The following is a 57,671-nucleotide window of genomic DNA, read 5'->3' as shown; positions in this document are numbered from 1 at the left end:
TTGGCACGGACATCCTGTACCATACCTTTCAGACCATTCTCGAAGGTCACGACCTCACCGTACATGGCATGATCGATGCCATAAACAGTTGCGATACCATCTCCCACGGAGATGACAGTGCCTACTTCCTGGTCCTTGCTGATTTCGTCATAGTTCTTTATTTCTTCCTTGAGAATCGAAATGATTTCATCTGGATTTATTGCACCCAATTCAATTTCACCTCCGGGTTAATTTCTGTTTCAGTTTCTTATAACGTCCGATGAGGCTCCAGTCGTACTCACGATCTCCTGCCCTGAGAACAAATCCACCTACAAGGCTTTTATCCTCTGTAAGGGTAAGTTCCACTTCTCTGGCAGAAAACTGGCTACGGAGAAACTCCTTCATCTTATTTTCCTGCTCTTCGGCAGGACGTGTTACATAAAGAAGCTCTGCCTTGAGAATTCCTTTCTGTTCCCGGCTGTAAGCATCATAAGCTTCAAGGATCTCTCCGATTCTGTCAATCTTCTGATACTTACACGTTACTTTAAGAAAACTCTTCATTTCCTGCGGAAAAACCCGCTCTATTACCTGTTCTTTTTCTTTGAGGGAAACAAGTGGATTTTCAAGCATCTTACCTATCTCAGGTGTATTCTTAAAAATCCTTCCTGTTTCGCAGATTGCCTCCCCCGGGACAGAAAGACCGTATAATGCTTTTGCATAATTAATGGACGTCTCTGTCATGAGGATCACCTGCTCCTTCTAAAAACTGGTCATATAGGGACATATCCTGTGCTTCGTCGTTCTTTTTTCCCATGATTCTGGATGCTGCATCCATTGCCAGCTCAGCCACTTTGCCTTCCATCGCTTTCATAGCAGCTTCCTGCTCAGTGCTGATATCTCTTCTTGCTTTCTCAAGAATCTGACCGGCCTGATCATTAGCTCTCTTCACGATGCTGTCTGCCTGTACTTTTGCCTCGTCCTTAGCCTGCTCTACAATACTGAAGGATTCCTCCTTCGCAGATTTCAGTGCATCCTCATACTGTCCTTTCAGCTGGTTTGCTTCAGTGGTTGTCTTCTCTGCTGAAGCAAACTGCTCATCGATCATGGATTTTCTCTTCTCCATAACACCAATGATCGGGCCGAAAAGGAACTTCTTCATTAAAAGATAAAGAACGATCAGGTTTATAATAGTAAAGACAAGGTTGATATCAATTTTAATCACCTGGTCCACCTGCCTCTCTTAATCCTGAATTAGTATCTCGTCTTTACCTATTAGCCAAGCATGATGATGATCAGAAGACCGATTACGAAACCGTAAATAGCTGTTGCCTCTGCAAGAGCACATCCAAGAAGAAGTGCTTTACTGATCTTGCTCTCTGCCTCCGGCTGTCTTGCGATAGCTTCTACTGCTTTGGATGTTGCAAGACCGATACCAATACCTGCTCCGATACCTGTAAGAACTGCGATAGCTGCACCAATTGCGATTAACATAGTTTTTTCCTCCTGTAAAATACAATTTTTTTCATTTTTGAATCAAGCAGATACTCTGCTTCATTACTCAATTGCTTCCTTGATAAACAAGGATGTTAAGAATACAAATACATATGCCTGTATGAATCCGTCGAAGAAATCAAAATACAGACTGAATGGTATGGGAAGAATGGCCGGACAAACAAACTCCAGCAGCTTCATGACTACGAAACTTCCCAGAACATTACCAAACAACCGCATGCAGAGAGATGTAGGTCTGATCGCGATTTCCAGAATATTGATTGGAAGCATGATCGGAACCGGCTCCGCAAAGCTTTTCAGGAAACCTTTCAGTCCCTTCTTATGAAAGCCTGCATATTCGATCAGAATAATGCTCATCAATGCCAGCGCAATGGTTACGTTCATGTCCTTCGTTGGTGGTGTAAAACCAAACACGCCTGCGATGTTGGCTATTCCGATGTAAATTACGGTTGACATCAAATAAGGCACATACTGTTTGCCTTCTTCTCCAAGGATACCCATGAAGAAATCCTGAAGAAAACTTACTCCGGATTCCAGAAGCAGCTGCTTCTTACCCGGATTTTCCACACTGAGATTCCGAACCAGAATCAGTGACAGAACCACAAGAACCGCCATAATGACCCATGTGACTACCACACATTCCGCGATGGGTATTCCACCAAATACCGGAATGGTAAAAGCCGTCTTACTGTTCAGTTCTTCTGCCAGTGTACTTGATAAATCTCCCGTTTTTCTCCCTCCTTTTCTCCTGGCTGTGATCACTGCATTTGCCAATTGGTATGACCACGCCTTGTAGTTGACTTTATTTTACTCCGCATTTCCAGAATGTCAATATTATTTTTGCCCGTTTTGCACAAAAAAGAATCTTTTTTTTATACAAAATAAACAATTTATTTTGACTGATCCTTATCCGGCTTCCTGCGTACGGAAACTTCCCCATAGGAAAGCAAGGTCTCTGAACCATCCTGTTCTCTTACAAGAAGCCTTCCATCCGATGCTATCGCCTCGGCATATGCTTCCCTTGTACGCGCTCCGTCTGCGATCACGATCATATTTCCAGGAATGATATTATTTTCTGTATATTCTCTGGAAAGTCCCGGAGTTTCCACTTCCATAAGAAGCTGATTGGCAATCTCCGCCACAAGAATACTGCAGTTTACATGTTCTGCATCCTTCCTGCTTCCAAACAATGCACCCGCCGTTTCCTGTATGTCTTCTGGAAATCCCTCTTCCGGTACATACAGATTCAATCCGATTCCAACAACCGCAAACTCAATGTTTCCACTTTCAAAGTCTGTAACAGCCTCAGTCAGTATTCCACACACTTTCCTGTCGTGAAGATACAGGTCATTGACCCACTTAATCCCCAGATCAATCCCGCAGATTTTCTTCACTGCACGGTACACTGCAGTTGCCGCCGCCGTAGTGATCAGGAGTCCTTCCTTCAGAGTCCGGTCCGGTCTTAGAACGATACTCATATAAAGTCCTGCATTTTCAGGGGAATAAAAACTTCTGCCTCTGCGGCCCCTTCCGCTTTTCTGTCTGCGCGCCAGTATCAGTGCGCCATGACCTGCTTCTCCTGAAAATGCAGCCTCCTTGGCTGCACGGTTTGTGGAATCCAGTTCCCTGTATATTTTTACAGGTACATCCGGATGATCGAGGTAAAGCCGTATTCCTTCTTCCGATAAACGGCTGCCACCCCGGAGCACATAGCCTTTGTTTGGTCCCGCTTCTATGGTATATCCCTCTTCCCGAAGGGATTTCACAGCTTTCCAGATGGCTGCTCTTGTGCAGTTCAGTTCTGCTGCCGCCGCTTCTCCGGATATCAGCTCATTCTCGTGCTGCTCCAGAAGCTTCAGCATTCTTGCTTTTACAGTCATATCTTCACCGTCCATAATCTGCCTGAAATGGCAAAATTTGTTCCCTTCCAAGAGACGAAAGCATTATAGCACTTAAACATCGCGATGTCTATTATCTTTTTTACATATGCTGTCTATATTATTTTTATATTTCAGATATGTTTATTATATAATTTTTCCCATTTTTATCTGTTCTCATTAACTTTTTTGGGAATTATTTCTGTAGAAAACCTGTAGATTCAGGAGCAAATTTTCCTGAATCTCTGTTATATGCAGATTTTCTTTATCATATATTTATCATTTGTAATTAGAAAGACTCTTCTCAAGAAATTCCCGGTACCTGTCGCGTACATCATCGGGTGATGCAATTACCGCATCCGGGCCAAGACTGGCTATCCAGCCAAAAAACTGATCGCTGACGTTGACACGAACCAGCGTTTTGAAATGTTCATGATCCTTCCTCTGAATCATAATGTCCCTGCCAAACCGGTCCAGTACAACTCCGACCAGACGGTTATGCGCTTCCAGACATATGGTTTCCTCTTTTCCGCCAAACATCCCGAAGGTTCTGGATGTCAGCTCTCCCGCATCATAATTCTCAAAAAGTTCCCTGCCGCTGCGGGCCGCCTCTTCAAGCCGGATCTGCATAATCTTGTCCACCCGGTAGTGCTTCACTCTGCCACACTTCTCATCACAGGCGACCAGATAATAATTCTCATTCTGCCACACAAGTCCCCAGGGACTGACACGATACCGTTCTCCGTTCTTCTTCAGCCGCAGCTCCTTCTCCACTGTCCATTCACAATACTGAAATGAGATTTGCCTGTCCTCGGTAAGCGCTCTCTGAATCTCATCAATACTGTAATACACACTCTCATTCATGGTTCGCACCCGATTCTGTACAAAAACCTGGCGCCGCAGCTGTCTGGCCTCATGGACACTTGCAAGACTCTCCAGCTTCCCGATCAGCTGACGGGATTTCCCACTGGTAATAAATCTGGACGACTGTACTGCATCAACCAGAAGTTTCAGTTCAGGAAGTTCAAATTTCCGGCTGGCCACATAAAAGCCTGCCGGCTGCTCTCTGCGATTCAGAATGTCCATTCCAAAATTCCGTAATGTTTCGATATCATCGTATACAGTTTTGCGCTCTGCGCTGATTCCCAGACTGTTCAGATAGATGATCAGTTCCTTCACAGACATGGGATGTTCTTCATCTGTCCGTTCCAGAAAAACGCGCATCAGATATAAAATTTTTATTTTCTGGTTAAAAACCCTGGGCATTCCGACTCCTCCGTTCTATTTATCTGTCAGTGAGGCAACCACTGCAAAGTATAATACCATGAATGCAAGTACAACAGCAATGATATCCGCTCCCTTAAAATCAAAATTAAGGATCATCGCTCCACCGATCATGATCTCTATTGTCAGAAGCGCTCCCAGGATCATAGCCATTCCAGAAGAAAGCTTCTGCTTCCCGGTGTGTCTGTGCTCTGTCTCCATGTATCTTCCTTCTGCCAGTGCAACCTTCCTGCTGTTCTCTGTATTCCACATAAGATCCATCCTCCCTGTTATATGCCCATTTACAATCTACCGAACATATTTTCCAAACATATTTTCTATATGTTGGTATTATAGCGCATTATAAGTCCGATAAAACGGTATGAATGTGTCTTTTTCGAACATTTGTTTATTTTGTACAAAAATATGTTCGATTTCGTGGTAAGAAAAAAAGTCTGCCGATAACAGCAGACCTTTCATACACTTTTTTTCTATGGAAGCAGGATTACATCATTCCGGCAAATACCGATGCACCTACAACCGTAAGCAGACCGGCTACTGCAATGGCAAGACTGCTCATGGCACCTTCTACAGGACCAAGCTCCATAGCTTTGGCCGTTCCGATGGCATGGGCTGAAGTTCCAAGGCCAAGGCCTCTTGCGATCGGCTCTTCTATCTTTGCGATCTTGTAGACAACTTCAGCGATCATATTTCCAAGAACTCCTGTGATAATGATCACAGCAACTGTAATCGTCACAATACCGCCAAGTTCTTCGGAAACGCCCATTCCGATAGCTGTTGTGATGGACTTCGGAAGCATGGTGACATATTCCTGATGGTTAAAACCAAACAGTTTGGACATAAGCAGAATACTGCAAAGGCCTGCCAGTGTTCCGGAAATAATCCCGGCTGCCACTGCCTTGAGATTTTTTTTCAGCAGATGGATCTGTTCATAAAGAGGTACTGCCAGGCACACGGTTGCCGGTGTCAGAAGATAGCTGATATATTTGCCACCTTCGTTATAATCATTGTAATCAATATGGAATATCAGAAGAACACCGATAACACAGATGATCGAAATCAAAAGAGGATTAAAAATCGCCATTTTGAATTTCTTTTTCAGGATAAGTCCGATCTCGTAGGCGATCAGACTTATCATCGCTCCAAAAAATGCGGAGTTTTTTATGAATTCCATCATTTTTCAGTTCCTCTCTTTCCCATTCGGATCACTCCCTGTGTCACTTTTCCTGTTACGACCATTACAATTACCGTGCTGATAAACGTCATAATAAGAACCGGTACACAGATCGGTTTCAGAGAACTCCATGCTGTGATCAGTCCTGCACCTGCCGGCACAAACATCACCGGCATGATCTCAACCAGAAAATCTGCCGCACCTTTTACCTGATCCAACTTCAGGATGCCTGTGAGCAGTGCCACCAGCATGATCACCAGTCCATAAACACTGGCCGGTACCGGAAGTGGAAGAAAGGTTTTTAAGATTTCTCCAATGACGGAAATCAGCAGGATGATGCTGAACTGCTGCACGTACTTCATACTGCATCCCTCCTGATTCATTCATGTAAAGCGAACATTCATATTCCGCTTTTTGACATACGTTTAAGCAATATTTCAAAAGTGGTAAGACCACTTTTGGTTTTAAACGTTTTCTAATTATACGCTACAAATCCTAAATTACAAGGATTGTATCCCATAAAATACAAAAAATCCTTTTATACATCAGCGTATTCCAGTAATTTCCGGAAACATCTCTGCATAAAAGGATCTGTAAATAACGTTCTGATCATTTTTCGGAATTCTCTGTCAAAATGATTTTTTCTACCTGATACCGTCCGTCTTCAACAGTCATAACGGCCATAGTAACTTCACCTCCAAAGCGACTTCTGCCGCAGCTTCCCGGATTAAGCCACAGACGATCATCAATGATCTTTTCAAAATATTTATGGGTATGTCCGAAGATCACCACCTGGGTATCATCCAGATCCCAGGTCACGTCTTTTTTGTTGTGGACCATGAAAAATTTCACCCCGCCAATTGTAAAGTTTAAACTGATACGGAGATTTTCTGCCCAGTCTTTGTCATTATTTCCACGTACTACGTAAAGATTTCCCATGGAACGTAACACATTCAAGATTTCATCTTTATTTACATCTCCGGCGTGAAGAATGTATTTACAGTCTTTTAAGATTTCCAGGACCTCCGGTCGGAGAAGGCCATGAGTGTCTGAGATAATACCTATTTTTTCTTTCATATTTTCCTCCGTCAGAATAATTCTATCTTTCCGTATTCTCCGTCAAAGCCAGGTTTTCGCACAACTTCTCCTGCACGCAGCCGCCGGATTCCTTCTGCCAGAGCCTCTCCTCCAACTGTCCTGATATCCTCCTGTGGCACCTCTCTTAATATGGAAAATTCTGCCCCAAGTTTCTTAAGCAACATTTCATACCGGCCCTGCACTTTTTTGCTTGCTGTGGAAAATCCCACGCAGGCAGAAATCACTTCCGGCAACGGCACCAGACTTTCGTAAGGACGTCCGCTTTCCGGCATGGCAGCCGCACCTTCATCCCTGTCTGAAAGCTGTAAGATCCTGTGATCCACGCCCATTGTCAACTTCTTTCCGCATACCGGGCAGATGCCGTTATATTTTTCTGCTTCACGCGGGCTTAAACACACGCCGCATTTTCGATGGCCGTCATAATGATACTTTCCCTCTTCCGGAAAAAATTCGATCGTACCTTCAAGTCCTGTTCCTTTCTGAACTGCATTAAACAGGCCCTGATAGGAAAGCTCGATATCCAGAAGGTCTGCCTCTCTTCCCAGTTTGGAAGGTGAATGAGCATCCGAGTGGGATACCAGCTGATATCTGTCCAGCGCGGAAATCTGCCAGTTCATCACCGGGTCTGAAGATAATCCCGTCTCCAGCGCATGAATATATGGTGTCAGTTCCTCGAAGCACTCTTCTATGGTATCAAATCCGGATTTTGCCCCAAACAGAGAAAAATGTGGTGTCCAGATGTGTGCCGGGATATACATGCCTTTCTCGCTGATCTCCAGCATAATTTCCAGAAGGTCACGACAGGGCAGCCCCAGGATAGGGCGTCCGTCTGAATGGATATTCCCAATTTTTTCCAGCCTTGCGGCAAAAGCATCTGCTTCCCGAAATCCCGGGAGCAGGATCAGACTGTGCACCTTCCTGGTTTTTCCATCCTTTTTATAAATGGAACTGATTTCTCCGGACAATACAAATCTGGGAGATTTTCCAGGATAATGTGCCGCCTCTGGCAAAACGAATTCATCTTTCAACCGGAAAAGCCCCGGTTCCGCAGGAATCAGTTTATCCTTTAATTCCTGCCGCCAGAGAGGATGTGTCATATCTCCGGTTCCAAGAAGTGTGATCCCTTTCTTCCGTGCCCAGAGATCCAGCATCTCCGGTGTTCCGTCCTTGCTTGTCGCCATGGAATATCTGGAATGTATGTGTAAATCTGCGATCTGCTTCAAAATTTTTCCTCCTGTATGCCATTTGTACATCTTATATTATAATTTCCTCTGTTTCATATGTACATCCTCTTTTCTGTTTATTCTCAATGGCAAAAAATACAGGCAAAAGAATCTATTGTATTCTTCGCCTGTATTAATAATAGTCAGATATACACAAAAACTACCCTATTTGCTTTACTTTTAATCTGTAGAACTCATTCTTACTTCCATTATCTAATAGTATATAAATTTTCTGACCTTTTTTTAAGGTTCCTCTGTATAATGTTGCCCAGCCCTGATTACTTCTCATTGTAGTCGCTGAAATAAGTCTGGCTCCATAATACGCTTTTACAGTCTGATATTTATTGTCCTTAATTTCAACGCAGTAAAATTTATATTTCCCGGTTTTAGGAGCAGTAAAACACCACCAGTCTTTATCATCCTGCTGGCTCAAGCCACTATACGTCTTATTACATAAAATCTTCGTTGCGGTGTTTCTTGAATTGTTATTTTCTTTTTCAAAATTTTCAGGATTTTTTGTAATTACTTTCAATCTATAATAAGCATATGTGTTAGAAGAATTTGTGTCAGTTAAAGAAATATTAACCCGAGTTCCCTTTTTAAAAGAATATGCCGCGGACGTAAACGGTCTGCCATAATATACAGATTGTTCTTCGTATAATTTATATCCAACTTTCATTTTTGTCGATGGCAAATACCAGGAACTGGAAGATGATTCAATACCATTTTCAATATATTTAATTGGTATAACCGTATAATAAAAATATCCTGAATTAGGAACAATAACCGTATAATTCTTTGTCTCATTCCCAAGAATCACATCATAACTCTTATTCGTCGTAATCGTACGGCTAGCTGCATACGTTGTTTTCGAAATACAGAACAACATACAAACCATTAACAACATACCTGCGATTGAAAGTTTTTTCTTCATTTCATTTCCTCCTTTTTATATTGCATATATTTATATTATGATTTTTCATTCTGCATCTGTAAAGCTCATAACCCAGTCAAAAACCTGAAAAAATCACAGATACGCTTTCGCATTGCGACGTTCCATATAAAGATCCCAGGTATCCAGTGCCATAGGGCCAAATGGGAACAGAAGTCCCACTCCCAGGACAAATCCACCTGCGATCACAGCGATCACCAGATCAAACAGTGTAAACGGTGTGAGCAGCCATCCCCATTTGAACGCAGTTAAAGCAATCTTCAGAAGTTTCACAACTGCGCCTGTTGCTACCAGCAAAATCAGTCCTGAAATAAGATAAATATTCTGCATGATCTGTATTCCCGTTCCGGTTATTCCTTCAATCAGAATCGTAATAAGAAAAATTGCCGCAGGTATGATCGTTGCGATCATTTTTACTTTAAATTTTACCTCTGTGTTCTGTAAGAAATTTTTTGCTGACATAGTATCCATATTCTTTTCCTCCTGTGTTAAATATTATTTTTTTAATAAGTATATTTTTCCGCTTAAAACCTGTCCTCTTTCCTCCTTTCACTATACAGACGACTAAGAATACCGGCAGGTTTTAAAAAAATGAAAAATTTTTTAAAAATTTTTTTTATTGAGAACTCTTGAAAATCCACAGGAAGAAGTCCATAATAAAATCAACCGCTTAAAAGACTGTTCTCCTCCGGAACCGTCTTACATAAATTTATAAACAGAACTTCTGAAATACTATAGAAACCAGAGTGGATAAGCTTATCCACCTGTCAGACAAGGAGGACCCTAAAATGAGAATATGGAAAAAAAGAATTACAGGATTTCTGATCGCCATGTGTGCGTTCTGCATCACAGCCGGTGTGGGAACTACACAGAATGTACAGGCAGCCACCAAAGCTACTTATACGATCAAAAAAATCCAGGAAAAGAAAACCTATAAGAGTTCCAGTGCCACATATTCCTACGAGCTGCCACAGTTAAAAGGAAACAGCACTGCAGTTAAACGGATCAACCAATCCTTAAAATCTTCCTACAACAATGATCTTTCTCTGAAAAAAACACTTTTTAAGGAATTCAACGATTACAAAAAGAACGGTACATTAAACAAAAGAAGTATGAGACTTTATGTAAGTACCAAATGCACCTGCGATTACAACAAGGATGGATACATCCGATTCGCATACCGTTTTGCATGGCACGGCTGCGGTTCTTATGATGCCAATAAGACAACCGTTATTTACCGTCTGAAAGATGGCAAACGTGTTTCCAGTATTCCGGCTTCTGCTACAGATAAGAAAGCATTAAATCTGGTCAAAGGTACCTGGTACACACCAGACGGAGATAAAGTTGTTTTCTCCGGAAAGGAAGTAAATTATTATTTCTCCGACTCCGAAAATGAACCATACTGGATTTTTGATATCGATGAGATCATCAAAACCAGTTACGGCTATTATTTCAAAATAGAATTAAGTCATAACTGCTATTTCGGATATCGTCTGAATCTGAAAGATACCAGTTCTATGACCCGAATCGGAAACGGTAACCCCTACAGTTCTGCCGGATATGTAAAATCCAGCAGTCTCAGCAGAACAAAATAAAATATATAATAAGGCGTGTGAATTTTTTTCACACGCCTCTTTTTTATAAATCCTCTCCGATTTCTTCCATCATTTTTTTTCTCTGCTTTCTGAAAATCCCCGGAAGCAGAAACAAAAGGACCATGCCTGCTATAATTCCCATGATCCCTATGATCATCATGATCGTTCCTATCTCCATTTCTTTCTCCTTATGATGCAGACAACCAGCCGTTTGCTACTGCCTGCTCGTACAGATCCTGAAGATTATCCATCTCCATATCATTGGCATTGTTATCCGGCTGTGACTGATAAAGTTCCTTTGCTTTCAGATAGTATTCCTGGAATTTTGTGTAATCTCTGCCTTCATTATCAGCCTGAGACTGCTTTGCAACTTCCAGATATGCCAGCGCCTTATAGGTCTTATAATTATCACCATACTTCTCCAGCATCTGGTTCAGTACCGTTTCCTCCTGATCGTACTGCTGCATATTCTGATATAAAACAGACAGATTATAATCTGTATCATAAGTTCCCATGCCCTGACTCTGGATCTGCTCAAAAACCTTCGCGGCCTCCTGATAATAGGACATATCTGAGGTATCATTTCCAAGATCACTGTATGTCTGCGCCAGCTGTTCAAGGATTCCGATATTGTATTCTTTTGGAAGCTCTTTACGGGCCTTCTCCAGAATCTGGATCTTTTCATCCGATCCGCTCACACCGTCATCCTGCCCGTCAATGCATTTGCACTCCATAATGTAGGCACGCATTCGGAGATAATCGTCATCTGTTTTCTGGATACAATCTGCAAAGATATCCTTTGCACCGGAATAGTCCCCATTATTATATGAGATTTCTCCTTCAACATAATCAATATCTATGGAATCCAGGCCATTCTCACGTGCCGTCTCCAGCGCTTTTTCCGCTTCCTCCATATTTCCGGTGTATGCCATCGCAATGGCATAATCTCTGTAGTAAGCACTGTTATCCGGCTTGATATCAATGGCTTTTTTGTAGCATTCTGCCGCATTCTCATAATTTTCCATTCTCTCATAGGAATTTCCGAGAAGGTAATAAATATCATTCAGAGACGATCCGCTTTTCAGGATCGCATCATTGGAAAGGATCACTTTATTGATAAAATCAATACTGTCACCATACTGCTGCTGCTTGTTCAGCGCCAGCGCCTTCTGATAATAGGCATCCAGCCTGTCCGGAATAAGATCCGTGGCTTTTTCATAATATGTTTCAAAATTCTGATAATCTCCGGAGCTGATACACTGCGCTTCCTGACGTACATAAGATTCATAGTTTTTCTGTTTTCCAACATCCCGTTTGAAATATCCACTGATCGTCAGCGCTGCACTTCCGATCATCAGACCTGCAACCAGAACATAGGCCATGTGCTGTTTTGCGCAGAGATCTTTATACCTCTTGTCCTTTGTCTGGATATTCTTCAGATCATTCAGAAGCTCTTCCGCACTCTGATATCGCCTGTTCGGGTCCGGCTCCAGGCATTTCATGATAATATGTGCAAAGATATCATTGATCTTTATGCCGGTAAGCCTGATATCACTGACATTTCCGTTTTCATCCGGTTTCGGCTTCCTGCCGGTCATGATGTGGTATAAAGTTGCTCCCAGACTGTAAATATCCGCTCTGGCATCTATGGTTTTCCAGAGTGAATGGTCCAGTTCGTTCTGGTTGTAATGCAGTGCCTCGATCTGTTCCGGAGCCGCATATCCATTGGTATATCCGGTTACCCAGGCAGTATCTCCATCCAGCGTGGCAGAAATGTTAAAATCTATCAGACAGATATTTCCTTCCGGTGTCAGCATGATATTCCCAGGTTTCAGGTCACTGTGGATGATCGGTGGTTTCTGGCTGTGCAGATAGCCCAGTGTTGCAGCTATCTGCTTTGCCCAGATAATGACTGATTTCTCTTCAAAAACAGTTCCGGAATCCAGATAATCCTTAAATGAATTCCCCGGGATAAAATCCATAACTGTATACACATCCCCGTCCGCCTCAAAAAAGTCAAGAACCTGAGGCAGACAGGAATGTCTGAGGTTTTTCAGTACATCAACTTCCGCTCTGTTGTTCAGAAAATCTTTGATCTCTGTTTTTATTTTTTTCAGTACTACATATTTTCCAAGGTTTATCTGATAAGCCTTGTAGATTTCACCGCTGTTTCCAGCTCCAATCTTACCTATAACCCGATAAGTATGTGGAATTGGCATATATTCAAACCTCTTTTTATCTTATTTTACGCTAAAATCCATGCTGCTGCTTCCTGGCTGCATTCCCACATTGATCACTGCCAGGTCCTGGACTCCTGTTTCTTTTGCGGAAAGACCGGTATTGATCGGATTTGGTACTCCTGCTGTATCCTGCATCGGATTATTGAGAAGATCCATTCCGGCTAACATATCTGCGCTTTCAGCAACCCAGGACCCGCTTAATCCCATTTTGGAAATCTCGCTGATAAAGGCATCCTTTCCGCCCTCCTGTGGAGTCGTTCCATTCAGGTAAAGCTGTGTGCCGTTTACCAGTGCCGCATTTCCTGTCTGGCTTACTGTTCCGTCACTGTTAACTGTATAAAGGGTGATAGCCAGCCTTGCTTCCGGCATTGCATTTTCGCCGCTCATTCCGGAATAATAGCCTGCGATTCCGATATCAACAGAAGTTCCATTATCTTTTACAAAGCATTCCTGTGTTCCGCTGTATGTGATTCCCTCGACTGGATCACCAAAGCCCGGATCTGCTGATTCACTGGCAATCTGCTGTGCCTCTCCGTTTTCTGCCCTGTAAAGTTCAAACTGCAGTTTTCCTCCGGAAATAGAAATCACCAGAAGTTCCGGTCTTCCATCACTGTTAAAATCTCTCTGATCTGTTGCAAGAACGCCATTTACAGATGCCATGCTGGTACTGTCTGTGTAGGAAATGCTTCCTCCTGTATATTTAGAGATTTCCACCTGTGCTACATATGCAGCCAGTACAGCATCGTCATCTGCAGTTTCTGCGGTATTGCTATCTGTCTGCTCTGTACCTGTCTCATCCGTTTGTGAGGTCTCTGTTGTCTCCGTATAAGTCTCTGCCGGACCAGGTGTCGGTATTGCCGGATCATCAGCTGTTTCTGTATCCGGTTCGCTGTAATTTCCATCCTGGTTTTCATCAGAAGTTTCCGCTGGATCTTCATATGCATTATCATCTGTATCTTCATTGGAGGCTTCACCCGGATTGTCGTATGAGTTCTCATCCTGTTCTCCGTTGGAAACTTCTGAACCTCCGGATGGGAGTTCATCCTTACCATATACATCCTCATTGGTCACTTCTGTTGTTCCTGCTTCATCTGACGGATTATCATATGTTTCCGAATCCGGATCTTCCGGATAGTCTGAACTGTCATATGGATTTTCTGTATCTTCCGCATAATCAGAAGCATCCGTGGAATCCGTATCATCTGTTGAATCTCCATCATCTGTTGAATCCGTATCATCCGCGGCGTTCTGATCTGCCCCGTCTTCTGATTCCGTGTTATCCCGATCTGGAGCACTTGTCGGATCAGTCTGATCTCCAGGATGCGGTGCCGCAGTTACTTCACCAACTTTTCCAGAATCCAGACCTGCACCACCCGCACTGTTATTGCTTCCGTCATCCAGTTCATTCGGATCTGTTGTCGGCGTTGGCGTTGCCGTTGGATTTATAATATTAATAATAAGAGTGATATATTTTGTTGTATCCTGTTCTTCTTTTTCTGTCTCTTCTACCTGAGAAGTTTTTCCCTGTTCTTTAAAAATGCTCTTTGTATTTTCAAAAGCGTTCTGATAATCGTTTACACGGGAATTCCATGCAGCGGAATCCTTTTTCACAGAAGATGTGGAAACATTTTTCATATTTTCGCCGGTCTTTTTCAGCATATCCAGTGCCTTTTCCGGCTGTTTCTTTCCATTGTATACTTTTGCAAGTCCCAGAGTCGCATCTGTGGATTTTTTATCAATCTTCAGAGCATCATTAAATGCAACTTCTGCTTTGTCGTATTCTCCTGCATCCAGATATTTGGAGCCCAGGTTCAGATTTTCCTGTAACTGGCTTGCAGTTGCCTTTTTAGGTGTGACAAAAATCACAACTGCCAGAATCACGAGTACGCAGACAATTCCTGCGATCATCGGAACTAATATCTGCGGTGATAATTTTTTTCCGGAATTATTGTTTGGATTCATTTCACATCCCCCTTTCGGAAAATAAACTCTTCATCAGACAGGCGGATCTGATCTCCGTCATTGAGAAGCAGTTTCTGGCCTGGCATTGCTCTGTTTCCGTTCAGGTATGTATAGTTGCTGGAATCCTTATCTTCCAGGTAATATTTACCTTCTTCAAAATGGATCGCACAGTGTTCCCTGCTGATGGTCGGGTTATTGCGGATGCAGATATCTACCATAAGTGCACGCTTACCGATCTTGCAGATCTCCGTCGTGATATGGAACTTCTCCTGTGTATGCAGACGGATCAATGTAGCATTTGGTTTAACTCTTGCTTTCAGAAGTATCGTTGCTTCACTTCCGTCATCCCTCAGCATTACAGTTGCGTCATTGCCGTCATCATCGTCTGATGCAAAACCGGTTCCCGGATTCGGAGTAAAACTTTTTCTCTGTTCTTCGCCAAAACCTGACGTTGGATTCGGAGTGTAGCCTCTTCCCTGAGCTCCATCATTCCCTGGCATTGGATCTGGGTTATAGCCCCCTGCCGGTTTGTCCCAGAAACCTGGTGTTGGATCTGGCTCATAACCTCCTGCCGGGTCCTCTCCAAAACCTGACGCCGGATCTGGTTCATAACCTCTTCCCGGGTCCTCTCCGAAACCTGACGCCGGATCTGGTTCATAACCTCTTCCCGGTGCTTCTCCGAAGCCTGGCGCCGGATCTGGCTCATAGCCTCTTCCCGGTGCTTCTCCGAAGCCTGGCGCCGGATCTGGCTCATAGCCTCTTCCCGGTGCTTCTCCGAAGCCTGGCGCCGGATCTGGCTCATAGCCTCTTCCCGGGTCCTCTCCAAAACCTGACGCCGGATCTGGTTCATAACCTCTTCCCGGGTCCTCTCCGAAACCTGACGCCGGATCTGGTTCATAACCTCTTCCCGGTGTCTCTCCGAAACCTGACGCCGGATCTGGCTCATAACCTCTTCCCGGGTCCTCTCCGAAGCCTTCCCCTGGTGAAGGATATGTTTTTCTGTTTTCTTCTGGCGGATTATCCCAGCCTCCCTCATTTGGAGTATTCGCCCAGATATTCTCCGGTCTCTGTGGTGGCATTTCCGGCGGCATTGGTGGCATTTCCTGTGGAAATGGAATTTCTTCCTGTACCTCCTGTTTTTTCTCCATTCGATGGAACAGTCCCTTCAACAACGCCTTCTTTTTCTTCGGTTTCTTTTCTTCAACGTCACCATCCATATCTACAAAACCGCCACCCGGTGTAGGAGGAACCAGTGGGCCACCTTCATCATAATTGGCAGTCTGTCCGGTCTGCTCATGACTAAATCCGTCTGCTCCGCCGCCAAATCCACCGGACTCTGATCTCAGCGGAATGCAAACGACCTTTACTTCTTCTGTTCGTGTATCCACATAGATATTCTGCATCTCTGATACGATTTCCTGCTTTGGAACACCCAGTTCTTCAAAGAAAGTAAGCACATAATTCACCTTCTGCTGAATTTCGATCTGCTTTTCCTGAGGTGCTTCGCTCATCCATGCCATTATGTTCATGGTTCCGGCTATATCATATGTAAAAATAAAACCATTGCCATCCTGATTCGCATTTGCCGGCAACAGAAACTGATTTGCGGTTCCCTGTGTCAAAATGCTCCACGTTTTTTCGTCCAGGACCTCTCCCGGCTTGGATCTGTAGGAAAATCTTGTGTGTCCGTCTTTGAAATCATACTCAAAATTCATACTCTTTATCTCCTTTTCTTAGTATATATCCAGCTGGATCAGTTTCCATTTTCCTTCTGACAGTACTGGTGCAATTCCACTGCTGTTAAAATTCTTGGCATCTGCAAATTGCGGATTTACCACAAAATCACCATTGCTCTTAATAAATCCCCAACTTTCATCCGACTGAACTGCCGCATATCCAATGGCAGAAAAGCTTCTTGCTTTTTCAAACATACAGTCCAGAACTTTTTCTCCTTCTGATGAAACAAATCCCCATTTTCCAGCCTGCTGAACTGCTGCGGGATTTTTGGAAATAAACGGAGAAACTGCTTCATAATTTTCGCCGATCTGTACACCGGAACTGTTAAGCAGCTGATACTGCTCACCGGTTTTTACAAATACGACACCATTTCTGGAGCAGAAGCCCCAGGCATCCCTGACTACATCGTCAAATCCGAAATCTGTAATAATCTTCAGGTCCTTATCAATAAGAGCCCACTTTTCATCTTTTTTTACTGCTGCAATACCATTAAGCATAGGTGTCGCCGCATCATATTCAAATTCCGTCTTTTCATTGAAATCTTCATCCAGGAATCCATATTTCCCGTTCTTTTTTGCAGGAAGTACCCCTTCATTGAAGGTTCCCAGATATTCATAAGTCTCGTCCGGCTGTCGCCGCTTATAACCGTTTGTATCTATATAATACCATTCGCCGTCTTTCTCAACCGGCGCGAAACCGTTTTCACCAAACATTCCGATATATTGATATTCCGCACGGATCACAGAATTTCCATCTTCATCCAGGATACCCACATCTTCTCCGGATGTGATCCTCATATAATGGTTGCAGGTTTCTGAAATATTATCGTATTCATCTCCGATAAACTGGAAATCTCCTGCCAGAGAATCCAGCTTTGCCTTCAGCGCGCCACTGTTTTTTTTCTTCTTGATGTGTTTTTTCAGAAGGGCAATGGCGTCCTGTTTCTCATCCTGCTCCACGTAATAATCTGCCAGTGTCAGGATTGCCTGTTCATTATCTCCGTCAAGAGAGATCGCACTGTTGCATGCATCCACAAAACCGGAATCATCTCCCATATTTCTGTAATCTTCCGCGATCTTCATATAGATATTTCGGTTATCTCCATCATACTCCAATGCTTTCTTATATTCCAGGATTGCATCGTAATAAATTCCTTTTTCTTCATTTTTCTGAGCCTGCTGGAGACATTTTTTATATTCCATCGGTTTTTCCACTGCAGAAGTAAATGTTGTATACCATGCTCCCACAAGCAGACCGGTCATCATCAGAACCATTAATTTTTTCATACGCACCTCTACGAATCAAAAGCCAAGTAACAAAATCAGGATCGTTCCCACAGAAAAAAACGGAGCAAGAGGAATGGAATCCTTCATGTTCAGTTTTTTGAGGATCAGCTGTACGATCGAATAAAGTGCCGCAAGCGATAAACTCACAACAATGTCAAACCATATCAGAGAGCCTCCAAGATACCATCCCAGCACGGCTGCCAGCTTCACATCTCCCATTCCGACACTTTTTCTGGAAAAGATCCTGGCCAGAAAAAAGATCAGAAATCCCAGCAGCATTCCACCTCCTGCTGATTTCAGGATATCCAGCCAGTAAGAAGGCTTCACTGTAATTTCTCCTGCCAGTATCACTGCCCTTATGACAAACATGAAAAGCAGAAGCTTATTGGGTATAATGGTTTTCTGCTGATCGATAAATCCGAGAAAAACCATAAAAACCGTCAATATCATATATCGGACTGCTTTCAGCCAGTGATAGCCATATTTGCTGAAAAAAAATATCTCGGCTAAAACAAGTGCTGCTATGATCAGAAGGATATATTTTTTTTCTTTTATAAGACTTTTTATATGTTCCATTTTTTCTCCTTGGTCAATCCGTCAGCTGCCTGCCCATACGCGGGTTGAAGCGCAGACACGGTAATGTCTTGTTCCCAGATCAAAGAACGGGAATTCCGTTTTGATATCATAATCCACAACGATCTTTATGTCATTGGTACCTTTTGCACACCAGGAACTTTTGCTGAATTTCATATTGGAAACTCCCAGTTTTTCCAGATATTCGTCTGCATCCTGTCCTCCGGAAGCCACACTCAGCTGCTGCTTCACACAGGATTTTGCAACGACTCCTGTCATATAACTGGCAAGCTTGTTCCATGCGCCGTTTTTCACATAGTTCAGAACACCGTTCACAAACTCCTTGGGATTTTTCTTATATTCTTTCAGCTGATCATATGTAGCTTTTCCCGCCTTTCCGGCATCTGCCACATCCTGTATGGTTCCCTGTCCGTTTGTAACACTTTTGGCTGTATTCTCGATCACTTCCAGATTGGATTTAATGTCCTCCATCTGTTTTGAGAATTCTTCTGATTTTGTATTAAGTCCTTTATATGCGTCCAGAACGCCTGTCTTTTCCAGTATGTAACTGTATTCCGCAACCTCTTTCGCTGCCTGATCCACAGAATACTGGATCAGTACCTGTGCCCTCACACAGGAGATCAGACTGAATATGCACATAAACGCGAACAGGAACATGGGAATAAACAGTGCTGCCTCCACAGTGATCGAACCATTTTCTTTTCTGTCTGACATTGCCCCTCCTGTTAATAAGCCAAAACACTCTTGTAATCTATGATTCTCCTGCCATCATCTGTACTCTTTCCTTTTCCCAGAAATTCCGGAACTTTCGGAAGGAATGTGGTTGATGTCTGTACCTTCGCATTCAGCGTCAGCATGGTATATTTCTGACTTAGCGTTGAGCCGGTGTTCAGCTGGATACAGTCTGCCGCACGGACGGAGAGATCCTTTTTACCATTCTCATCTGCAAGCTTAACCAGAACAAATAATTTCATGTAATCTTTGTAAGTGAACTTAAGGCCATCCGCTTTTCCCGGCCATACTGCCGACTCTTCTCCGTTAACCAGCGCTACGGTTTCCGTTGCTGCCATTCTCAGCGCATTACAGAAAAGATATCCATATTTTACAACCGGATAAAGCCACGGCTGCCCGGTTGCTCCGCATACAACCGTTGCCACTGTATCTGCTTCTGCATTCAGAGTTGAATCCATAAAAACATATAAACTGTCAATGGCAAGCCTTGTTCCATAGAGCTGTGCTACTGCCAGTGTTTTGTTCTTGCCGGTAAAAGCATTTCCATAAAGGATATATTCAATTTCCCCATTCCAGATCACATGTTCGGAAAGTTTGTCATTGCTGAGCGACGTATCTTCGTCTTTGGTCGTGATACAGTTAAACATTTCTGTGGTGTATTCCATGAGATATGCCTGTTCCATTATCCCGCCGGACAGATTGTCCAGGCAGGTCAGAATTTTTTTCAGAAATCCTATATTATTTTGCGAACTTTCTACTGTTTTTTTATCCTCACTGACATTTACCTCTGCCGGGATGTTTCCCGTTGCACTTGCTGATGTTTTGGCGATTCCGCTCGGATACTTGGAAGGATACCCTTCTTTTTCTGAAAGGTTTTGCTCTTTTCCGGAATTATTCAGAGAGTCTTTCGTCTGTGTATAATTTCCGCTGGCCTCTTTTGCCGCTTCTCTGTTCTGCGCTCTGGTATCTTCCTGCGTCGTGTCACTGTCTTCATTTTTTACACCGGAAAGGGTGGTCTGATAAAAGGTTGTATCCTCAGGATTATAAAAAGATCCTCCCCTGAACTGTTCATTTAACAGACTTCCACCGATTTCCTCCTCATGCTGGGCCCAGAATGTTTCTGTAGCTGCTGTGCCGCCCATACTTCTTATATATGATGCCTCTTCCTCATCCACAGAAAGTTTTTCAAAATTTCCCGTTACCTTTTTGAATTTCTTTATCATTTCTTTAAAGGCTTTCGCTGTATCTATATTATTCTGAATCGTTTCTTTCAGTTCTTTAAGATCTGTTTCATTAATTTCAATATCTTCTCCGGCACTTTCCTCAACCGTTTCTCCGGCTGCGATCAGATCTTCTTTTGCCTTGTTATATGCTTCTTTTTTAGAAGCAACCTTCCTCCAGCATTTCAGCACGTCATCCAGCGCTGAGTTGGCTTTTTTCCCATTATCTATGATCTCATCCGCTTTTTTCTCCAAAGCCTTAATGCAGGCCTGATATGTTTTGGCCGCATCAGAATAGATTTTATTCATACTGCTGATATTTCCGTTGATCACAGATTTGATGGAATTAAATGTCTGTATTTCTTCTGAAGTAAATCTTTCACTGATTTCAGCTCTCACTTCTGAATCAGCTTCTGCTACCTGATACACAGCAAGTAAAGTTACCATATTTTTATACATCTGATCATCAAATGTAGTATTCCCGCTGTCCCAGCTGAATGGATAATTCAGATATTCTTCAATCACATCATACGTCAACTGATCAGGTGCTTCCTCCGGAAACGGTGCATCAATCTCTTCGTTCAGATATTTCTGCAGTGATTTCGCAGCCAGACGAAATACTGTTTTTTTCTGATATTCCTCCGCAAAACCAGTATCTGTATTTGACAACTGATCTACCGCACCCGTCTGTGCTTCCACAGCTTCCTTTGCCTCCTGTATAGGCTCGCTGAGTTCTGACGCTTTCAGGGCGTATTCTGACTTTGCTTTTACATATTTCTGCTGTTTTTTTACATTGTTGAAAGGAAGCTTCTTGATCTTCCCCACAATATCATCCGCCATATAGACAGGTCCCCGGAATTTCATATATTCCATAACCTGCTGACGGAAAACATCGTTTTCTGCCAGGGATGAAGATGTCACCCCTTTTGCCTCAAAGCCAGTTTCTTCCAGCTGTATCAGTGAACTTAAGCCATCGCTGCTTTCATCTGTCAGATTTTTTGCGTTGATGGATTCTTTGAACATCTGCTCCAGCTTCTGCTGTTCGTCCGGTGAATCCGGAGTTTTTGCCATGGCTGTCAGTCCATATGTATCCTTCAGTTTCTTATCATACTGTGCCAGTGCCGCATTCATGGTCAGATCTCCGGCACCGGATACTACTGTCTTTGACGCAAAAAGGCGGGAAGCATCTACAATAATTCCGCTAAACATCAAGACCGGTACCAATATCAACGTCAGAAGTACGCAGATCGATCCTCTCTGTTTCCCGCAAAATAACTGCATACACTTCCCTCCCCAGTTAAAACAAAAAATTTTTCACCTTATCAAAGGTTTCTCCCAGTTTCTGAGCCTTTCCGTCCAGTCCCAGCTTTTTCAGGAAAAAGTTTCCCATGTCCCAGGCCAGATCCACATTTCTCACAAAGTCCGTGCTGTTGATTGCCGGCTGATATGCCGCCGTATAGATCGTCAGGCTGTCCCGTAGTCCCAGATACTTCAGTATCCCGGGCGTGGAAACAACATACCTGAGTTCTGCCTGTACCGACTTGGACAAAAAGGAACTGTTGACCTTTACATAGGCTTCTGTGCGCCCCATGGAAAACAATGCACTGTTTTTCTGAAGCGCCTGCTGGTAATCTGCTGCCCGCCTGGCAAGCTTACTGTCCACTCCCCATCGGTAGATCTTCGAAGCACTGCCTTTATATGCAGCATAGTAAGATTTCGTCTGTGATTCCGACGGACCGTTTTCCCAGTCAAAATCCACCTTGCTGTTTTTCAGAGGATTTTCATCTGTAAAACTGTCATAGCCAGGGTAAGACGCTTCTCTCGCCAGCTCTGTAGCTGCTCTTTCTACCTGAAAGAAAAAGTAGCTCTCCTGCAACTTGAATAATCCGAAATAGAGCACCACCATGACAATGCCAATGGTGATGGGAAAATAGATGGCGGCTTCTACCATGATGGCGCCTGTTTCGGAGTTATTGTTTTCCCTGTTCATATTTTAGTTATTATCTACAAAATTTGTCAGTTTACCAAATACGTTTTCTACAACATTGCCTATATTAGTATTAAATGTAGCCGCCACGCCAACAACAATAAGAATAATCAGAACAATCGCAACAATCTCAGCAATTCCCTCCTCTTCATTCTTAAACTCTTCCACAAAATTGCGGATTTTGTTTCCTGCGCTGATCCAAAGTAAATTAAGTTTTCTAGTCATACTCTTGTCCTCCATTTTCGTTTGCATTGTGCAATATTTTTATAATAATCGGCTTATGCCGTTTATTATCATACCTGTTGCATTACCGGAACCATAACCATAATCAGAATTCCGATAAGAATCAGCATCATCGGCAAAAGCAATTGTGTATTTGCTTTCTCACCTTTCTGCTTCACTTGACTTTTTTTGACCTCCCACATTTCATCAGAAAGATCTTTCATGAAATAAGCAAGTTCCTCGTTACCTTTATTCAGATTCTGTATGATCAGAGAAGTAAACTTACGTATCTCCTTCACATTACATCGTTCTGCAAAATTTCTGTATGCGTCAATTTCTGCAACACCATTTTCCATTTCGAGATTAGTATTCTGCATTTCCTGGTAAAGTACCCTCTCTCCTGTTATGGAGACTCTTTTCCATGCATCCCTGAGCACCATTCCTGAATTAACCAACAAAGTTAATTTTGATAAGACCTGTGGAAGATCCAGTAAGATTTCCTGTCTTCTTGCCGTCAGCTTATCAAAAAGTGCAAGATCCAGGTATAAAATCAAAAGCCCTCCCACAATTAATCCCATAAATAACAGACCTTTGTTGTTTGACATTGCAGAAAGAAGCATTACAACTATAACAATCGTATATGTATACGTTGTTTTTGCCCCAAGAAGCATATAATAGTAATACTCCGCATATTTTTTCCCTTTGATCTCGGCAATTTCACGTATTTTAGCCTGTGCAGCTCTTGTCTTTGTACTGATATGCAGAATTCTCATAACCGAAAATCCCACACACAAAAGCTCACTCATCTGAAATTCTTTTGCAAAAGAACTGTCTGTATATTTCTGATATTTTTTCCCACCGGTTATGGCCAGATATATCCAGATCAGTGTAAATGGTGTTGCCAGTGCAAGTAAAATCAACTGAAAATAATCCACTGCTTTTCTCTCCCTATATCTTGATATCTACAATTTTTCTTCCCATATAGTAAGCAACTCCGAAAAGAATAAGTACTCCAATCTTTACTATTACATTTAATGGTGTATTCTGCACAATGGACATATTTCCCATTCCATTCAACATTAACATAAGCAATACCGGCAGGATAATCATAATATTCAAATCGTTCTTATTCGCCGTAAGTAAAGTCCGAATCTCCATTTCCATCTCGATCTTATCATTAATGATCTCTCTGGTCTCACCAACCACTCGTCTCATATCACCACCATAGCGGTTGGTCACCTCAAAGATCGTGGCAAAACTTTCGATATCGTCCAGATGGCTTCGTGCCGCAAAATTACTCAGCATCTCTTCAACGCTCTGTCCGTTGTAAATACCATCTACGATCAGTTTCAGTTCTTTTACAATATCTGCTTTTTCTCCATAGATTCCGATCAGATCTCCGCAGGCATCCAAAAAAGCTCCCTGGGTATTTTTACCTGCGGAATAGGATGCGGAAAGAGATTCCATCATATCACGGAACTGGTACAGAAGATTTTTCATTCTTTTGTCTTTCAGATAATCCCGGTATTTCCGGATTCCCGGAACAACAAGGAGCAGCCCTACGATCAGGGAAAAAATCACATTTCTGAAAAATACCATACTGAAGAAAAATCCCACGATTCCGCCCAATAGCGCACCTGTTGCGGTTTCCACCGGATTCAGACGATAAATATAATAATCCTCCGCTGTTCCGAAAACAGGTTTTACAGGTATATATTTGGGAGCTTTAACCTTCTTCTGTTTTATTTTCTGAGGTTTTACTTTCTTTTGTTTTACAGTTTTTGTTTTTGGTTTTTTTTCTTTTTTCATAATCTTCCTTTTGGCCTGATGATCTACAGGCCTGAATGCATTCCGGAAAGCCGCAGTTTATAATCATTATACAGAGGATTTCCTGTGCGTACCAGTCGTCCCTGCACTTTTTCCAGCGTACTTCCCTGGGTTTCCTTGAATACAAATAATGGATTCAGCTGGATTTCTCCGTTTTTACAGCCCAGAACTTCTGTGATCTCCATGGTTCGTCTGGATTTATCACGCAGTCTGGAAAGATGGATGATGATATCCAGTGCGGAGGAAATCTGCTGGCGGATAGCCGGAAGTGGCAGGCCTGCATTTCCCTGCAGCACCATGGTTTCCAGACGACTCAGCATATCTCTGGTCGAGTTGGCATGGCCCGTGGAAAGGCTTCCGTCATGGCCTGTGTTCATTGCCTGCAGCATATCCAGTGCTTCCGCGCCTCGAACCTCTCCAACAATGATCCTCTCCGGTCGCATTCGCAGTGCGGATTTGATAAGATCACGGATGGTTACCTCACCTTTTCCGGAAGTGTTGGCATTTCTTGTTTCCAGACTTACGATATTATCAATATTTGCGATCTGAAGCTCCGCAGAGTCCTCGATCGTTATGATACGTTCATCCCGTGGAATGAAATTCGACATGGCGTTGAGAAACGTTGTTTTTCCAGAGCCTGTACCCCCACTGATAAAGATATTATACTTGGCTCTTACCAGTTTTCCCAGAAAATCCGCTGCTTCCGGTGTAATGGAACCATATTTCAAAAGCTGGTCTACCGTCATCGGAGTTCTGGAAAACTTTCGGATGGTCACAATGGGGCCCGACAGGGAAAGCGGCGGCAGGACCACGTTTACACGGGAGCCGTCTGCCAGTCGTGTATCTACGATCGGATTGGCTTCATTGACCTCTTTTCCAACAGACCCTACCATCTTTTGAATGATATTTCTCAGCTCATTTTCGCTGGCAAATTTTTTGTTCAGAGCTTCCAGTCTTCCTGCACGCTCCACAAAAATGTGGAATGGTCCGTTGATCATGATCTCTGTAATACTGTCATCTGCAAGGATCTCATCCAGGATTCCCATTCCACGGATGGAACTGAATACCAGACGTACGATCCTGGAGCGCTCCTGAGGGCTTATCCTGTAATTCACCAGCTTATGGTCTACAATATCCGCAATTCTTCTTCGCAGCTGTTCATCGTTTGCCTTACTCAAAGTCGCCGCATCTGCTATAAGAAAACGCCGGATCTCATTGACAAGACGTCCTGTCATCTCTTCTGAAAGCATAATATCACCTCATTTTCACCGGATCAGTATGTGTATCCATGTTCCTGTTCTACCTCAAGGATCAACTTGGCGTTTGCTTTTTCATATTCATTAAAGATCGTATCCTGCATGGCATCGAACTGGTCTGGATCGTATTGCGGTACATACCATGATTTCGCATTGAAATAATCCTGGAACATCTGGTCTTGGAATCTTCTTCCATGTCTCGCGTAAATCTCATTTCTTGCATACGCCAGCTGGTCTTTGGAAAGGCCTTCCAGCTGATCCCTGGTCAGATATGCGGAATTGCTCTCCGGAAAAATATAATCTCCTGAGCCTGCAGTTGTTGCCGTTGAAGAAGATCCGGATGTTGTACCTGCTGTAGAGTTCTGAGAACTCTGTGTACTGCTGTTTGTGCTTTCTTCCGGCATGGTATATTCCTGTACCGGCGCATTTCGAAGTGCCTCCAGATCTTTATCTGCCTGGTTCTGGGAAGCAGACTGCTGTGTCTGCTGGGACTGCTGACTTTGTGTATTCGCAGACTGTGTGTTTTTCTGTGTACTTTTTTTTGATGGCTGCACCGTTGACTGTTTTTTCTGTGCAGATGAGCTCTGGGGTTTCTGCTCATTTGTGATCTGCAGCTCCTGTGCATCTGTTGCAGCTGACGGTGTAGGTGTCGCAATTTTTACACTTTTCTGTGTACTGCTGTTTTTTGTTGTGGACTGATTGGATGCTGTTGTATTCTGTTTCTCTTCTGTATCAGCTTTTGCTGTTTTGGTGCTGTTCTGTGAGGTTTCAGCCTTTGGTGCCTGTGTGATATTCACTACAATATCCGAGGCGCTTCCTCCGGAATTTTTTCCGAGGAGAAGAGCAAGTACGACAACTGTTATCACGAGGATTCCAACTGTACATCCAATACTGATCAGCCATTTTTTCTGATCGCCCTTGTTTCCTCTGTTATCTGGCACTTCCGGCAGTCCGTCATCCCAGATCAGATTGTCATCCTGCTGGTTCTGACCGGTGCGCCTGTTGTAAGTCCCATTATAAGTTCCGTTTCCTCTGTTATTATGTGAGCGGTTATAGGTTCCGTTTCCTCCGTTATTATACGGCTGATCATAAGTTCCGTATGTCCCATTTCCGCCATCATTATAGGTACCCGTTCCACTGTAAGTACCGTTTCTGCGATTACCTCTTCCATTATATGTATCTTCACTGCCATAGTCATTCTGACCGCCGCCCGTTTCCAGCGGTGCTCCGCAGTTGTCGCAGAATCTGGCTGTTTTATCTTTTATTTCTGCACCGCATCTTCCGCAATACATACATTCCCGCTCCTTCCTCTGGATTGATATTAGATCTTAATTGTCCAATTTGTTTGAATTTATCTGGTATTGCGATAAATCTTTTCTTTTCCAAAAATTTTATTACATTTACACAATTCTTTCAATATGTGACACCTAGTGTGCCCCCTTTTTTTACAGATCAGATATCTTTATAATATGATGGTGAAATTACATCGTACTCTCTGCAGGAACATCCATTTTCATAACTGTCGCAGCAGTCACAGTTGGAACAGTACATATGAGCATCATTAATATAAAACAGGCCGCCATACTGCATGGAAGTTCTCTGGTTCTTGGATTTCTTCTTGCTGTTATCGTAGTACGCCCCGTTGGGGATCATCATGTTTTCCGGGGAAAAACCGCTGAAATCGAAGAAATGAGATTCTGTTCCATGATGAGGTACCTTGATGCACCAGTAATGTTCGTGAAGCTGGATCTTTCCGTCATAATTCTCTGCGATCATCTTCATATACTGTGGCTGTACATCTCCGGTGAACAGAAGGTTCAGTTCGCCGTCAATGGTGTTCTGGAATGCCAGGCTGATCTTGTGGCGGAACTGTCGCAGGGAATGGCCCTGTTTTTCCGCACTCTCCAGAAGTGCCTGAAATTCTTCTGTTGCCTGTAATTCACGAAATTTCTTTTCCAGTTTTTCCGGGTTGAGACGACGTACTCTCTCTTTTTCGGTTTCTTCCGGATCTTCTGCTGTATCTTCTATTGCTGCGCCTGCATCTTCATTTGCAAGCACCAGTTTTTCCTGTGTATATTCTTCGTTTTCCCCGCTGTACTCTCTCGGGTCTTTCAAAGAGCTCTCTGGCCCATCTGTATCTTCTGGCACAGACAGCGGCTCCGATTTCTCCTCTGCTTCCAGTGTCTCCTCTGTCATGGACAGAAACAGCTCTCTTACTTCCTCCGCAATGTTCACAAGCTCTGTCATTGCATTTTCGTGATTCTCGATCAGAGAATTAAATACCTCCTCTGTCTCCCGGCTGACTTCACTGACATCCGGCCAGAGTGCTGTATATTTTCCTTCAAATTCTGAACCTCTGGATAAAAGATCGATCTTTACCTTTCTGGCACAAAGGGCTTCTGCCAGGGCAAAAAGGCTGACACGTCTTCCCGGAAGGCTGGCTTTTTTTGTCACATCCGCAAGGAGCAGAAGTGCCAGTGTGTATTTCATTTCCGGACCGGAAAACACATCCGGAAGATAGATTTTTTCAAATTCGTAGGCATCTCTTCGATAACGCATCATATAAAGAAGTCCGGAAACATGATCTGGATGAAAATGTGTCAGAAGCAGATTTTTTTTGCGGATGGTGGTAAGATCTGAAATGATCACGTCAAAGACTTCTCTTCGCGGCCGTCCCTCGATCTTGCTGTTGGCTGCCCCGAAATCCACAAGCAGGCTGCTTTTTCTGTCACGAATGCAGAAACAGTCCCCGAATCCTACATTGTACATTCGTATTCTCATTTATTTTTCCTCTGGTTTCTTATTCAGCTGTCTTTTTTTCTTCTGTTCCTGTCATTATTTCTCAGAACCAGATCTGCATATCATACCAGGTTGCTCCACCATGGCAGGAATCTGCAACTCCCAGTTTCTTCATTCCATGACTCTCATAAAATGGGATCATATGTTCCTTGCAGGTAAGGATCAGAGCTTTTTTTCCACGTTCTTTCGCAAGATCCTTGAAGTATTCCACAAGTTCTCCTGCAATCCCCTGATGACGGTATTCCGGGATCACATTCAGCCCGAATACGGTCTGGATCTCTCCGTCTTTTTTGTGAAGGGTGATATCATGATAAAACTCATCCGGAAGTACCGGTTTATCTGTAGTTCCTCCGTTGATAAATCCTACAATCTGATCGTCCTTTACTGCTACTACAAAATTCTCCGGGAATGCTCCCATACGGTTCACAACGTCCTCATGACTTGCTGCCTCCGCAGGCGGGAAACAGATTGCCTCGATTTCTGCCAGACGGTCTGCCTCCTTTGGATCTGCAAGTCTGATCTGTAAATTTTCTGCCATTTTTTGTGGTCTCCTCTATATTATTTATTCCGTTTTCATCCGGTTTTGATTCTTTTTTAATTATATCGGGTGAGGGAAACTGCGTCAACGTGTAACATACAAAAAAGCCCTCAGTATTCGCACTACTGAGGGCTTCATTCTTTCGTCTTTGTATGCGGCATCACAGCACTGACTCGATCAGCCGCTTCGTATACTCCGTCTTCGGATTTTCAATGATCTCTTCCGGTGTTCCTTCTTCTTCCACATGTCCGTCATGCATCACGATCACCCGGTCGCAGAACATCTGGACAAGGGCCAGGTCATGGCAGATAAAAAGAAAGGACAGCTGGTTTTCTTTTTTAAGCTTCATGAGAAGCTCCATGATCTGTTTCTGTACCGTCACATCCAGGGCACTGGTTGCCTCATCACAGATCAGAACTTTGGGTTCTACAGCCAGGGCTCTGGCAATGGCCGCTCTCTGGCACTCCCCTCCGCTGACCTGATGAGGATAACGGTCTGCATATTCCGGAGTCAGGCCGCAGGTAAGAAGAAGTTTTTCCACACGGTTCCTGGTTTCCTTCTTACTTATCCCCATATTCCGGAGACTTTCCCCGATTCCGTCCCCAATGGTGCACCTGGGATCAAAGGATCCTGCCGGTGTCTGAAATACCATCTGAAGTTCCCGGTAAGTTTCCCGGAGAGCTTTTCCCTTCGCATGTGTGATATCTTTTCCCAGGAAAAAAATCTTTCCATCTGTAATATCCGTCAGATGCGTGATCATTTTTGCCACTGTACTTTTTCCGGAACCGGATTCGCCCACGATACCAAGAACTTCTCCCGCGTTCAGAAAAAAGCTCACATCTTCCACAGCCGTGAAGGATTTTTTCCCGGATAAAAATGTCTTTTTCAGATTCTGCACTTCCAGGATTTTTTCTGCCATCATCTGCCTCCATTTCCGGTGCCTGCACGTTTCAGGCGAAGTACCGAACGCATAAGTTCTTTTGTATAAGGATCTGTCGGAGCTGTCAGGACCTGAGCTGTTTTTCCATATTCTCTCACTTCTCCGTTTTTCAGTACCAGAACCTGATCTGCCATTTTTTCTACTACGCCGATGTTGTGTGTGACAACGACCATGGCTGTTTCATACTCCCGGCGCATCAGCAGCATTTCCTCAACCACCTGTTTCTGTACTGTTACATCCAACGCGCTGGTAGGCTCATCTGCCAGAAGAAGTGATGGATTCTGCAGCATGGAAATGCAGATTCCCACCCGCTGGTTCATACCACCGGACAGTTCAAAAGGATAGCTCTTTAAAACACGCCCTCCATCTTTGAGCCCGATCTTCGCCATCATTTCCAACGCACGTCTGTCGCATTCATGGCGGCTGATCTTTTCGTGTTCACGGAGACTTTCATAAATCTGGTCACCTACGGTACGGATGGGGCAAAGAGCTGCTCCTGAATCCTGAAAGATCATGGCGATCTCCGGTCCCAGAAGTGTGCGGAGTTCTTTTTCCTGCATATCCACTACATTTTTTCCTTTGTACCAGATATCTCCTTCTGTCACCATGCCTTCGTTTCCCAGAAGTCCCATGACTGCCTTGATGATGGTGCTTTTTCCGCTTCCGGACTCTCCTACCACTCCCAGGATCTCTCCCCTGTTCAGTTCCAGATTTATATCCTGTACAACGTTTTCTCCATTATAGCAGATCGTTACATGTTCAAATTTCAACAATGGTTCCATCTTAACTCCTCGTTTTTTCCCGACAGATACCGCAGACATTTATATTACATTCTGCTGTACATTTATCTTCGTTTGGGCTCACATTCTTCTGTCCCTGTCATTATTTCACTTCCAGATCCGCCGTGATCTCATAATAATCGCAGGGATGCGCAGCCAGCCCTGACACATTTGCCTTCGATACAAGCCCCATATTCAGATGGGAAACAAAGAAATACGCATCATCATCCAGGATCGTCTGCTGTGCTTCAATGGCAAGTTTACTTCTCTCATCAGTATCAAAAGTCTCATGCATCTTCGTTACGATATCATCCAGCGCAGCATTGCTGTATTTACCATAATTCTTGGCAGCGTCAGATACAACCGTACTTGTGAAAAAATACTCCGGATCACCGGTAGGTGCCGTTGTAAGAGAACTTACATATACGTCAAAATCACCGTTCTTCGCATAAGTTGCATGATCTGCTGTATTGTTTACATTTACCTCAATTCCAATGTCCTTTAAAGTGGACTGTGCATATTCGGCAAGCTTCGGCTGCTCCAGACGTGTAGGATAGGTCAGCCATGTAATAGAAAGTTTTTTTCCATCCTTATCTACATATCCGTCACCATCTGTATCCTTCCATCCGGATTCTTCCAGAAGTTTTTTTGCCTCTTCCGGATCATAAGACGGTGCCTTCACTGCATCATTTCCATAAGAAAAACTGCCCGGGAAAGCACCCACTGCCGGAACGCCCCGTTCCTGCATGATCACGCTGCAAAATCCCTCTTTATCGATTCCCATCTCAATGGCTTTTCTCACATTCTGATCCTGCATCAGCTCTGATTCCATGTTAAACTGTCCGAAGAAACAGCGGCTTGTTGCCACGGAGCTGATCTGATAATCCGGATTTCCGTCAAACAGGGCATAATTATCGTACTGAAGCCCGTAAGTTCCCTGTATATCTCCTGTCTGCAATGCTGCTGTCAGAGCACTTCCGTCTGAGAAAGATTTTACGATCACGTTATCTACCTTTACATCTCCGCCCCAGTAATCATCATTTTTTACCAGTTTGATCTCCGTCGGAGATACTTCCGTTGCAACATAGGGGCCTGTTCCTGCCACATTTGCAGAACCACCTTCTCCCTGTACGCCATAATCCATGTCAATAATGGCACCATACGGATCCCCCAGATAATTGATCAGTGCCGGACATGGTTCGGAAGTATGGATCGTTACCGTCATTCCATCCGCTTCGATCTTATCGATCTTCATATCGTAAGGTGCACGGTCATGGTTTGCGATCAGATCATCCAGGCATTCTTTTACCGCTTCTCCATCCATGGTTCTTCCGCTGGAAAATTTCACACCATCACGAAGGGTGATCTTTACTGTATTATCGTCTGTAAATTCATAGTCTGTAGCAAGCCACGGCTCTACCTCCATGTTGTCATTGTACTTAAACAGTGTTTCTCCTACGCCATAACGAAGACAGCTCCATCCGGAATAATTGTCGTGAGGGTTTAATCCTGCATCTCCCATTTCTTCACTATATCCGGTAGTTCCGTAAACAAAGGTAGTTCCTTCACTCTTTTCTTTGCTTTTTGCTGCTGCCGAAACTCCTGTCATGCTCATGACCATTGCCGCTGCAAGCACTGCTGCCAGAATCTTTTTCTTCATAATCTCCGCTCTCACTTTCTCTGTTATGCTTATTTATAAGTGCCTGTTATCCTCTTCTCCTGTTTCGTTCCTTCGGATCCATATAATCACGGATCGTATCTCCCAGAAGATTAAAGATCATTACTGTAACAAAAATCGCCAGTCCCGGCGCAAGTACCATCCACGGTGAAATCTGCAGCATACTTCTTCCATCGTTGATCATACTTCCCCATTCTGCCATTGGAGGCTTTACCCCAAGCCCGAGAAAGGAAAGTCCTGCCAGCTCCATCATCATGGTTCCAATATCAAGAACTGACGTAACAAGTATGGGGCCTGCAATATTTGGAAGGATATGTTTGAGCAGAAGCTTTCCTGTACTGCTCCCGGAAAGCTTTGCCGCCATAAGATATGCAGAGTCCTTCTGAGTCAGAGTAAGCCCTCTGGCAAGTCTTGCAAACTTCGGCCAGCTGATCACTGCCAGGGCAATGATCGCATTCTGGATACCGCCTCCCAGAACACCTGCTACTGCCAGGGCAAATACCAGTCCCGGAAAAGCCAGGAACAGATCGGAGATACGCATCAGAACAGTATCGGCTTTGCCGCCCTTCCAGCCACAGAAAATACCAATAGCCGTTCCCACCACAGTGATCACTGCAACTAGGAGCAGCGTTGCATAAATACTGGTCGTACTTCCTATGATCACACGGGAAAGCATATCTCTTCCATAACGGTCTGTCCCGAGCAGATGCTCCGGTCCCGGCGGTTTCTGGGCAAGTGCCAGATCCTGGGCATAAGGATCATAAGGGCAGAGATATTTTGCAAATGCCGCTACAAACAGAAGCAATGCTGTAAGCACAAGAAAAAAGACAAGCTTTGCTTTTGTATGATTTTTCCGGATCTTCTGCTTCCGGACTGTGATATTATTTTTTCCACTCATGCTCTGTCACCTCCAAGTCGTACTCTCGGATCCAGATAGTGGTAAATAATATCTGTCACCAGATTTACCAGAACATAAATAACCGCCATCCAGGCCACATAAGCCTGGATGATCGGATAGTCACGCATGGTGATCGCATCTACCGCCAGTTTTCCGACACCATCCCACATAAAGATATTTTCCACAATGGCAGTTCCTCCCAGAAGATTGCCGATGGACAGAGCCAGCAGTGTGATGATCGTCAGCATGGAAGCCTTCATTACACTCTTCCAGATGATCACACGACTGCGGATCCCTCTTGCCCGGGCTCCGGTCACATAATCCTTATTCAGTTCTTCCAGAACCGTGGCACGCACCTGTCTGGTATATTTTGCGGCCATGGAGATTGCCAGTGTCAGTGTTGGCAAAATAATACTCTGTCCGAGATCTGTATTTGTGACTACCGGTAAAACGCCCAGCCTGATGGACAGAAAATACATCAGGACCATGGCAGCAAAAAAATTCGGCATGGAATTGCCGATAAAGCTTAAAAATCTTATCAGATAATCTACCCATTTGTTGTGCTTTACTGCTGACAGGATTCCCAGCGGGATCGCAAGAACAATCGTAAGAAGGATCGATGACAGAGTCAGCATCATCGTTGCCGGAAGCTTTGAAATAAAGGTTTCATAGACATCTCTGTGAGACACATAGCTCTCTCCCATATCTCCGGTTACCATTCCCGCAAACCAGGCAGCATATTGTACAAGGAATGGTTTATCAAGGCCATATTCTGCCTTTGCATTATCAATGACCTCCTGAGATACTGCAGAGCCTGCATTTTCATACATATAAGTTACTGCATCTCCGCCGGCAAGCCGCATCATGGCAAAAGAAAGAAATGTGATCCCGATCAGGACCGGGATCAGCTGCAGCAACCGTTTTATTATATATTTTCCCATATTTTCCTCTCCGCACTTTGTTTCTCAGTATTTCGAATAACAAAAGTTTAACAACACGGCTGTTCTGCCACAACCCCGGCGGGGGGATTTTACATATTCCATTTTGTCATGCATATGCATTCCATCATGTTCTTATATTCTCACACAGTGACATGCGGATAATTCTTTCCAGCCCTCTCCAAGAGACTGTGGCTCTTCATACTCGATCAGCCTCCGTTTTCTCTCTTCCAGCGGATCCGGGATATGGATCGCAGAAAGCAGGGACTGTGTATAAGGATGCTGCGGATTTTCAAAAAGCTCTTTTGTAGGTGCCATTTCTACCAGTTTTCCGTTTTTCATCACACCGGTTGTATCACTTAAAAAACGTACCATGGACAGATCATGGGCAATAAAAAGAAACGAGAATCTTTTTTCCTGCTGAAGCTTTTTAAAAAGCATGACGATCTGTGCCTGGATAGAAATATCCAACGATGCGATCGGTTCATCTGCAATGATAAGACGCGGTTCCATGAGAAGGCTTCTTCCTATGGCAACTCTCTGTCTCTGTCCGCCGGAAAGCTCTCCCGGCTTTTTCGACAGAATGCTTTCATCCAATCCTGTCTCCTTCAGGATTTCCCGAAGCCTGTTCTCCAGCATTTCTCTGTCACGGATCCTGCGGCTGATCTTTACAGGCTCCAGCATGATCTGCCGTATGCTCATTCGGGGATTCAGTGCAGCGCCCGAATCCTGAAAGATCATCTGGATCTCAGTCTGCATTTTCTTCCGCATTCCGAAAGGATCCTTTTTATCCGGCACTCTTTCTCCCTGATAAAAGATCTCCCCGCCTGTGGGCCGGTAGATTCCTGCAAGCGTTCTGGCTGTCGTGGATTTCCCGCAGCCGGTCTCACCCACCAGTGCCATGATCTCACCTTCCCGGATACTGAAGGAAACATCATCCACTGCATGGATCGTATAATCGGAACGGATACGGAAATGCTGCTTCAGATTTCTGGCTTCGATCAGTACAGGCGCCTGTTTCTGTTCTGTTTTCTGTAAAAATGACGTTTCCTTTTTATCCGGTTTCTGTTTACGGCCGCTGTTTTCCTGTAATCTGTCCTTCAAAATGGAAGGCTTTTCTATTTTCGGAGCTCTTTCATCCAGAAGCCATGTGGCTGCATAATGCGTATCACTGACTTTAAACATCGGAGGAGTCTGTTCATAATCGATTGCCAGCGCCTGAGGATTCCGAACGGCAAACGCATCTCCCGGCGGAGGATTCAAAAGAGAGGGCGGCATTCCGGGGATCGGATTCAGCTCCCCTTTTTCACCTGCAAATACAGGCAGAGAAGACAGAAGTCCCCAGGTATAAGGATGCCGGGGATCATAATAAACCTCTTCTGCTGTCCCGATCTCAATGATCTTTCCTGCATACATAACTGCAACTCTGTCTGCGATCCTTGCAACAGCTCCCAGATCATGAGATATAAACACAATACTGATCCCTGTTTTTTCTCTCAGCTCAAGAAGCAGATCCAGAATCTTTGCTTCCACGGTTGCATCCAGTGCTGTAGTCGCCTCATCGGCAAATAATATTTCCGGATCACAGGCCAGTGCAATAGCCAGCACACAACGCTGACGCATTCCTCCGGAAAAAAAATGAGGCTGCAGTCCATAGCGCTGTTCTGCATCCGGAATCCCTACCAGCTTCAGCATTTCTACAGCTCTTTTTTTCGCCTCATCCCCGGATACTTTCTGATTTTTGATAATAGCCTCTGTGATCTGTTTGCCAACCGGGATCGTCGGATTCAGCGTCAGCATAGGATCCTGGAACACCATGCTTACCTTACTTCCGCACAGCTTTTCCATTTTTTTTCTTTTATAGGCTGTGATATTCTCTCCGCAGAGACTGATCTCTCCGCTTTTTACATGTGCATTCGGTGGCAGAAGCTTCATCACGCTACGGCACATAACGGTTTTTCCACATCCGGACTCACCTACGATACAAAGTATCTCTCCTTTTTTTACTGTGAGATCAACATTCCGGACGGCCTGTACCTCGCCGTCCGGTGTGTCAAAGCTTACCGAATAGTTTTTTAATTCCAAAACGGTTTCCTGCATGATCTTTTCCTTATTTTGTAATGGTCCAGTCTTCAATATTCCACATAACACCTACGGAATGATGTCCCAGAACACGTGTGGTATCCAGTCCGTCAAGTCCGGAAACGCCTACATAATCTCCCTGAAGATAAGCAACCAGAAGGATTCCAGGTGCCTTGGCATATGCCTTTTCGAATTCACTATATGCTTCTTTTCTGGCTTCCTCAGTCTCACCGTGACGGCCTTCCTCAAGATATTTATCCACATCTGCATTGGAATAATGCATGTTGTTTCCACTTGCGTCGGTTACAAAGTTTACATATGCCATATCCGGGTCAAACTGTGTTGCATAGCCGGCAAGAAATCCATTGTATCCTGCATCCCAGTCAAATTTGGTAACAAGCTTTACTTCCATTTCCACACCAGCCTGCTTCAGCATATCAGACATGACATTGGCAATATCCACACGCTCTTCTTCGTAATCACGTACCTGGATGGTAAAGTGGAATTTCTGTCCGTTTCTCTCATAGATCCCATCATCACCTTTTTTCCATCCCAGCTCTTCCATCTTCTTTGCAAAGGTATCCAGATCATAGGAGTAGATATTGGCTTCCTTATCTGTTCCGAGAGGGTTTCTCTGGATCGGGCTGTATGCCGGCTCTCCCTGTCCTGCAAGAACACCTGCAATAATGGAATCCTTATCCAGCGCATAATTCAGAACGCCGATGGAATCTCCGTTTTCCTTCCAGAAATCTGTACTCATATCCATGGCAGCTCCACGGTAATCTGCTGTGGTGAACTCCCAGTAATTATATCCGTCCTTATCCTTGAACTGAGAAGCATAGTTGGAATTCAGCCATGCAAGATCCGCCTCGCCGGACTGGAGCATGGTTGCCTTTGTAGTCTCATCCGACACTGTACGGTATACAACGGTTTCAATATTCGGAACCTTTCCGTAATAATCTTCATTTCGTTTCAGTATGATCATTCCGCCGGTAGCATCCCAGTCTTCAAATTTATAACGGCCTGTTCCCACCGGATTCTGGTTAAAGGATGTAGTATTTATGTCCTCCCCTTCCAGAAGATGCTCTGGAAGGATTCCCATGGTAAAGTAATCCAGCATGGCAGCATCATACTGATCCAGTGTAAAGATCACAGTCTGATCATCCGGTGCCTCAATACTTGTAATGTCCTGATAGTTGCTGGTGATGCTGGCTCCCAGGGTTTCATCCTCTGTAAGCTCCTTATAGGTGTATACAACATCCTCTGCATTGAAATCTTCTCCATCATGCCACTTAACACCATCTCGAAGCTTAAAAGTATAGGTATTGGTATCCTTGTCAAAGGTATAGCTCTCTGCAAGATCCTCTACCGGCTTTCCATTGGCATCATATTTCATCAGTCCTGAAAAAATAAGATCCGGAAGTTCATCATGGTTATTCAGAAGGGGATTGATCGTACTTTCTGACTCACCTGCATATACCAGAGTTTTGTTTTCTTCTGCCGCAGCTACGGTTACCGCACTGCCTGCCGATGCTCCTGTACATGCTGCGGTCACTGCTGCCAGTGTTATCGCCGCATATTTTCTTCCATAGTTGATTCCTGTTCTCTTTTTCATTCTGTTTTCCTCATCTTTCCTTATTTTCAAACCGGTTATCCACACTTCGGAATGTTTTATCACGGTTTGCGTCCAAATTTTTTTCTGACTGCATCAGAGATTGCTGTAATGGTTATTTACCTCACTTCTCACAAAGCTTCCCATACTGGTAATGCACATTAAAGTAATGACCAGAAAAACTCCTGGGATCACGATCACCCACCAGGTATTCATGATCAGTGCTTTATTTGCCAGCGAGAGCATACTTCCCCAGGAAACTACATCTGCCGGAAGCCCAAGCCCAAGAAAGCTTAAAGTAGATTCCATGGTAATACAGCTGCTTATCGAAGAGATCACCACAAACATGATCGCCGAAACAAAATTCGGGATCAAATGGTGATACATCACATATCCAAAACTTCCTCCACAAAGTCTTGCATACATCACATAATCACTGTTCCTTATCTGCCGCACTTCACTTCTTACAATACGTGCCAGTGCAAACCACCCGGTAATACCGATGATCACAGATATGCTGATCACATCATTGGCCTGAAGGACCGCAGACAGGATCAGGATCAGCAGAAGGGTCGGAATACTTCCGCACATTTCCGTAAACCGCATCATAACCGAATCCACCTTTGGACCTGCTGTTCCGCTGATGCATCCGTAGGTAACACCGATCACAGTAATGATCGCAGCTCCCAGAAGCCCGATCACCAGAGAAACCCGTCCACCATACCAGATCAGTGAATAAATATCTCTTCCAAGCGAATCCGTTCCAAAGATAAATTCCTTTCCCGGCGGTGTATTCAGATTCTGGAGATAAAAACCTGAGGGATCATGATTTGCAACAACATTTGCAAATACACAGCCCAAAACGATCAGAAAAAGCAGGACCATGGAAAATACCGGTTTCCCCTTCAGCTTTTCCCGAAATGTTTTTTTTCGTTTTTCAGATCCTTGCTGCTTCCACCCGGCACCAACTACCTGAAAAAGCTCAGCTTCTGAAAGCTTCCGGTCAGCTACCATACCCTCACCTCCGAATCCTTCATTCTTGGATCGATCTCTTCATTGACAGTCTGTGCAACAAAGCTGCTTAAAAATACGATAAATCCCGTAATCAGCACATCGATCATCAGCAGGTTATAATCGTGATATTTTGCAGATTCCACTGCAAGGTTTCCAATTCCCGCATAATTGAAAACAGCTTCCACAGTTACAGTCCCACCGGTTACATGGGGTACCGAAACTGCCATGATACTCACGATCGTCGGCAATACATTTCGAAGACAATGCTTCCACAGGATCTTTCTTTTGGAAAGTCCCTTGGATCTGGCAAGAAGTACATAATCCTTCCGCACCTCATCCAGGAATTTGTTGCGTATCATATATGCGTAATACCAGAGATGGCTGAAGATCATTACTACCAGCGGAAGGATCATATGCTTCATACGATTGCCGATACTATCTGCCATTCCCACATCATAGGCACCGCTGCTTGGGAACCATCCAAGATTTACACTGAAGATCAGGATCAGTACCACACCAAGCCAGAAAGCCGGCACATAATAGGCTGCTGTTCCGATCTTGCAGATCAGCCGGTCAATCCACTGATCCTCATGGAGCGTACAGAATATGGCGATCAGAACTGCCAGTAGAAAGATCACAATATAAGCAATTCCTCCCAGCATCAGAGTATTTCCGATCAGCGGTTTGATCACATTCATAACCGGCTGCCTGTATTTCAGCGACAATCCGAAATCACCATGGACTACATTGGTAAACCACCTTACATACTGTACCCCGATCCCCTGATCCAGTCCTAGTCTCGTTCTGGCCGCAGCCACCTCATCGCTGGTCATCATTTCCAGGGAATCTCCGTAAAAGGACTGCAGGGGATCTCCCGGTGCCAGTCTCGCCAGCCAGAACACCACCACAGACAGCAGAAACATAACCACTGCAAGCAGAAGGAGCCGCTTCAGGATCCGAATGACGAGTTTATTTTCTTTGTTCATAATTTTCCTTTCCCACTGCCCTTTACAGTTCAGGCAAACATTCGCATTCCGCTCTGCTGCATGCTCATGAACACAATCGCTTCGCGATTTGTGTTCATATTTCAAAAGCAGTTATGGCATCCAAAACCATAACTGCTTTTGAAAGGGTCGTGTTATTATTCGACAAAACATTTGTATGCACAAATAGGAGTGCGCGGAGGTTATGTGCATCACAGTGTTTTTATATTCAGCACGCGGAGTGTGCTGCTGATATTATTTTATCATTTAACAGCTTTCGGACAACCCCGGTATGGGGATATTGGACAGTCGGGTTTGGCATGGATGTGTATTCCATATAAAAAACGGGACTTTTCTGTATCAGGAACCTGTGTCCCGTGCAGAAAAATCCCGTCTGGTCTTTTGCTTTATTCTTTTATCACTTCCCGGAAATCTGAAGTCTTTCCTTCACGAATCCCAGAAAATCCTTTCCCTGTTCACTGAGCTCTTCACCTCTCCGGCAAATGCACCCGTAAACAAGTTTCTGGCCTTCTCCCGGAAATGTATATTTCACGGAGGAATATCCCGGATCACGGCCGGAAAGATCCGCACCACTGATATTACACAACTCTCCGGACCCAAGAAGACGTTCCACGATATAATCACTGTTTGTTACGACTACGGTCTCTGCCTCCACTGCGGAATGACCGTTTTCCTCTACAAGGTTCCGGTAATTATCTGGGGAAAATTCATCGGGAAATCTCTGGATCAGCCTGAGCTGGGACATATTAAAATCTCCCTCATCTGCTGTATCTGCTTTCCCTTTCCCGGTATAAATATTTACCTCGGTTTCCGTCAGCAGCTCAAATTCCAGGTAATTTCGGGAAAGAAAATACTGGAATGCTGCCAGCTGATTCTGCATCACATAGGCGAATCCCATATCATCCTGTCTGCCTTTCACACGTTTTATGATCTCATGGGTATCTGCTGCGTAAACCTGATAATGAAGATCATCGCACTTATGTGCTTCATAATACGTTACGAAGGTATCCGCAAACCAGGAGCTGGGATGAAAGCATACACACAGGCTGCTTTTTGCAAGTGGCTGTGCCTGCATTTCCAGTTCATCTATATTTTCCAGGATCCTCTGCACATGGATATATGCACGCTCTCCTTCCAGTGTCAGCTCGATCCCTTTTGCATGGCGGACAAACAGCTGGGTACGCATGTCGTCTTCCATGGAACGGATCACCTTGCTTACATTGGACTGGGTAGTAAAAAGCAGCTCTGCGGCCTGGCTGAAAGAACCTGTTTTTGCGCAGGCCGCAAAATACTGGATCTGTTTGATATTCAGCATAACCTTACCCCTGTTTCTTTGCAAAGATCAAAAACATCGGGGTCGGATTGTAAAACTCATCTTTTTCGATATAAATACGCTTACTGATTCCAAGGTCAAAGGAAAATTCTTCCACGCCCATGCGTCCCAGTGTTTCCAGATCCCAGGCCGGGCGCAGGAAAGAACTGATCGGAAGCTGACGCTTGATATCCTCGCACTCCTGCATCAGTTCATCCTGGATCTGATGATGGGCATGATTTTCCGGAAGATCTGCAGTATCCGCAAAATTTGCTGCTCCATAGTTAGCGTCCAGGTTGATCATCACTCCGCCAGGTTTCAGCACACGGAACCATTCCTGGTAAGCGTGTTCCGCATCCGGCAGTGTCCAGGTAAGGTTTCGGGATACGATCACATCAAATTCCTCATCCGGAAAATCCGGATTTTCCGCATCCATGACCGCAAACTGGCAGTCTGCTTTTTCTTCCTCTGCCAGCTTTTTTGCATGGGTGATCATATCCGGTGTCAGGTCGATACCGGTTACCTGATGGCCTTCTTTTGCAAGAAGAATGGTAAAAAATCCGGTTCCGCAACCTACATCCAGGATCCTGAGATTCTTTTTCTCCGGCAGATACTTCTTAAGCTCGGTCATCCATCTGCCTGCAAGTGCGCTGTGAAGTTCCGCTCTTCTCTGTTCCAGGAAGCTGTCGCTGCGCTTGGTCCAGTACTGGGCGATCCTTGTTTTCCGCTCGTCTTTTTCTCTTACGATATTTCCGTAAGTGATCACAGGGCCACCTTCCACAACCTGAAGACTGGATACCTGATAGAGGATCACACCATCCATGTCCGCACGGCAGATTTCCTGAACATTTCCCTCATAATCACGGATCTCGCCAAGATACTCGTCCCTGTGAATGATATCTCCTGGCTTTTTCACCGGGTACCAGAGGCCGTTGACGCTGGCGCACTGATATCGGACATCATCCATTTTCAGCGGATAGTAGGTGCTGTGAGAACGGATTCCGTTGTAAGCTCCAATGCTGCAGAGAATGTTTCGCACATCGCGGCGCATGGAGTCTACTTCTTCACGCTCCCAGGTTCCCATGCAGCCACGTTCCAGAAGGACTGCCGGAATGTCACAGGTACTTGCCGCGTAATTGTAGGCACCGCCTGTGCTTACATTTGACTGTACCATATATGGGACATCTACCTGTTCTGCCATTTTCCGGGATGCTTCCACGATCTCCGGCTTTGCAACGCCTGCAAAATATACATACGGAGTCAGTTCCTCGTAATCGTCACCGCCGTGAAGGTCGATATAATAATCTGCTTTTTTGATCAGGGATTCTGTGATGGCTGCTGCCAGGCGCTCCATTCTTGTGCCATCTTTTTTGCCAGGGAAAACACGGTTCAGATTTTTTCCGTCTTCCCAGCTGATGCTGCCTGCTCGCTTCTCAAAGTCTTGCCTGTTCAGCACTTTTACCAGAACCAGCTGTCCGTTAACTTTTTCCGGATTCAGTTTTTTTGACAGCTCGATCAGGGTCTGGATCCCCACATATTCTCCTGCATGAAGTCCAGCTGTGACAAGGACGGTTTTTCCCGGATTTTTTCCACGGATAATGGTTGCCGGAAGAGTAAATTCTCCGTCTCCAATCTCCAGGAATCCTTCGGTTTTTTCTCCTTCCACAACCGGAAGATTCAGGAAATGATCCGGTTTTACGCCGGTTACCATAAACATTGGGGTGGACTGATAATTCAGTCTCTCCTCCTCACTCCAGACTGTTTTCCAGATTTCCGTATCAGTGTAGATTCCAAGAAGTCCTGCTTCCCGGAGAGTTTTTACATCCCACTCAGGCCGGCGGATCTTTGACAGCGGTACCTGAAGGGCGATCCGCTCCATACGCTCAATATCCGTACAGAGATAATGATCGTCCAGACTGTTGTTCTCCACATTTTTCCGGTCGTTTTCGTAGGCTTTCCGCTGCTCTTCCTCATAGAGATAGCCGTACCAGTTGGCGTCAAAATTCAGAAGTTTTCCGCCCACTTTCAGCACACGGACCCACTCTCTGTAGGCAACATCCGGATGCTCCAGATTCCAGGTAAGATTTCGGGAAATAACCACATCAAAGGTATTGTCTTCAAATTCCAGTTTCTGTGCATCCATCCGCTGGAAATGAATGTTCCGGCAAAGTTCTCCCGCATTTTCCTTTGCCTTTTCCAGCATTCCTTCGGTGTAATCCACAGCATCCACGTGATATCCGGCTTCTGCCAGGATCACTGGAAAAAATCCGGGGCCTGTTCCGATATCCAGGATACGGATCTCTTCCTTTGGCTTGTCTGGAAACTGGCTGGTCAGCACCTTAAGCCATGCGTTTTTCTGCGTTCCTGCAAGCTCTTTATGATTCACTTCGGAGTACCCTTCTGTACGGGTGCTCCAGTAAGATTCGATTTCGTCGAGAAGTTTTTCCACGTTGATTCCTCCGCGCTTTTTTATTTATGTGGGGGCCTGATCTGATAAGGTTTTCCTAACTTTTTCCATACCCCCATAGGTTATGTTTAATGTACCAAATTGTCAGGGTTTTAACAAGCCCCTGGGGGGGATTGCCGTTGTAATTCTCCAGATGCTGTGGTATCATCCTACCTGTAGTAATTCAGTAATGATCCCTGAAAATCAAGCGGATATTGGCGATCTGCATTCGCTGCATCAGGGCAACAGTAAAAATCTCAATACATCGAAATCGAAAGGATGGTTTATATACAAATGACAACACAGGAACTGGCTTATGAAGTCATCAGCCGTTTAAAAAAAGAGTATCCGGACGCAGACTGTACTCTGGATTATGATGATGCCTGGAAACTTCTTGTAAGTGTCCGCCTGGCAGCCCAGTGTACCGATGCCAGAGTGAATGTGGTGGTTCAGGATCTCTACGCAAAATATCCGGACGTGGCAGCCCTGGCAGCTGCAAAACCGGAAGATATCGAGGCCATTGTACGTCCCTGCGGTCTTGGAAAAAGCAAGGCTCGGGATATCAGCGCCTGCATGCGGATCCTCCACGAACAGTACCAGGACAAAGTTCCGGAAGACTTCAACGCACTTCTGAAACTTCCCGGCGTGGGGCGCAAAAGTGCCAACCTGATCATGGGCGACGTATTTGGCAAACCTGCCATTGTAACAGATACCCACTGCATCCGTCTTTCCAACCGCATCGGTCTTGTCCATGACATGAAAGACCCGAAAAAAGTGGAAATGGCTCTCTGGAAGATCATTCCTCCGGAAGAAGGCAACGATCTCTGCCACCGCCTTGTAAACCACGGAAGAGAAGTCTGTACAGCACGGACAAAGCCTTACTGTGACCGCTGCTGTCTTAATGATATATGTGAAAAAAATGGGATCTGATATGCGATATGTAAAGTACAATAAAACGGACATTCACACCCCGGAAAGGACAACATTATGAATTTTAAAAAACTGGAAAATAATCTTCTGGATATGATCCAGGAACAGCAGGTAAAGATCGGATACATGAGCGGAGTTACCCGTTTTTATTATCCGCTGCAGTCTCTGAACCGTCTCCTCGGCACAGAGCTTACAGAAGAAGAAATGCAGCATGCGCTGGAAGAATTTTCCGATCATGCCTGTGACCGCCTTGGGAAAGTAAAGGCTTCTTCCAAAAACGAACGTTTCTGCATCACTCTGCCGCCACAGGCATCCGACTATGTTCACGAGAACCGGAAACCAAGTGAATTTCTGGTACGTTTCATTAACACCGTTGCCCGCCACGGCTGTACTCTGGATGAAGTGATGAATGTTTTCCATAGTTATTCCAAACATGTGCATATGGAAAAAACAACCGGCACAGGCTTCGACTACCTTGTATATTTTGAAGACGGTATTCCGGACGATTACCGGTACTGCCTGTCCCTGGAAGGTGAGCATATGATCTATCATAAGTTCACGCCGGAAGATTATGAGGACTTTGGATTCTGATATCCGAACGCCATTATAAAAAACCGCCGGTCTGCAGACAGATTTTCAAAAAAATCTTCTGTAAACCGACGGTTCTTTTTATTCTCTACACCCGGAACTTCTTCTGCATCTCCCGTACCATATCTTTTCTCTTAAACAGAAACAGCCAGACCAGCATCAGAAAACTGACGCAGATACAGATCAGAGACGGATACAGAACATTCACCACACCGATGGCCAGAAGGATCAACGGGATCACCACGCCGAAAGCTCCTGCTTCCAGAAGATAGATCATATATTCCGCAACTTCCAGCCTCTGTGCCGCTGTGATCACCCACATGGAGCAGATCACAGCAAGGGCCGCAAGAGGAAGAAGATAATCCACAGACCAGCCCCGCCAGCCGGTAAACATATCCCAGAGCACACCTGCTACCGTTACGATCACCAGCTGCCACATTTCATTCTTCAATAGATTCCGCCGCTTCACATACGCCACCGAAACCATCAGCCAGGTGCAGAACGCTCCTGCAGTCACAAACCAGGCCCATCCCATATGGCCGTCCACCAGATAATCGATCAGATTACATACCACAGCCAGCACGATGCACAGAAACGTAAAACTCTCAAAAAGCTTCGCCGGAGCTTTCCGTTCCTCTTTCTGTCCCGGAAAATCATTCTCCCGGATCTCACAGGACACCTGCTCTTTTTTCAGCTTCTCCACAAAATTCCGCTCAATATTTCCATTGGGGATCTTGGACGAAAAACTTAAAACCATCTCATCCCCAAAAGAACAGGAGCACAGCTGCAGGCTGTCCGTACTTGCAAAAAGCCCGAATCTCTGAATGTATTTCCGGTATTCCTCCGGCATCCGGATAATTCCCACATTGGAATAGATCGCGGTAATGGACCTTCCTCCAAGAGTTGTCCCTGCAAGAAGGAACGGCGTTTTGATCTCCAGCGGCACCAGGCGCAGGATCGGATTCTTTTCCAGGCTTACCAGATCATTCAGCTTCGCCTCGATCACATCTTTGCTCAGTTCTTTTGCAAACTGCTCCTTTACGGATTCAAGAATATCCTCAAAAGTCGTTTCCGCAGAAAAATAACAGCTGATCTCGATCCACCCGAAAAAATTCGCCATGGACCGGGACGGAAAATAGTTCCTTAAATTTACCGGGATCATAAGGCCAATGGGTTTTTTCGCCTGATTCTGGGGCACCTCCTCATGGATCGCCCAGATAAGAGCCGCCGTAAGAAAAACCGTGATCGACACACCGGCTGCTTTTGCCCGGGCGTGGATCTCTTTCACCGGAATGCATACTTCCGTGATACTCATATCTTCCTGTCTGAGTTTCTCACCTTTCAGCTGAAAAGCCGGCTTCTTGGACTCTCTCTTTCTTGGCGCATCTGAGGAATAATACTGGGAAAAACTGTCCTCTTCCATATCTCTTCCGGTGATATTTTCGTCTGGAAAAAGCTCCGGAAGTTCTTTCTCCGGATGTGCCTCCTGAAGATAATCTTTTACAAGTTCCATCAGGAAATGCATGGCTCCCGTTCCATCCGTCAGCGCGTGAAATACCTCAAAATTGATCCGGTTCTTATAGTAACTCACCCGAAAAAGAAGCGTTTTTTTGTCCGGAATGTAAAGTCCGCTGCAGGGTGCACCTGCTTCTTCCTTTACTACCGCCGGAATATCCCGTCTCTCCAGGTAAAACCAGAACAGTCCCTTTCTTAAAACCGCACGGAAAAGAGGGTATTTTTCCATGGTACGATCCAACGCTTTCTGCAGCGTTTCTTCTTTTATCTCTTCTTTCAGTTCACAGTAAAAACGAAATACCCTGGTGTCATTTTTTCCTGTCACCGCCGGGAACGCCAGTGCCGCATTATCCAATTTTCTCCACTGTGCATATTCGTTCTTCATGATGTTTTCCTTCTTCCTGCGAGATATTTACTGTCCATTATCCGGGACTTTTCTGAGATTTCTGTTTCCTGTCCGCAGACATTTTGCCCTTTCACAACTGCTCCTGCTCTTCTGTTTCCAGAAAACGGTTCACATACGTAAAGCTCTCCTGCACATGCAGAAATTTGATTCCCAGTGCAAAGTACCCGTGAAACGCACCCGCGATCCTGTGTACTTCCACTCGATTCCCTGCGGCTTTTAAGCGTTCACCAAATGCCTCTCCTTCATCCCGAAGAGGATCAAACTCAGCGGTAAGGATCAGTGTATCCGGCATATTTCGGAGATCTTTCTCCAAGATCGGCGCAAAATACGGATTCTTTCTGTCTTCCGGGCAGCTCTCATAAAGCTTCAGATAATCTTCCATCTTCTCTGCTGTGAGAAGATAACCGGTCCCGTTTGTTTTTACGGATTCAAAAGGCGATTCTTCTGTATAACAGTTGTTCAGTGCCGGATAGATCAGGATCTGTTTTTTCGGATAAAATTCTCCCCTGTCTCTGGCCATCATGCACACAGCCGCAGCCAGATTTCCGCCGGCACTGTCTCCCATAATGGTAATACGATCCGGATCGGTATTCAGAAGAAATCGGTTGGTATAAAAAGCCTTCGCTGCCGCATAGCAGTCCATCAACCCCACCGGGAAACGGTATTCCGGTGCCAGTCTGTACTCCACAGATGCCACGATCTGACCGGTGGACTGCGCCATTCTGGCACATACACGCTGATAATTCTCCACGCTTTCTGTAACCCATCCACCACCGTGGAAAAACAGGATCACCGGAGGTTTTCTGCCGGAAGCAGCCCCATTCTCCATGGCCTCTTCTGTTGGAAAAAACAGACGGATCGGCACTTTATAGTCCCCATTATAAACTTCCGCATCCAGTGTTTTGTAAAAAATACTCATAGGATCCATTTTTTTAATATCTGCCAGCTTTCTGGAAGCGTCTACCTCAATTCCTCCATAGGAAAGAGCCTGCAGAACTGTCCGTACTGCACGTGGCATAGAACTTCCGTCTTTCACAGGGATCCCCGGAATCACGATACGTCGGCTTCTTCTTTTTCCTTTGCTTGTATAAATATATTTCGTCTCAGTTTCATACTTCCTGAGGATATGGATGCGTTTCACGCAGGTTCGTTCATAAGAAATCCTCTTCAGGATTTCATGATCGGTACGGATAACTACTTCTGTTCCTTTATAGCCCCGGATGTAATAACTGTTTTCTTTTTTCTTTATCTGTGGTCGTCTTAATCTCAGTAAATGCTTTCTGATCGCGTCCTCACCTCCATGAATTTTTTCTTTGTTGTGAACTATGATAGCATCCGCAGCTTACGAGTACAAGTCGTAGTAAAAAATATACTGCTGCATAATTCCACGCATTCCCTTATATCTGCGGTTTGGAAATCCTCTTTTATAATGCACATCCATGACCTGGCGGATATGGGTATCTATGGGAAAAGCATCCATATGATGCAATGCAAACAGGCAGATACACTCTGCTACCTTTTCTCCAACGCCACAGAGTTTCATCAATTCTTTCTTTGCCTGATGGTAACGCATATCATAGATTTTTTCCAGGGAGATTTCGCCGGATGCGATAGTCCTGGCTGTCACTGCGATATATTTTGCCCGATATCCAAGGCCGCAGTCTCTTAAGTTCTCTTCCGTTGCCTGACTCAGCGCCTCCACAGTTGGAAACGCATAATATTCCACACCTGTTGATGAAACTTTTCGCTCTCCATATTTCCGACAGATAGTTTCGATACATTTGCGGATGCGTTTGATATTATTCTGCTGGGAAATCAGAAACGTGACGATCATTTCCCAGAGATCCTGTCTTAAGATCCGGATCCCGTCTCCTGCCTTTATGGCGGCACCCAGATATTTATCCCGTGGATTGGCTGCATTCATGTAAGTTTCATAATCCGTATCCAGGTCAAAATACAGCACCCAGTAACAGATAAATTCTTCCTGAGAGCAGTAAAAATCTACCACTCCCCCCTTCTGGCGCATTTCCAGATACTGATCTCCCGCCACCATGGAAAAGTGTCCATCTCCAAGTTTCTTCATCCGGAAGCACTGCCCGGAATCGCATATTTTATCAAGGCTGAAATGTTCCAGCTCTACTGTGATCATGTTGGTTCCTCTCGTAAGTATTTTTCTGTATTTTTATCACGTATCATTTTCGATGGTTTATTATAAGACATTTATAAAGTAAAGAAAAGCAGAAGAGGAAAATAAAATGACCTGTGCGAAAATAAATTCACCTGGCATCATGAAGGATTTCCAATGCCCGTTTATATCTTCCATGCAGACGTGAGATCTGTTCCACAGATATATTTTCGCAGTCAGAAAGACGTGTTACATCAGAATTGTGGAGCAGATCAGCCTGCTTCACTTTTTTTGCGATCGGATTCTTCCGGATATTCCGGATATAGTCGAAATAATTCATACTCTTATCTCTTGTAAGATAACGTAAGGCCTCCACAACTTCTTCCGGAAATTCTCCGGTAAGATCTTCAAATGTGATCTCTGTATCTTCCACCACATCGTGAAGAAGTGCCGTACATACACTGAGTTCATCATCCATCTGCTCTGCTACATAAAATGGATGAAAAATATAAGGTGTCCCGCTTCGATCTGTCTGTCCATGATGTGCCTCGTATGCCACCTTCATAGCTTTTTTCGTCAAAGCTGTATAAATCATAACCGCGCCTCCCGTTGGGTTCTCTGAACCGCCATTCAGATCACTGTATACCTTTTACGCCTACAGCAATCCTGTACCCTGTATAACACAGTATAGCATCTGATTTTCCTTCCTACAAGGATAAAAAGTCTTATATATCTATCATTTTTCCTTATATACGACAATTTTCTGATTATAACATTCCCGGAAATACTGCTGTTCTTACCTGGATCTTTCATTCGATCATGAACTCGCTTGCTCTCATTCTGAAATTGGTATATACTACTTCTAAATGAGCAAATCACCACTGATCTGGTGATAATACAGAAAGGAATCTTACCAATGAAATTTATATATCCCGCAGTTTTCCGTCCCACAGAGGACAAAAAATACAACGCTTTTTTCCCGGATCTTGCCTGCTGCGAAGCCAGTGGTGACACGCTGGACGACGCCATCGAAAATGCCAATGCTGCCGCATATGACTGGATCTACACAGAGCTTATGGAATTTGAGGGCAAGCTTCCTCCGGTTTCCGAGGAAAGCGATCTGGATCTTCAGGAGGGTGACGTTGTCCGCAATATTTCTGTAAATATCCGTTTCCAGGATGGATGGGACGAATAAAGCTCTCACCTGGAATAAAACCACTGTTTGCCATCATTTTCCATATATGGCAATACAGAAAATATCTGTTCACAGCTAAAAAGCATCTGAATCGGAAACATTCTTTCGTTACCGATTCAGATGCTTTTATTGTGCATTTCTTTATTGTTCATGATACTGCCTGAAAAATTTACGCAGTCCATCCAGTGCTTTTACCAGTACTTCTGTCTCATCCTCATTAAGCTCCGCAAGCACAGCTTCTGTCATCTGTCTGTGAAATTCCGCATGATGGTGATATGCCATACGTCCCTTGTTGGTAAGCTGGATAAATACCACTCTCCGGTCCTTTTCACTTCGTTCTCTCTTCACATAGCCCTTTTTTACAAGGCTGTTCATGGATGTTGTGAGGGAGCCTACCGTGATCTTCAGCTTGGCTGCGATGGAAGACATATTTCCTCCGCCAAGGCCTACTGCCTCGATAATGTGCATATCATTGTTGGAAATATCTTTATATTTATCTGTGATGATGGCTTCTTCCTCCAGCCGGAGGATCTCGTTGAACAGATTCACCAGCACGTCATTTATAACTTCCCGATTGTCCACTCTACCCCGCTCCTGTTTCTCCGGAGCCAAAAAGCTTCTCCGGTTCTCTGTTTATGAAGCCATCGTAACATAAATATAGGATTTTTTCCACTGGATTTTTGCTTTGCGGATACAAAATCACTGCGCTTAAAATTTCTACATTTTCCGAAAACGTTCGTAGCGGTGTTCCAGAAGCTTCTCTGGCTCTGTCTTGCCATATTTTCCAAGGAAATCTTCTATTCCGTTTTCCAGATAAGCCGCAGCATCGTTTATGTTCTCACGGCTTACAGGCTCAGCTTCCGGGATCACACTGCTCGATCATTCCCATCTGATAAAGATCCGCAGCAGTAAGTTTCATCACTGCGGCAGCCTCCTTTGCCTTTTTGCTGTCTTTCCAGAGAATAGAGGCAAAGCCCTCCGGAGACAAGATGGAATAGACGGAATGCTCCAGCATCCATACCTCATCCGCTACAGCAAAAGCGAGCGCACCGCCGCTTCCTCCCTCACCGATCACAATGGAAAGTACAGGAACGGTAAGTCCCGCCAGCGTATAGAGATTTTTCGCAATAGCTTCACCCTGTCCTCGTTCTTCTGCTTCCAGTCCGCAGAATGCACCTGGCGTATCCACAAGGCAGATCACCGGTCGGTGAAATTTCTCTGCCTGCTGCATCAGACGCAGAGATTTCCAGTAGCCTTCCGGAGAAACCATTCCAAAATTCCGGGCAATATTTTCCCTGGTGCCCTCACCTTTTTCCTGTGCAAGAACCGTCACCGGCTTTCCGTGAAAAAATGCCACACCGCCGATCACTGCCGGATCATCACCACAGTGGCGGTCACCGTGAAATTCCATGAAATCGTCAAAGAGTGCCTCGATGTAGTCTTTTCCCGTGGGACGTGTTTTTGCTCTGGCAAGCTGGACATGTTCCCAGGGAGTGTAATTTCCTGATGGGATGAATTCCGGCCAGATTGTATTCTCTGATTCCCGTTTATCTCCCACAGCAGTTTCTGTCGATTCCGCATTATCAGATTTATATTTCATTTCCATGTCCGAATTATCGGACTGTCCATAATCTGGTATTTTATTTTCATGTAACTTCAGGATATCCGCCAGCACGCTTCTCTGCTCCTCACGTTCCACGATCTTATCCACAAAACCGTGTTCCAGAAGAAATTCCGCTCTCTGGAATCCTTTGGGAAGTTTCTGACCGATGGTCTGCTCAATGACTCTGGGGCCGGCAAATCCGATCAGTGCTTTTGGCTCTGCCAGGATAATATCTCCCAGCATGGCAAAGCTTGCAGTCACACCTCCTGTCGTCGGGTCTGTAAGGACCGGCACATAGAGAAGCCCTGCATCACTGTGTTTTCGAATGGCCATACTGGTTTTTGCCATCTGCATCAGGGATACCAGTCCCTCCTGCATTCTGGCACCGCCGGAACAGATATAGAGAATCACCGGAAGTCTCTCCTTTGTGGCACGTTCAAAAACCCGGGTGATCTTTTCCCCAACAACCTCTCCCATACTGGACATCATGAAACGGCAGTCACAGACACCAAGCGCTGTCGGTGTCCCTTTTATCGTACACTTACCGGTAACCACAGCCTCGTCAAGTCCTGTCTTTTCACGGAGTGATCTGATTTTTTCCTCATATCCTTTGTACTGAAGCGGATTCTGTTCTTCCATATGTACGTCCCACTCTGTGAAACTCTTTCGATCTATGACCATCTTGATCCGCCGGTAAGCCGGTACATGAAAATAATTTCCACAATGTGGGCAGATGTAATGATTCTGTTTTACCTCATCTGCAAAAACGGCAGCCTTGCAGGCATTGCATTTTCGCATCAGGTTATCCGGAACCTCCGGAGTGTTCCCGTACTCCTCCCCCCGGATATCCCGTACTGTTTTTTTGAACATATGCTTAATTCTCATTGATCTTCACTCCCGCAATGATATGACTTGCCAGAAAACCGGTGTCAAAATTTCCGGACTGATAATCCTCATTTTTCAAGATTTCATACTGATAGTCAATGTTTGTATCGATTCCGTCAATGATCACCTCACCAAGGGCACTCTGCATTTTTGCAATGGCTGCCTCACGGCTGTCTGCATGAACGATCAGCTTGGCAAGCATGGAATCATAATACGGTGGGATCTTACAGCCGTTATAAACGCAGGTATCCACACGGATCCCGTTTCCTCCCGGAAAATGTGCCCCCTGGATAGTTCCCGGTGAAGGCCGGAAGTTTTTCTGAGGATTCTCGGCGTTGATCCTGCACTCGATGGCATGTCCCATAATATGGACATCATCCTGTGATATTTCAAGAGGCATCCCCGAAGCGATCTTCAGCTGCTCTTTCACAAGATCGATTCCGGTTACCCATTCTGTCACCGGATGTTCTACCTGAATTCTTGTGTTCATTTCCATAAACCAGAATTTTCCATCCGGCTCCAGCAGAAATTCAATGGTTCCCGCATTGACATAGCCGGCCGCTTTTGCTGCCGTCACTGCCGCATGACCCATTTTTTCTCTTAATTCCGGCGAAACTGCGGCGCTTGGAGATTCCTCTATCATCTTCTGATGATTTCTCTGAATGGAGCAGTCACGTTCTCCCAGATGAATGACATTTCCCTGGTTGTCCGCAAGGATCTGAAATTCAATATGTCTGGGATTTACCACAAAATGTTCAATATACATGGTACCGTCGCCAAAAGCGATCTCAGACTCTTTTCTGGCAGTTGCGTAGGCCTCTGGAAATTCCTCCGGGGTATTTGCCACACGCATACCTTTTCCACCGCCGCCAAGAGCTGCCTTGATGATCACCGGGTAGCCGATCCGCTCTGCTTCCTTAAGGCCGGTTTCAATATCCTCCACATCCCCTTCACTGCCTGGAACTACCGGAACACCTGCTGCGATCATGGTGCTTCTTGCGATCTTTTTGTTTCCAAGCATGCGGATGACCTTCGATGGCGGTCCCACAAATGTAATTCCGCATTTTTCACAAAGCTCCGCAAATCTGGCATTTTCCGAAAGGAAACCAAATCCCGGATGGATGGCATCCGCACCGGAAACCATGGTGGCGCTGATGATCTGCTCCATATTCAGATAGCTCTGTGCGGAAGGTCCCGGACCGATACAGATTGCTTCGTCTGCCAGCTGTGTGTGAAGGCTTTCCTCATCTGCCTCGGAATAAACTGCCACTGTGGCAATTCCCATTTCCCTGCAGGCACGGATAATACGCACCGCAATCTCGCCTCTGTTGGCGATCAGTAACTTTCGAATCATACAATCACCTTACCCGATCATAAATGTAAGTTCTGCCTCTACGGCAACCTCTCCATCTACAGATGCCACTGCGGAACCGATTCCCACGGGGCCCTTTCTGCGGATGATCTTTGTCTCAAGACGGAGTTTATCTCCGGGAACTACCTTTCTGCGAAATTTACACTTGTTGATGCCGCCAAAATAAGCAGTTTTTCCCTTCATATCCTCCAGGGAAAGAATAGCTACCGCACCAACCTGTGCCAGAGCCTCTACCATAAGGACGCCCGGCATTACCGGCTCCTTCGGAAAATGTCCCCGGAAAAAGTCCTCGCGGAAAGTCACGCATTTATATCCAACAGCAAATTCACCTGGTTCATAATCTTCGATATAGTCCACAAGCAGAAACGGATGTCTGTGCGGGATGATCTCTTCGATCTGTTTTACGTCAAGATGTTTCATTCTCTATCCTCCTGAAAAATCACGGAGAAAACGACCGATTACATAATCTGTATTCTTTTTCTCCGAAACATTCTCTTTCTTATTCTTTAATTCTGACCTGAAGATATTTTATCGGATACGGAAAAGTTTCTGTCCATACTCTACCGGCTGTCCGTTTTCCACATAGATTTCCGCGATCTCGCCGTCAAAATCACTTTCGATCTCATTCATCAGTTTCATTGCTTCCACGATTGCAAGAACCTGGCCTTTTTTTACTTTATCTCCTACCTGGACGTATGGCGGAAGATCCTGGGATGGTGCTGCGTAGAAAGTTCCGACCAGCGGAGAAGTTACCAGGCTGCCGGTCTGGTCATCTGATTTCTGTGATACGTTTTCCGGCTGCTCTATATTTTGCACAGGTACTGTATTCTGCACGCCCTGTGTTTCTGCTGCATTTTTGTCTGCCGCTGCCATTTCATCTGCCGGATCTGATACTGTCGCCGCCACGGAACCTGCACCTGCCATCGGCACTGTATGCACTGCCCTGCGGACTTTTCCACCGGCCATTCCTGCCGCCGGAATGTTTTCCACAGTTTCCCCCATAACTCCCTGGATGATCTGTGGTTTTCCGTGTTCCATGCTTAAGGTCAGATCTGCTGTCTCGTAAGTAAAAGCAGTAAGTTCTGATGCGGATACGTGATCGATGAGCTCAAGGATCTGGTTAAATTCCATGATTTCACTCCTCCTCATACTTCTTTACAAGCAAGGTTCCGTTATGGCCTCCAAAGCCAAGGGAATTGCTCATTGCATAGCGTACTTCCTGTTCTGCCGGAGCGCCGATCATATAGTTGAGATCCAGCTCCTCCTCTGTTTCCGTAGTTCCCACAGTCTGATGGATAAATCCGTCCAGAATGGATTTTACACACACGATAAACTCAACAGCACCTGCTGCGCCAAGAAGATGTCCTACCATGGATTTTGTGGAGTTGATCTTTACATCTTTTGCCGCGTCTTTGAACGCAAGCTTGATGGCTCTTGTCTCAAACAGATCGTTGTGGTGGGTTCCGGTTCCGTGTGCATTGATATAATCTACCTGCTCCGGTGCAACACCTGCTTCTTTCATGGCGTTTTCCATGGCACGTGCGGCGCCGCTTCCGTCCTCGGCCGGAGATGTGATATGAAAAGCATCTGCAGTTGCACCATATCCCACAACCTCTGCCAGGATATTGGCATTTCTCTTTTTCGCATGTTCCAGTTCTTCCAGAACAACCACACCTGCGCCTTCACCCATGACAAAACCACCTCTGTCTTTGTCAAAAGGAATGGAAGCACGCAGCGGATCCTCGCTTGTGCTCAGTGCGGTAAGGCTTGCAAATCCTGCAATTCCGATGGGGCAGATAGCACCTTCTGTACCGCCTGCAAGCATTACATCTGCATCGCCGTACTGGATGGCACGGAAAGCGTCTCCGATACAGTGAGTTCCTGTTGCACATGCAGTTACCACGTTTGTACACTTTCCTTTTGCACCGGTGGCAATGGAAACATTTCCTGCTGCCATGTTTGTGATCATCTTGGGAACAAGAAGGGGATCAACCCTTGAAGGACCTTTTTCCACAAGCTTCTTCTCATTCAGCTCCGTAGCCTGAAGGCTTCCCACACCGGAACCGATGATCACGCCTACCATGTACGGATCTTCCTCTTCCATCTTAAGACCTGCATTTTCCACAGCTTCCAGTGCGGCTGCCACCGCATACTGGGAAAAGGGCTCCATTCTTCTTGCGGTTCTGGGATCCATGCGGTCTTTTGCTACGAAGCCTTTCAGCTCCGCTGCCAGTGTTGCCTTATATCCGGTTGTATCAAAACGGGTGATCGGTCCGATCCCCACTTTTCCTTCTTTCACTCCGTTCCAGAAGCTTTCCACATCGTTTCCGATCGGTGTTACTGCTCCAAGTCCTGTTACTACTACTCGTCTTTTCATCAATCTATCCTCCTGACTCCGGGGAGCCTTTTTTACATTGCCATTCCGCCGTCTACACGAAGTACCTGTCCTGTAATATAACGTGCGCCGTCCGATGCCAGAAAAGCGGCTGCTTTTGCCACATCTTCTGCAGTTCCCATGCTTCCCATGGGAATGGATGCCGAAATATTTTCTTTCACTTTGTCGGAAAGCACGTCTGTCATATCGGTTTTGATAAATCCCGGTGCAATGGCGTTGACCGTGATTCCTCTGGATGCCAGCTCTTTTGCGGCGGATTTTGTAAGGCCGATGATTCCCGCTTTGGATGCTGCATAATTGGCCTGTCCCGCATTTCCACGAAGGCCTACCACCGATGAAAGACTGATGATCCTGCCGCTTCTCTGTCTCAGCATCATTCTGGACACATGGCGGATGCAGTTAAAGGTTCCTTTCAGGTTGGTGTCAACAACTCTGGAAAAATCTTCCTCGCTCATCTTCATGAGAAGTCCGTCCTTCGTAACTCCGGCATTGTTTACCAGAATGTCAACACGTCCGTATTTTTCTGCAATGGCTTTGAAAAAAGCTTCGCATGCATCAAAATCTGCCACATTACACTGCAGGATATCTGCCTGGCCGCCAGCTGCCTCGATCTCTGCTTTTGTTTCCCGGGCTTTTTCTTCTGAGCCGTTATAATTGATCACTACAAAATTTCCTGCTTTTGCAAGTTCCAGGGCGATGGCTTTTCCGATTCCACGTGCACCGCCTGTTACCACTGCGATTTTTTTCTCTGACATATGAATTCCTTTCTGATCACTTAAGTTCCTGGCAGACTTTTTCTGCGTCTTCTACAGTCTGGATGTTATATACCTTTACATTTCTGTCGATCTTTCTCATAAACC

At 44.9% G+C, this 57,671-nt stretch carries 55 protein-coding genes and 2 pseudogenes (2 of these 57 only partly in view); 4 read left to right on the top strand and 53 right to left on the bottom strand.

Annotation, left to right across the window (positions count from 1 at the left end; all coding sequences use genetic code 11):
• The 14 genes and pseudogenes from atpA to AC04Q6_RS10970 all read right to left on the bottom strand — a co-directional run.
• A protein-coding gene (gene atpA / locus AC04Q6_RS11035) for a F0F1 ATP synthase subunit alpha (protein ID WP_021977340.1) crosses the window boundary here: on the bottom strand, window positions 1-209 show its start. The gene continues 1,300 nt to the left of window position 1, outside the view; the window shows 209 of its 1,509 coding nt (coding positions 1-209); its start codon is at window positions 207-209; its stop codon lies off the left edge, out of view.
• A gap of 7 nt (window positions 210-216) precedes the next feature.
• Window positions 217-720, bottom strand: coding sequence for an ATP synthase F1 subunit delta (atpH, locus tag AC04Q6_RS11030; RefSeq protein ID WP_015525579.1), 504 nt, complete (start codon window positions 718-720; stop codon window positions 217-219).
• On the bottom strand, window positions 701-1,201 hold the full coding sequence (gene atpF / locus AC04Q6_RS11025) for a F0F1 ATP synthase subunit B (RefSeq protein WP_021977339.1): 501 nt from the start codon (window positions 1,199-1,201) through the stop codon (window positions 701-703). The genes atpH and atpF overlap by 20 nt, the downstream gene beginning before the upstream one ends.
• 50 nt (window positions 1,202-1,251) lie before the next feature.
• A complete protein-coding gene (gene atpE, locus AC04Q6_RS11020; RefSeq protein WP_021652814.1) occupies window positions 1,252-1,470 on the bottom strand; it encodes an ATP synthase F0 subunit C in 219 nt (72 codons plus the stop codon).
• Between the two features lie 63 nt (window positions 1,471-1,533).
• Entirely contained in the window at window positions 1,534-2,199 is a 666-nt protein-coding gene (locus tag AC04Q6_RS11015; protein WP_118062399.1) for a F0F1 ATP synthase subunit A, read from the bottom strand.
• A gap of 182 nt (window positions 2,200-2,381) precedes the next feature.
• On the bottom strand, window positions 2,382-3,386 hold the full coding sequence (locus AC04Q6_RS11010; protein WP_021977337.1) for a biotin--[acetyl-CoA-carboxylase] ligase: 1,005 nt from the start codon (window positions 3,384-3,386) through the stop codon (window positions 2,382-2,384).
• Between the two features lie 261 nt (window positions 3,387-3,647).
• Window positions 3,648-4,634 carry a helix-turn-helix transcriptional regulator gene (locus AC04Q6_RS11005; protein ID WP_021977336.1) on the bottom strand — a complete coding sequence of 329 codons (987 nt, stop codon included), beginning with the start codon at window positions 4,632-4,634 and terminating at the stop codon, window positions 3,648-3,650.
• Between the two features lie 15 nt (window positions 4,635-4,649).
• Window positions 4,650-4,904, bottom strand: a complete 255-nt coding sequence (locus AC04Q6_RS11000; RefSeq protein WP_021977335.1) for a hypothetical protein — start codon at window positions 4,902-4,904, stop codon at window positions 4,650-4,652.
• Between the two features lie 232 nt (window positions 4,905-5,136).
• Window positions 5,137-5,829 (bottom strand): LrgB family protein, encoded by a 693-nt coding sequence (locus AC04Q6_RS10995; RefSeq protein ID WP_021977334.1) that lies wholly within the window; start codon window positions 5,827-5,829, stop codon window positions 5,137-5,139.
• A complete protein-coding gene (locus AC04Q6_RS10990) occupies window positions 5,826-6,188 on the bottom strand; it encodes a CidA/LrgA family protein (protein WP_021977333.1) in 363 nt (120 codons plus the stop codon). Before AC04Q6_RS10990 ends, AC04Q6_RS10995 begins: the two co-directional genes overlap by 4 nt.
• 247 nt (window positions 6,189-6,435) lie before the next feature.
• The gene (locus AC04Q6_RS10985; protein WP_021977332.1) at window positions 6,436-6,903 is read right to left on the bottom strand and encodes a metallophosphoesterase family protein; all 468 of its coding nucleotides are present in this window, start codon (window positions 6,901-6,903) and stop codon (window positions 6,436-6,438) included.
• A gap of 14 nt (window positions 6,904-6,917) precedes the next feature.
• Window positions 6,918-8,177, bottom strand: a pseudogene (locus tag AC04Q6_RS10980) (endonuclease Q family protein); the annotation flags it as partial.
• A gap of 130 nt (window positions 8,178-8,307) precedes the next feature.
• Window positions 8,308-9,081 carry a hypothetical protein gene (locus AC04Q6_RS10975; protein WP_021977330.1) on the bottom strand — a complete coding sequence of 258 codons (774 nt, stop codon included), beginning with the start codon at window positions 9,079-9,081 and terminating at the stop codon, window positions 8,308-8,310.
• A 93-nt stretch (window positions 9,082-9,174) separates the two neighbouring features.
• Window positions 9,175-9,570, bottom strand: a complete 396-nt coding sequence (locus AC04Q6_RS10970; RefSeq protein ID WP_118062351.1) for a hypothetical protein — start codon at window positions 9,568-9,570, stop codon at window positions 9,175-9,177.
• A 317-nt stretch (window positions 9,571-9,887) separates the two neighbouring features.
• On the opposite strand from AC04Q6_RS10970, the gene AC04Q6_RS10965 reads away from it, so the two are divergent.
• A complete protein-coding gene (locus AC04Q6_RS10965) occupies window positions 9,888-10,694 on the top strand; it encodes a hypothetical protein (protein ID WP_119248238.1) in 807 nt (268 codons plus the stop codon).
• 43 nt (window positions 10,695-10,737) lie between these two features.
• Here AC04Q6_RS10965 and AC04Q6_RS10960 read toward each other — a convergent pair whose 3' ends face one another.
• The 27 genes from AC04Q6_RS10960 to AC04Q6_RS10830 all read right to left on the bottom strand — a co-directional run bounded on the left by AC04Q6_RS10960 (window position 10,738) and on the right by AC04Q6_RS10830 (window position 43,800).
• Window positions 10,738-10,872, bottom strand: coding sequence for a hypothetical protein (locus AC04Q6_RS10960; protein WP_021977327.1), 135 nt, complete (start codon window positions 10,870-10,872; stop codon window positions 10,738-10,740).
• Window positions 10,873-10,882: 10 nt separating this feature from the next.
• Complete coding sequence (locus AC04Q6_RS10955; RefSeq protein WP_021977326.1) at window positions 10,883-12,913, bottom strand: serine/threonine-protein kinase; 2,031 nt, start codon at window positions 12,911-12,913, stop codon at window positions 10,883-10,885.
• Window positions 12,914-12,934: 21 nt separating this feature from the next.
• The gene (locus AC04Q6_RS10950; RefSeq protein WP_119248016.1) at window positions 12,935-14,896 is read right to left on the bottom strand and encodes a tetratricopeptide repeat protein; all 1,962 of its coding nucleotides are present in this window, start codon (window positions 14,894-14,896) and stop codon (window positions 12,935-12,937) included.
• The gene (locus AC04Q6_RS10945) at window positions 14,893-16,611 is read right to left on the bottom strand and encodes an FHA domain-containing protein (RefSeq protein WP_244832840.1); all 1,719 of its coding nucleotides are present in this window, start codon (window positions 16,609-16,611) and stop codon (window positions 14,893-14,895) included. The genes AC04Q6_RS10950 and AC04Q6_RS10945 overlap by 4 nt, the downstream gene beginning before the upstream one ends.
• Window positions 16,612-16,629: 18 nt before the next feature.
• Complete coding sequence (locus AC04Q6_RS10940) at window positions 16,630-17,919, bottom strand: WG repeat-containing protein (RefSeq protein WP_021977323.1); 1,290 nt, start codon at window positions 17,917-17,919, stop codon at window positions 16,630-16,632.
• A 15-nt stretch (window positions 17,920-17,934) separates the two neighbouring features.
• Window positions 17,935-18,495, bottom strand: a complete 561-nt coding sequence (locus AC04Q6_RS10935; RefSeq protein ID WP_118071317.1) for a prepilin peptidase — start codon at window positions 18,493-18,495, stop codon at window positions 17,935-17,937.
• Between the two features lie 21 nt (window positions 18,496-18,516).
• Window positions 18,517-19,227, bottom strand: coding sequence for a TadE/TadG family type IV pilus assembly protein (locus AC04Q6_RS10930; RefSeq protein WP_021977321.1), 711 nt, complete (start codon window positions 19,225-19,227; stop codon window positions 18,517-18,519).
• Window positions 19,228-19,238: 11 nt separating this feature from the next.
• A complete protein-coding gene (locus AC04Q6_RS10925; RefSeq protein ID WP_119248013.1) occupies window positions 19,239-21,746 on the bottom strand; it encodes a DUF5702 domain-containing protein in 2,508 nt (835 codons plus the stop codon).
• 16 nt (window positions 21,747-21,762) lie between these two features.
• Window positions 21,763-22,455 (bottom strand): TadE/TadG family type IV pilus assembly protein, encoded by a 693-nt coding sequence (locus tag AC04Q6_RS10920; RefSeq protein ID WP_021977189.1) that lies wholly within the window; start codon window positions 22,453-22,455, stop codon window positions 21,763-21,765.
• A gap of 3 nt (window positions 22,456-22,458) precedes the next feature.
• Window positions 22,459-22,677: a Flp1 family type IVb pilin gene (locus AC04Q6_RS10915; protein WP_174087744.1), complete on the bottom strand. Its 219-nt coding sequence runs from the start codon at window positions 22,675-22,677 to the stop codon at window positions 22,459-22,461.
• Between the two features lie 68 nt (window positions 22,678-22,745).
• Complete coding sequence (locus AC04Q6_RS10910; protein ID WP_118071321.1) at window positions 22,746-23,609, bottom strand: type II secretion system F family protein; 864 nt, start codon at window positions 23,607-23,609, stop codon at window positions 22,746-22,748.
• 13 nt (window positions 23,610-23,622) lie between these two features.
• Entirely contained in the window at window positions 23,623-24,483 is an 861-nt protein-coding gene (locus AC04Q6_RS10905) for a type II secretion system F family protein (protein ID WP_118071322.1), read from the bottom strand.
• 23 nt (window positions 24,484-24,506) lie between these two features.
• Entirely contained in the window at window positions 24,507-25,736 is a 1,230-nt protein-coding gene (locus AC04Q6_RS10900) for a TadA family conjugal transfer-associated ATPase (RefSeq protein WP_118062397.1), read from the bottom strand.
• A gap of 38 nt (window positions 25,737-25,774) precedes the next feature.
• The gene (locus tag AC04Q6_RS10895) at window positions 25,775-27,049 is read right to left on the bottom strand and encodes a YARHG domain-containing protein (protein ID WP_118071323.1); all 1,275 of its coding nucleotides are present in this window, start codon (window positions 27,047-27,049) and stop codon (window positions 25,775-25,777) included.
• Between the two features lie 160 nt (window positions 27,050-27,209).
• Window positions 27,210-28,538, bottom strand: a complete 1,329-nt coding sequence (locus tag AC04Q6_RS10890) for an MBL fold metallo-hydrolase (protein ID WP_021977183.1) — start codon at window positions 28,536-28,538, stop codon at window positions 27,210-27,212.
• A 61-nt stretch (window positions 28,539-28,599) separates the two neighbouring features.
• Window positions 28,600-29,094, bottom strand: a complete 495-nt coding sequence (locus AC04Q6_RS10885) for a GNAT family N-acetyltransferase (protein WP_021977182.1) — start codon at window positions 29,092-29,094, stop codon at window positions 28,600-28,602.
• 160 nt (window positions 29,095-29,254) lie between these two features.
• On the bottom strand, window positions 29,255-30,013 hold the full coding sequence (locus tag AC04Q6_RS10880) for an ABC transporter ATP-binding protein (protein WP_118071324.1): 759 nt from the start codon (window positions 30,011-30,013) through the stop codon (window positions 29,255-29,257).
• Entirely contained in the window at window positions 30,013-30,816 is an 804-nt protein-coding gene (locus AC04Q6_RS10875; protein ID WP_118062394.1) for an ABC transporter ATP-binding protein, read from the bottom strand. Before AC04Q6_RS10875 ends, AC04Q6_RS10880 begins: the two co-directional genes overlap by 1 nt.
• 100 nt (window positions 30,817-30,916) lie before the next feature.
• Window positions 30,917-32,473, bottom strand: a complete 1,557-nt coding sequence (locus AC04Q6_RS10870; protein WP_118071325.1) for an ABC transporter substrate-binding protein — start codon at window positions 32,471-32,473, stop codon at window positions 30,917-30,919.
• A gap of 46 nt (window positions 32,474-32,519) precedes the next feature.
• Complete coding sequence (nikC, locus tag AC04Q6_RS10865; protein WP_118071326.1) at window positions 32,520-33,389, bottom strand: nickel transporter permease; 870 nt, start codon at window positions 33,387-33,389, stop codon at window positions 32,520-32,522.
• Window positions 33,386-34,330 carry a nickel ABC transporter permease gene (nikB, locus tag AC04Q6_RS10860; RefSeq protein ID WP_021977177.1) on the bottom strand — a complete coding sequence of 315 codons (945 nt, stop codon included), beginning with the start codon at window positions 34,328-34,330 and terminating at the stop codon, window positions 33,386-33,388. Before nikB ends, nikC begins: the two co-directional genes overlap by 4 nt.
• Window positions 34,331-34,462: 132 nt before the next feature.
• Window positions 34,463-36,412 (bottom strand): dipeptide ABC transporter ATP-binding protein, encoded by a 1,950-nt coding sequence (locus AC04Q6_RS10855; protein ID WP_278278409.1) that lies wholly within the window; start codon window positions 36,410-36,412, stop codon window positions 34,463-34,465.
• Between the two features lie 25 nt (window positions 36,413-36,437).
• Window positions 36,438-38,024 (bottom strand): ABC transporter substrate-binding protein, encoded by a 1,587-nt coding sequence (locus tag AC04Q6_RS10850; protein WP_118071328.1) that lies wholly within the window; start codon window positions 38,022-38,024, stop codon window positions 36,438-36,440.
• Window positions 38,025-38,117: 93 nt separating this feature from the next.
• Window positions 38,118-39,035: an ABC transporter permease gene (locus tag AC04Q6_RS10845; protein ID WP_118071329.1), complete on the bottom strand. Its 918-nt coding sequence runs from the start codon at window positions 39,033-39,035 to the stop codon at window positions 38,118-38,120.
• A complete protein-coding gene (locus AC04Q6_RS10840) occupies window positions 39,029-40,021 on the bottom strand; it encodes an ABC transporter permease (protein WP_118071330.1) in 993 nt (330 codons plus the stop codon). The genes AC04Q6_RS10845 and AC04Q6_RS10840 overlap by 7 nt, the downstream gene beginning before the upstream one ends.
• Window positions 40,022-40,436: 415 nt before the next feature.
• Window positions 40,437-41,354, bottom strand: coding sequence for a LysR family transcriptional regulator (locus tag AC04Q6_RS10835; RefSeq protein ID WP_119248012.1), 918 nt, complete (start codon window positions 41,352-41,354; stop codon window positions 40,437-40,439).
• 4 nt (window positions 41,355-41,358) lie between these two features.
• Complete coding sequence (locus AC04Q6_RS10830) at window positions 41,359-43,800, bottom strand: methyltransferase domain-containing protein (RefSeq protein ID WP_244832819.1); 2,442 nt, start codon at window positions 43,798-43,800, stop codon at window positions 41,359-41,361.
• 291 nt (window positions 43,801-44,091) lie between these two features.
• Between AC04Q6_RS10830 and AC04Q6_RS10825 the strand changes: the two genes are divergently transcribed.
• Window positions 44,092-44,727 carry an endonuclease III domain-containing protein gene (locus AC04Q6_RS10825; protein ID WP_119248009.1) on the top strand — a complete coding sequence of 212 codons (636 nt, stop codon included), beginning with the start codon at window positions 44,092-44,094 and terminating at the stop codon, window positions 44,725-44,727.
• A gap of 57 nt (window positions 44,728-44,784) precedes the next feature.
• On the top strand, window positions 44,785-45,318 hold the full coding sequence (locus AC04Q6_RS10820; RefSeq protein ID WP_118169570.1) for a DUF3877 family protein: 534 nt from the start codon (window positions 44,785-44,787) through the stop codon (window positions 45,316-45,318).
• 85 nt (window positions 45,319-45,403) lie between these two features.
• Here the strand turns inward: AC04Q6_RS10820 and AC04Q6_RS10815 are convergent, their stop codons facing one another.
• The 4 genes from AC04Q6_RS10815 to AC04Q6_RS10800 all read right to left on the bottom strand — a co-directional run bounded on the left by AC04Q6_RS10815 (window position 45,404) and on the right by AC04Q6_RS10800 (window position 49,956).
• The gene (locus AC04Q6_RS10815) at window positions 45,404-47,215 is read right to left on the bottom strand and encodes a DUF6320 domain-containing protein (protein WP_244832820.1); all 1,812 of its coding nucleotides are present in this window, start codon (window positions 47,213-47,215) and stop codon (window positions 45,404-45,406) included.
• Between the two features lie 91 nt (window positions 47,216-47,306).
• Window positions 47,307-48,254, bottom strand: a complete 948-nt coding sequence (locus AC04Q6_RS10810) for an alpha/beta hydrolase (protein WP_118062393.1) — start codon at window positions 48,252-48,254, stop codon at window positions 47,307-47,309.
• A 324-nt stretch (window positions 48,255-48,578) separates the two neighbouring features.
• Window positions 48,579-49,385 carry a DNA-3-methyladenine glycosylase family protein gene (locus AC04Q6_RS10805; RefSeq protein WP_118062329.1) on the bottom strand — a complete coding sequence of 269 codons (807 nt, stop codon included), beginning with the start codon at window positions 49,383-49,385 and terminating at the stop codon, window positions 48,579-48,581.
• 127 nt (window positions 49,386-49,512) lie between these two features.
• Window positions 49,513-49,956, bottom strand: a complete 444-nt coding sequence (locus AC04Q6_RS10800) for an HD domain-containing protein (protein ID WP_119248008.1) — start codon at window positions 49,954-49,956, stop codon at window positions 49,513-49,515.
• A 321-nt stretch (window positions 49,957-50,277) separates the two neighbouring features.
• Between AC04Q6_RS10800 and AC04Q6_RS10795 the strand changes: the two genes are divergently transcribed.
• Window positions 50,278-50,556 carry a type II toxin-antitoxin system HicB family antitoxin gene (locus AC04Q6_RS10795; protein ID WP_021977164.1) on the top strand — a complete coding sequence of 93 codons (279 nt, stop codon included), beginning with the start codon at window positions 50,278-50,280 and terminating at the stop codon, window positions 50,554-50,556.
• A 141-nt stretch (window positions 50,557-50,697) separates the two neighbouring features.
• Here AC04Q6_RS10795 and AC04Q6_RS10790 read toward each other — a convergent pair whose 3' ends face one another.
• The 8 genes and pseudogenes from AC04Q6_RS10790 to fabD all read right to left on the bottom strand — a co-directional run.
• Window positions 50,698-51,138 (bottom strand): MarR family winged helix-turn-helix transcriptional regulator, encoded by a 441-nt coding sequence (locus tag AC04Q6_RS10790; RefSeq protein ID WP_118062392.1) that lies wholly within the window; start codon window positions 51,136-51,138, stop codon window positions 50,698-50,700.
• Between the two features lie 135 nt (window positions 51,139-51,273).
• Window positions 51,274-53,044 (bottom strand): annotated as a pseudogene (locus AC04Q6_RS10785) (acetyl-CoA carboxylase carboxyltransferase subunit alpha).
• On the bottom strand, window positions 53,034-54,398 hold the full coding sequence (accC, locus tag AC04Q6_RS10780) for an acetyl-CoA carboxylase biotin carboxylase subunit (protein ID WP_021977161.1): 1,365 nt from the start codon (window positions 54,396-54,398) through the stop codon (window positions 53,034-53,036). Before accC ends, AC04Q6_RS10785 begins: the two are co-directional and overlap by 11 nt.
• A 9-nt stretch (window positions 54,399-54,407) precedes the next feature.
• Window positions 54,408-54,836 carry a 3-hydroxyacyl-ACP dehydratase FabZ gene (gene fabZ / locus AC04Q6_RS10775; protein ID WP_021977160.1) on the bottom strand — a complete coding sequence of 143 codons (429 nt, stop codon included), beginning with the start codon at window positions 54,834-54,836 and terminating at the stop codon, window positions 54,408-54,410.
• A 108-nt stretch (window positions 54,837-54,944) separates the two neighbouring features.
• Window positions 54,945-55,547, bottom strand: coding sequence for an acetyl-CoA carboxylase biotin carboxyl carrier protein (gene accB / locus AC04Q6_RS10770; protein ID WP_021977159.1), 603 nt, complete (start codon window positions 55,545-55,547; stop codon window positions 54,945-54,947).
• 4 nt (window positions 55,548-55,551) lie between these two features.
• Window positions 55,552-56,793, bottom strand: coding sequence for a beta-ketoacyl-ACP synthase II (gene fabF, locus AC04Q6_RS10765; protein WP_021977158.1), 1,242 nt, complete (start codon window positions 56,791-56,793; stop codon window positions 55,552-55,554).
• Window positions 56,794-56,825: 32 nt separating this feature from the next.
• Window positions 56,826-57,566 (bottom strand): 3-oxoacyl-[acyl-carrier-protein] reductase, encoded by a 741-nt coding sequence (fabG, locus tag AC04Q6_RS10760; protein ID WP_021977157.1) that lies wholly within the window; start codon window positions 57,564-57,566, stop codon window positions 56,826-56,828.
• Between the two features lie 16 nt (window positions 57,567-57,582).
• Window positions 57,583-57,671 carry the 3' portion of an ACP S-malonyltransferase gene (gene fabD, locus AC04Q6_RS10755; protein ID WP_021977156.1) on the bottom strand. The gene runs 832 nt beyond the window's last position, so the window shows 89 of its 921 coding nt (coding positions 833-921); its start codon lies off the right edge, out of view; the stop codon is at window positions 57,583-57,585.

This window comes from Blautia sp. HA9023, from assembly GCF_056504095.1.
This window is presented reverse-complemented; position numbering and strand designations above follow the sequence as displayed.

Bases quoted from the DNA above. Each gene is read 5' to 3' on its own strand.
- atpH (WP_015525579.1), bottom strand. From the start codon at position 720: ATGACAGAGACGTCCATTAATTATGCAAAAGCATTATACGGTCTTTCT.
- atpE (WP_021652814.1), bottom strand. From the start codon at position 1,470: ATGTTAATCGCAATTGGTGCAGCTATCGCAGTTCTTACAGGTATCGGA.
- AC04Q6_RS11010 (WP_021977337.1), bottom strand. From the start codon at position 3,386: ATGGACGGTGAAGATATGACTGTAAAAGCAAGAATGCTGAAGCTTCTG.
- AC04Q6_RS11005 (WP_021977336.1), bottom strand. From the start codon at position 4,634: ATGCCCAGGGTTTTTAACCAGAAAATAAAAATTTTATATCTGATGCGC.
- AC04Q6_RS11000 (WP_021977335.1), bottom strand. From the start codon at position 4,904: ATGTGGAATACAGAGAACAGCAGGAAGGTTGCACTGGCAGAAGGAAGA.
- AC04Q6_RS10995 (WP_021977334.1), bottom strand. From the start codon at position 5,829: ATGATGGAATTCATAAAAAACTCCGCATTTTTTGGAGCGATGATAAGT.
- AC04Q6_RS10990 (WP_021977333.1), bottom strand. From the start codon at position 6,188: ATGAAGTACGTGCAGCAGTTCAGCATCATCCTGCTGATTTCCGTCATT.
- AC04Q6_RS10985 (WP_021977332.1), bottom strand. From the start codon at position 6,903: ATGAAAGAAAAAATAGGTATTATCTCAGACACTCATGGCCTTCTCCGA.
- AC04Q6_RS10975 (WP_021977330.1), bottom strand. From the start codon at position 9,081: ATGAAGAAAAAACTTTCAATCGCAGGTATGTTGTTAATGGTTTGTATG.
- AC04Q6_RS10970 (WP_118062351.1), bottom strand. From the start codon at position 9,570: ATGGATACTATGTCAGCAAAAAATTTCTTACAGAACACAGAGGTAAAA.
- AC04Q6_RS10965 (WP_119248238.1), top strand. From the start codon at position 9,888: ATGAGAATATGGAAAAAAAGAATTACAGGATTTCTGATCGCCATGTGT.
- AC04Q6_RS10960 (WP_021977327.1), bottom strand. From the start codon at position 10,872: ATGGAGATAGGAACGATCATGATGATCATAGGGATCATGGGAATTATA.
- AC04Q6_RS10955 (WP_021977326.1), bottom strand. From the start codon at position 12,913: ATGCCAATTCCACATACTTATCGGGTTATAGGTAAGATTGGAGCTGGA.
- AC04Q6_RS10950 (WP_119248016.1), bottom strand. From the start codon at position 14,896: ATGAATCCAAACAATAATTCCGGAAAAAAATTATCACCGCAGATATTA.
- AC04Q6_RS10945 (WP_244832840.1), bottom strand. From the start codon at position 16,611: ATGAATTTTGAGTATGATTTCAAAGACGGACACACAAGATTTTCCTAC.
- AC04Q6_RS10940 (WP_021977323.1), bottom strand. From the start codon at position 17,919: ATGAAAAAATTAATGGTTCTGATGATGACCGGTCTGCTTGTGGGAGCA.
- AC04Q6_RS10935 (WP_118071317.1), bottom strand. From the start codon at position 18,495: ATGGAACATATAAAAAGTCTTATAAAAGAAAAAAAATATATCCTTCTG.
- AC04Q6_RS10930 (WP_021977321.1), bottom strand. From the start codon at position 19,227: ATGTCAGACAGAAAAGAAAATGGTTCGATCACTGTGGAGGCAGCACTG.
- AC04Q6_RS10925 (WP_119248013.1), bottom strand. From the start codon at position 21,746: ATGCAGTTATTTTGCGGGAAACAGAGAGGATCGATCTGCGTACTTCTG.
- AC04Q6_RS10920 (WP_021977189.1), bottom strand. From the start codon at position 22,455: ATGAACAGGGAAAACAATAACTCCGAAACAGGCGCCATCATGGTAGAA.
- AC04Q6_RS10915 (WP_174087744.1), bottom strand. From the start codon at position 22,677: ATGACTAGAAAACTTAATTTACTTTGGATCAGCGCAGGAAACAAAATC.
- AC04Q6_RS10905 (WP_118071322.1), bottom strand. From the start codon at position 24,483: ATGAAAAAAGAAAAAAAACCAAAAACAAAAACTGTAAAACAAAAGAAA.
- AC04Q6_RS10900 (WP_118062397.1), bottom strand. From the start codon at position 25,736: ATGACAGGACGTCTTGTCAATGAGATCCGGCGTTTTCTTATAGCAGAT.
- AC04Q6_RS10895 (WP_118071323.1), bottom strand. From the start codon at position 27,049: ATGTATTGCGGAAGATGCGGTGCAGAAATAAAAGATAAAACAGCCAGA.
- AC04Q6_RS10890 (WP_021977183.1), bottom strand. From the start codon at position 28,538: ATGAGAATACGAATGTACAATGTAGGATTCGGGGACTGTTTCTGCATT.
- AC04Q6_RS10885 (WP_021977182.1), bottom strand. From the start codon at position 29,094: ATGGCAGAAAATTTACAGATCAGACTTGCAGATCCAAAGGAGGCAGAC.
- AC04Q6_RS10880 (WP_118071324.1), bottom strand. From the start codon at position 30,013: ATGGCAGAAAAAATCCTGGAAGTGCAGAATCTGAAAAAGACATTTTTA.
- AC04Q6_RS10875 (WP_118062394.1), bottom strand. From the start codon at position 30,816: ATGGAACCATTGTTGAAATTTGAACATGTAACGATCTGCTATAATGGA.
- AC04Q6_RS10870 (WP_118071325.1), bottom strand. From the start codon at position 32,473: ATGAAGAAAAAGATTCTGGCAGCAGTGCTTGCAGCGGCAATGGTCATG.
- nikC (WP_118071326.1), bottom strand. From the start codon at position 33,389: ATGAGTGGAAAAAATAATATCACAGTCCGGAAGCAGAAGATCCGGAAA.
- nikB (WP_021977177.1), bottom strand. From the start codon at position 34,330: ATGGGAAAATATATAATAAAACGGTTGCTGCAGCTGATCCCGGTCCTG.
- AC04Q6_RS10850 (WP_118071328.1), bottom strand. From the start codon at position 38,024: ATGAAAAAGAGAACAGGAATCAACTATGGAAGAAAATATGCGGCGATA.
- AC04Q6_RS10845 (WP_118071329.1), bottom strand. From the start codon at position 39,035: ATGGTAGCTGACCGGAAGCTTTCAGAAGCTGAGCTTTTTCAGGTAGTT.
- AC04Q6_RS10840 (WP_118071330.1), bottom strand. From the start codon at position 40,021: ATGAACAAAGAAAATAAACTCGTCATTCGGATCCTGAAGCGGCTCCTT.
- AC04Q6_RS10835 (WP_119248012.1), bottom strand. From the start codon at position 41,354: ATGCTGAATATCAAACAGATCCAGTATTTTGCGGCCTGCGCAAAAACA.
- AC04Q6_RS10825 (WP_119248009.1), top strand. From the start codon at position 44,092: ATGACAACACAGGAACTGGCTTATGAAGTCATCAGCCGTTTAAAAAAA.
- AC04Q6_RS10820 (WP_118169570.1), top strand. From the start codon at position 44,785: ATGAATTTTAAAAAACTGGAAAATAATCTTCTGGATATGATCCAGGAA.
- AC04Q6_RS10815 (WP_244832820.1), bottom strand. From the start codon at position 47,215: ATGAAGAACGAATATGCACAGTGGAGAAAATTGGATAATGCGGCACTG.
- AC04Q6_RS10810 (WP_118062393.1), bottom strand. From the start codon at position 48,254: ATGCCACGTGCAGTACGGACAGTTCTGCAGGCTCTTTCCTATGGAGGA.
- AC04Q6_RS10805 (WP_118062329.1), bottom strand. From the start codon at position 49,385: ATGATCACAGTAGAGCTGGAACATTTCAGCCTTGATAAAATATGCGAT.
- AC04Q6_RS10800 (WP_119248008.1), bottom strand. From the start codon at position 49,956: ATGATTTATACAGCTTTGACGAAAAAAGCTATGAAGGTGGCATACGAG.
- AC04Q6_RS10795 (WP_021977164.1), top strand. From the start codon at position 50,278: ATGAAATTTATATATCCCGCAGTTTTCCGTCCCACAGAGGACAAAAAA.
- accC (WP_021977161.1), bottom strand. From the start codon at position 54,398: ATGATTCGAAAGTTACTGATCGCCAACAGAGGCGAGATTGCGGTGCGT.
- fabZ (WP_021977160.1), bottom strand. From the start codon at position 54,836: ATGAAACATCTTGACGTAAAACAGATCGAAGAGATCATCCCGCACAGA.
- accB (WP_021977159.1), bottom strand. From the start codon at position 55,547: ATGGAATTTAACCAGATCCTTGAGCTCATCGATCACGTATCCGCATCA.
- fabF (WP_021977158.1), bottom strand. From the start codon at position 56,793: ATGAAAAGACGAGTAGTAGTAACAGGACTTGGAGCAGTAACACCGATC.
- fabG (WP_021977157.1), bottom strand. From the start codon at position 57,566: ATGTCAGAGAAAAAAATCGCAGTGGTAACAGGCGGTGCACGTGGAATC.